At 72.6% G+C, this 54,897-nt stretch carries 51 protein-coding genes and 3 pseudogenes (2 of these 54 running past the window's edge); 26 read left to right on the top strand and 28 right to left on the bottom strand.

The features are described 5' to 3' along the window. Nucleotides 1-963: the 3' portion of a YncE family protein gene (locus ABT154_RS08360; protein ID WP_351854488.1), read on the top strand. It extends 210 nt beyond the left edge of the window; the window shows 963 of its 1,173 coding nt (coding positions 211-1,173); the start codon falls outside the window, past its left edge; its stop codon occupies nt 961-963. Nucleotides 964-1,034: 71 nt separating this feature from the next. On the opposite strand, the gene ABT154_RS08355 is transcribed toward ABT154_RS08360, so the two are convergent. Together ABT154_RS08355 and ABT154_RS08350 are read right to left on the bottom strand one after the other, a co-directional pair. Then, on the bottom strand, nt 1,035-1,604 hold the full coding sequence (locus ABT154_RS08355; protein ID WP_351854486.1) for an NADPH-dependent FMN reductase: 570 nt from the start codon (nt 1,602-1,604) through the stop codon (nt 1,035-1,037). A 201-nt stretch (nt 1,605-1,805) separates the two neighbouring features. Continuing rightward, nucleotides 1,806-3,386: an aspartate:alanine exchanger family transporter gene (locus tag ABT154_RS08350; protein ID WP_351854483.1), complete on the bottom strand. Its 1,581-nt coding sequence runs from the start codon at nt 3,384-3,386 to the stop codon at nt 1,806-1,808. A gap of 58 nt (nt 3,387-3,444) precedes the next feature. Between ABT154_RS08350 and ABT154_RS08345 the strand changes: the two genes are divergently transcribed. Further along, nucleotides 3,445-4,824, top strand: coding sequence for an NAD(P)/FAD-dependent oxidoreductase (locus ABT154_RS08345; RefSeq protein ID WP_351854480.1), 1,380 nt, complete (start codon nt 3,445-3,447; stop codon nt 4,822-4,824). Between the two features lie 142 nt (nt 4,825-4,966). On the opposite strand, the gene ABT154_RS08340 is transcribed toward ABT154_RS08345, so the two are convergent. Beyond that, nucleotides 4,967-5,788, bottom strand: coding sequence for a hypothetical protein (locus ABT154_RS08340; RefSeq protein WP_351854477.1), 822 nt, complete (start codon nt 5,786-5,788; stop codon nt 4,967-4,969). A gap of 207 nt (nt 5,789-5,995) precedes the next feature. Between ABT154_RS08340 and ABT154_RS08335 the strand changes: the two genes are divergently transcribed. The 3 genes from ABT154_RS08335 to ABT154_RS08325 all read left to right on the top strand — a co-directional run bounded on the left by ABT154_RS08335 (nt 5,996) and on the right by ABT154_RS08325 (nt 8,093). Further along, entirely contained in the window at nt 5,996-6,436 is a 441-nt protein-coding gene (locus tag ABT154_RS08335; RefSeq protein ID WP_351854474.1) for a GNAT family N-acetyltransferase, read from the top strand. A gap of 92 nt (nt 6,437-6,528) precedes the next feature. Next, nucleotides 6,529-7,608 carry an NAD(P)H-dependent amine dehydrogenase family protein gene (locus tag ABT154_RS08330; RefSeq protein WP_332433600.1) on the top strand — a complete coding sequence of 360 codons (1,080 nt, stop codon included), beginning with the start codon at nt 6,529-6,531 and terminating at the stop codon, nt 7,606-7,608. Next, on the top strand, nt 7,605-8,093 hold the full coding sequence (locus ABT154_RS08325; protein ID WP_351854471.1) for a carboxymuconolactone decarboxylase family protein: 489 nt from the start codon (nt 7,605-7,607) through the stop codon (nt 8,091-8,093). Before ABT154_RS08330 ends, ABT154_RS08325 begins: the two co-directional genes overlap by 4 nt. A 57-nt stretch (nt 8,094-8,150) precedes the next feature. Here the strand turns inward: ABT154_RS08325 and ABT154_RS08320 are convergent, their stop codons facing one another. The 3 genes from ABT154_RS08320 to ABT154_RS08310 form a co-directional block, all read right to left on the bottom strand. Further along, the gene (locus tag ABT154_RS08320; protein WP_351854468.1) at nt 8,151-9,794 is read right to left on the bottom strand and encodes a GMC oxidoreductase; all 1,644 of its coding nucleotides are present in this window, start codon (nt 9,792-9,794) and stop codon (nt 8,151-8,153) included. A 114-nt stretch (nt 9,795-9,908) separates the two neighbouring features. Beyond that, a complete protein-coding gene (locus ABT154_RS08315; RefSeq protein WP_351854466.1) occupies nt 9,909-11,342 on the bottom strand; it encodes an aspartate ammonia-lyase in 1,434 nt (477 codons plus the stop codon). A 341-nt stretch (nt 11,343-11,683) separates the two neighbouring features. Continuing rightward, the gene (locus tag ABT154_RS08310; protein ID WP_351854464.1) at nt 11,684-12,784 is read right to left on the bottom strand and encodes an asparaginase; all 1,101 of its coding nucleotides are present in this window, start codon (nt 12,782-12,784) and stop codon (nt 11,684-11,686) included. A gap of 118 nt (nt 12,785-12,902) precedes the next feature. Between ABT154_RS08310 and ABT154_RS08305 the strand changes: the two genes are divergently transcribed. Next, entirely contained in the window at nt 12,903-13,367 is a 465-nt protein-coding gene (locus ABT154_RS08305; RefSeq protein WP_209493231.1) for an Lrp/AsnC family transcriptional regulator, read from the top strand. Nucleotides 13,368-13,568: 201 nt separating this feature from the next. After that, nucleotides 13,569-14,375, top strand: coding sequence for an endonuclease I family protein (locus ABT154_RS08300; RefSeq protein WP_351854460.1), 807 nt, complete (start codon nt 13,569-13,571; stop codon nt 14,373-14,375). Nucleotides 14,376-14,379: 4 nt separating this feature from the next. On the opposite strand, the gene ABT154_RS08295 is transcribed toward ABT154_RS08300, so the two are convergent. Together ABT154_RS08295 and ABT154_RS08290 are read right to left on the bottom strand one after the other, a co-directional pair. Next, nucleotides 14,380-15,963 carry a SulP family inorganic anion transporter gene (locus ABT154_RS08295; RefSeq protein WP_351854457.1) on the bottom strand — a complete coding sequence of 528 codons (1,584 nt, stop codon included), beginning with the start codon at nt 15,961-15,963 and terminating at the stop codon, nt 14,380-14,382. A gap of 282 nt (nt 15,964-16,245) precedes the next feature. Further along, nucleotides 16,246-16,839 carry an HPP family protein gene (locus ABT154_RS08290; RefSeq protein ID WP_351854455.1) on the bottom strand — a complete coding sequence of 198 codons (594 nt, stop codon included), beginning with the start codon at nt 16,837-16,839 and terminating at the stop codon, nt 16,246-16,248. Between the two features lie 856 nt (nt 16,840-17,695). Between ABT154_RS08290 and ABT154_RS08285 the strand changes: the two genes are divergently transcribed. Together ABT154_RS08285 and ABT154_RS08280 are read left to right on the top strand one after the other, a co-directional pair. After that, nucleotides 17,696-18,412, top strand: coding sequence for a flavodoxin family protein (locus ABT154_RS08285; RefSeq protein ID WP_467428637.1), 717 nt, complete (start codon nt 17,696-17,698; stop codon nt 18,410-18,412). Nucleotides 18,413-18,813: 401 nt separating this feature from the next. Next, nucleotides 18,814-20,232 (top strand): DUF2252 domain-containing protein, encoded by a 1,419-nt coding sequence (locus tag ABT154_RS08280; RefSeq protein WP_351854450.1) that lies wholly within the window; start codon nt 18,814-18,816, stop codon nt 20,230-20,232. 64 nt (nt 20,233-20,296) lie between these two features. On the opposite strand, the gene ABT154_RS08275 is transcribed toward ABT154_RS08280, so the two are convergent. The 4 genes and pseudogenes from ABT154_RS08275 to ABT154_RS08260 all read right to left on the bottom strand — a co-directional run bounded on the left by ABT154_RS08275 (nt 20,297) and on the right by ABT154_RS08260 (nt 23,079). Further along, entirely contained in the window at nt 20,297-20,725 is a 429-nt protein-coding gene (locus tag ABT154_RS08275) for an SHOCT domain-containing protein (protein WP_351854448.1), read from the bottom strand. Then, complete coding sequence (locus ABT154_RS08270) at nt 20,722-20,922, bottom strand: hypothetical protein (protein WP_351855103.1); 201 nt, start codon at nt 20,920-20,922, stop codon at nt 20,722-20,724. The genes ABT154_RS08275 and ABT154_RS08270 overlap by 4 nt, the downstream gene beginning before the upstream one ends. Nucleotides 20,923-21,113: 191 nt before the next feature. Further along, nucleotides 21,114-21,524 (bottom strand): annotated as a pseudogene (locus ABT154_RS08265) (sulfatase-like hydrolase/transferase); the annotation flags it as partial. 244 nt (nt 21,525-21,768) lie between these two features. Next, nucleotides 21,769-23,079: a cation:proton antiporter gene (locus ABT154_RS08260; RefSeq protein WP_351854445.1), complete on the bottom strand. Its 1,311-nt coding sequence runs from the start codon at nt 23,077-23,079 to the stop codon at nt 21,769-21,771. Between the two features lie 186 nt (nt 23,080-23,265). On the opposite strand from ABT154_RS08260, the pseudogene ABT154_RS33915 reads away from it, so the two are divergent. After that, nucleotides 23,266-23,406, top strand: a pseudogene (locus ABT154_RS33915) (DUF7144 family membrane protein); the annotation flags it as partial. 68 nt (nt 23,407-23,474) lie between these two features. Here ABT154_RS33915 and ABT154_RS08255 read toward each other — a convergent pair. Beyond that, nucleotides 23,475-24,707, bottom strand: coding sequence for a PP2C family protein-serine/threonine phosphatase (locus ABT154_RS08255; protein ID WP_351854442.1), 1,233 nt, complete (start codon nt 24,705-24,707; stop codon nt 23,475-23,477). 736 nt (nt 24,708-25,443) lie between these two features. On the opposite strand from ABT154_RS08255, the gene gad reads away from it, so the two are divergent. Beyond that, nucleotides 25,444-26,835, top strand: a complete 1,392-nt coding sequence (gene gad / locus ABT154_RS08250) for a glutamate decarboxylase (RefSeq protein WP_502969466.1) — start codon at nt 25,444-25,446, stop codon at nt 26,833-26,835. Between the two features lie 152 nt (nt 26,836-26,987). Here gad and ABT154_RS08245 read toward each other — a convergent pair whose 3' ends face one another. Next, on the bottom strand, nt 26,988-28,283 hold the full coding sequence (locus tag ABT154_RS08245) for a chloride channel protein (RefSeq protein ID WP_502969465.1): 1,296 nt from the start codon (nt 28,281-28,283) through the stop codon (nt 26,988-26,990). 64 nt (nt 28,284-28,347) lie between these two features. Further along, nucleotides 28,348-28,542 carry a hypothetical protein gene (locus tag ABT154_RS08240; RefSeq protein ID WP_351854435.1) on the bottom strand — a complete coding sequence of 65 codons (195 nt, stop codon included), beginning with the start codon at nt 28,540-28,542 and terminating at the stop codon, nt 28,348-28,350. 345 nt (nt 28,543-28,887) lie between these two features. Between ABT154_RS08240 and ABT154_RS08235 the strand changes: the two genes are divergently transcribed. From ABT154_RS08235 to ABT154_RS08220, 4 genes and pseudogenes are all read left to right on the top strand, one after another. After that, nucleotides 28,888-29,532 (top strand): GAP family protein, encoded by a 645-nt coding sequence (locus tag ABT154_RS08235; protein ID WP_351854433.1) that lies wholly within the window; start codon nt 28,888-28,890, stop codon nt 29,530-29,532. 201 nt (nt 29,533-29,733) lie between these two features. Further along, nucleotides 29,734-29,808 (top strand): annotated as a pseudogene (locus tag ABT154_RS08230) (flavodoxin family protein); the annotation flags it as partial. 56 nt (nt 29,809-29,864) lie between these two features. Continuing rightward, a complete protein-coding gene (locus ABT154_RS08225; protein ID WP_351854430.1) occupies nt 29,865-31,139 on the top strand; it encodes a VWA domain-containing protein in 1,275 nt (424 codons plus the stop codon). Then, nucleotides 31,139-31,978 (top strand): hypothetical protein, encoded by an 840-nt coding sequence (locus ABT154_RS08220; RefSeq protein ID WP_351854427.1) that lies wholly within the window; start codon nt 31,139-31,141, stop codon nt 31,976-31,978. Before ABT154_RS08225 ends, ABT154_RS08220 begins: the two co-directional genes overlap by 1 nt. A gap of 106 nt (nt 31,979-32,084) precedes the next feature. On the opposite strand, the gene ABT154_RS08215 is transcribed toward ABT154_RS08220, so the two are convergent. Next, nucleotides 32,085-33,329, bottom strand: a complete 1,245-nt coding sequence (locus tag ABT154_RS08215; protein ID WP_351854425.1) for an MFS transporter — start codon at nt 33,327-33,329, stop codon at nt 32,085-32,087. A 63-nt stretch (nt 33,330-33,392) separates the two neighbouring features. Between ABT154_RS08215 and ABT154_RS08210 the strand changes: the two genes are divergently transcribed. Further along, nucleotides 33,393-33,767: a MerR family transcriptional regulator gene (locus ABT154_RS08210; RefSeq protein ID WP_351854422.1), complete on the top strand. Its 375-nt coding sequence runs from the start codon at nt 33,393-33,395 to the stop codon at nt 33,765-33,767. 24 nt (nt 33,768-33,791) lie between these two features. Here the strand turns inward: ABT154_RS08210 and ABT154_RS08205 are convergent, their stop codons facing one another. Both ABT154_RS08205 and ABT154_RS08200 read right to left on the bottom strand, forming a co-directional pair. Further along, nucleotides 33,792-34,271, bottom strand: coding sequence for a (2Fe-2S)-binding protein (locus ABT154_RS08205; protein ID WP_351854419.1), 480 nt, complete (start codon nt 34,269-34,271; stop codon nt 33,792-33,794). A 15-nt stretch (nt 34,272-34,286) separates the two neighbouring features. Beyond that, a complete protein-coding gene (locus ABT154_RS08200) occupies nt 34,287-36,713 on the bottom strand; it encodes a molybdopterin cofactor-binding domain-containing protein (RefSeq protein ID WP_351854416.1) in 2,427 nt (808 codons plus the stop codon). Nucleotides 36,714-36,969: 256 nt separating this feature from the next. Between ABT154_RS08200 and ABT154_RS08195 the strand changes: the two genes are divergently transcribed. Next, nucleotides 36,970-37,623, top strand: a complete 654-nt coding sequence (locus tag ABT154_RS08195) for a class I SAM-dependent methyltransferase (RefSeq protein ID WP_351854414.1) — start codon at nt 36,970-36,972, stop codon at nt 37,621-37,623. Nucleotides 37,624-37,671: 48 nt separating this feature from the next. On the opposite strand, the gene ABT154_RS08190 is transcribed toward ABT154_RS08195, so the two are convergent. After that, the gene (locus ABT154_RS08190) at nt 37,672-38,226 is read right to left on the bottom strand and encodes a hypothetical protein (protein ID WP_351854411.1); all 555 of its coding nucleotides are present in this window, start codon (nt 38,224-38,226) and stop codon (nt 37,672-37,674) included. A 186-nt stretch (nt 38,227-38,412) separates the two neighbouring features. Between ABT154_RS08190 and ABT154_RS08185 the strand changes: the two genes are divergently transcribed. Both ABT154_RS08185 and ABT154_RS08180 read left to right on the top strand, forming a co-directional pair. Beyond that, a complete protein-coding gene (locus ABT154_RS08185; RefSeq protein WP_351854410.1) occupies nt 38,413-39,225 on the top strand; it encodes a type 1 glutamine amidotransferase in 813 nt (270 codons plus the stop codon). A 120-nt stretch (nt 39,226-39,345) separates the two neighbouring features. Continuing rightward, nucleotides 39,346-39,783: an OsmC family protein gene (locus ABT154_RS08180; protein ID WP_073902499.1), complete on the top strand. Its 438-nt coding sequence runs from the start codon at nt 39,346-39,348 to the stop codon at nt 39,781-39,783. 33 nt (nt 39,784-39,816) lie between these two features. On the opposite strand, the gene ABT154_RS08175 is transcribed toward ABT154_RS08180, so the two are convergent. From ABT154_RS08175 to ABT154_RS08165, 3 genes are all read right to left on the bottom strand, one after another. Continuing rightward, the gene (locus ABT154_RS08175; RefSeq protein WP_351854407.1) at nt 39,817-40,509 is read right to left on the bottom strand and encodes an RraA family protein; all 693 of its coding nucleotides are present in this window, start codon (nt 40,507-40,509) and stop codon (nt 39,817-39,819) included. A 562-nt stretch (nt 40,510-41,071) separates the two neighbouring features. Further along, nucleotides 41,072-42,514: a carboxylesterase/lipase family protein gene (locus tag ABT154_RS08170; RefSeq protein WP_351854404.1), complete on the bottom strand. Its 1,443-nt coding sequence runs from the start codon at nt 42,512-42,514 to the stop codon at nt 41,072-41,074. 40 nt (nt 42,515-42,554) lie between these two features. After that, on the bottom strand, nt 42,555-43,805 hold the full coding sequence (locus tag ABT154_RS08165; RefSeq protein ID WP_351854401.1) for an MFS transporter: 1,251 nt from the start codon (nt 43,803-43,805) through the stop codon (nt 42,555-42,557). Between the two features lie 137 nt (nt 43,806-43,942). Between ABT154_RS08165 and ABT154_RS08160 the strand changes: the two genes are divergently transcribed. Next, a complete protein-coding gene (locus ABT154_RS08160) occupies nt 43,943-44,902 on the top strand; it encodes a LysR family transcriptional regulator (protein WP_351854398.1) in 960 nt (319 codons plus the stop codon). Nucleotides 44,903-45,006: 104 nt separating this feature from the next. Further along, nucleotides 45,007-45,369 (top strand): hypothetical protein, encoded by a 363-nt coding sequence (locus tag ABT154_RS08155; protein ID WP_351854396.1) that lies wholly within the window; start codon nt 45,007-45,009, stop codon nt 45,367-45,369. Nucleotides 45,370-45,424: 55 nt separating this feature from the next. Here the strand turns inward: ABT154_RS08155 and ABT154_RS08150 are convergent, their stop codons facing one another. Beyond that, nucleotides 45,425-45,796: a cupin domain-containing protein gene (locus ABT154_RS08150; RefSeq protein ID WP_351854394.1), complete on the bottom strand. Its 372-nt coding sequence runs from the start codon at nt 45,794-45,796 to the stop codon at nt 45,425-45,427. Nucleotides 45,797-46,179: 383 nt separating this feature from the next. On the opposite strand from ABT154_RS08150, the gene ABT154_RS08145 reads away from it, so the two are divergent. Both ABT154_RS08145 and ABT154_RS08140 read left to right on the top strand, forming a co-directional pair. Then, the gene (locus ABT154_RS08145; RefSeq protein ID WP_351854391.1) at nt 46,180-46,539 is read left to right on the top strand and encodes an SPW repeat protein; all 360 of its coding nucleotides are present in this window, start codon (nt 46,180-46,182) and stop codon (nt 46,537-46,539) included. Nucleotides 46,540-46,729: 190 nt separating this feature from the next. After that, nucleotides 46,730-47,086 carry a DUF805 domain-containing protein gene (locus ABT154_RS08140; protein ID WP_351854388.1) on the top strand — a complete coding sequence of 119 codons (357 nt, stop codon included), beginning with the start codon at nt 46,730-46,732 and terminating at the stop codon, nt 47,084-47,086. Nucleotides 47,087-47,547: 461 nt separating this feature from the next. Here ABT154_RS08140 and ABT154_RS08135 read toward each other — a convergent pair whose 3' ends face one another. The 3 genes from ABT154_RS08135 to ABT154_RS08125 all read right to left on the bottom strand — a co-directional run bounded on the left by ABT154_RS08135 (nt 47,548) and on the right by ABT154_RS08125 (nt 49,626). Further along, nucleotides 47,548-48,486 carry a carbohydrate kinase family protein gene (locus ABT154_RS08135; RefSeq protein WP_351854385.1) on the bottom strand — a complete coding sequence of 313 codons (939 nt, stop codon included), beginning with the start codon at nt 48,484-48,486 and terminating at the stop codon, nt 47,548-47,550. 79 nt (nt 48,487-48,565) lie between these two features. Further along, entirely contained in the window at nt 48,566-49,096 is a 531-nt protein-coding gene (locus ABT154_RS08130) for a GNAT family N-acetyltransferase (protein ID WP_351854383.1), read from the bottom strand. Nucleotides 49,097-49,179: 83 nt separating this feature from the next. Continuing rightward, nucleotides 49,180-49,626: an anthrone oxygenase family protein gene (locus ABT154_RS08125; protein WP_351854381.1), complete on the bottom strand. Its 447-nt coding sequence runs from the start codon at nt 49,624-49,626 to the stop codon at nt 49,180-49,182. Between the two features lie 91 nt (nt 49,627-49,717). On the opposite strand from ABT154_RS08125, the gene ABT154_RS08120 reads away from it, so the two are divergent. Continuing rightward, the gene (locus tag ABT154_RS08120; RefSeq protein ID WP_351854379.1) at nt 49,718-50,296 is read left to right on the top strand and encodes a TetR/AcrR family transcriptional regulator; all 579 of its coding nucleotides are present in this window, start codon (nt 49,718-49,720) and stop codon (nt 50,294-50,296) included. A 157-nt stretch (nt 50,297-50,453) separates the two neighbouring features. Then, nucleotides 50,454-51,590: an SGNH/GDSL hydrolase family protein gene (locus ABT154_RS08115; RefSeq protein WP_351854376.1), complete on the top strand. Its 1,137-nt coding sequence runs from the start codon at nt 50,454-50,456 to the stop codon at nt 51,588-51,590. An 84-nt stretch (nt 51,591-51,674) separates the two neighbouring features. On the opposite strand, the gene ABT154_RS08110 is transcribed toward ABT154_RS08115, so the two are convergent. Beyond that, nucleotides 51,675-52,823 (bottom strand): DUF8094 domain-containing protein, encoded by a 1,149-nt coding sequence (locus tag ABT154_RS08110; protein ID WP_351854373.1) that lies wholly within the window; start codon nt 52,821-52,823, stop codon nt 51,675-51,677. A gap of 139 nt (nt 52,824-52,962) precedes the next feature. After that, entirely contained in the window at nt 52,963-54,075 is a 1,113-nt protein-coding gene (locus ABT154_RS08105) for a hypothetical protein (RefSeq protein ID WP_351854370.1), read from the bottom strand. A gap of 326 nt (nt 54,076-54,401) precedes the next feature. Between ABT154_RS08105 and ABT154_RS08100 the strand changes: the two genes are divergently transcribed. Beyond that, nucleotides 54,402-54,897 carry the 5' portion of a PP2C family protein-serine/threonine phosphatase gene (locus ABT154_RS08100; RefSeq protein WP_351854367.1) on the top strand. It continues 983 nt past the right edge of the window, so 496 of the gene's 1,479 nt are visible here — the first part of the coding sequence; its start codon is at nt 54,402-54,404; its stop codon lies off the right edge, out of view.

The raw sequence follows: 54,897 nt of genomic DNA, 5'->3' as shown, positions 1-54,897 counted from the left end.
TCGCTCCTGCTCTCCGACTTCGGGTCCGACACGGTCACCTTCGTCGATCCCGTGAAGGGCGCCACGGGCTCCGTGATGGTCGGCACCGCTCCCTACGGTCTGGTCGTGGGCGCGGACGGGCGGGCCTGGGTGGCGACCGCCGAAGGGGTCGCCGTGGTGGACACGGCGACCCGGCAGCGCCTCGCGCTCGTCCCGTACCGGACGGACACCGGACCGGCGGGCACCGGCGAGTACCGGGGCGGCGGCATGGGCATCGCGCTCTCGCCGGACGGCGGCCGGGTGTACGTCGGCGTCAACGTACCCGGCGGGAACGGCACCCTGGAGGTCATCGACACGGCGACGCGGAAGGTCACCGACACCGTGCCGGTGGGCCGGCGGCCCTTCGACGTGGACGTGTCCGGGGACGGCAAGGAGGTGTACGTGACGAACCATGACTCCTTCGACGTCACCGTCGTCACGGCGGGGACCCTGGCAGCGCGACGCATCGAGGTCGCCCCGTACGGCACGGAGGGCGGGCTCGGTTCCTGGCTCAAGCCCCACTACACCGCCGTGCGCCCCTCCGACGGGAGGCTGCTGCTGCCGTTCGAGGGCGAGCGGCTCGCGGTGGTCGACCCCCGGACGGGCCGGACCACGATCGAGCCGATGACCGCCAACACCCATCAGCACGGCGCGACCGTGACCCCCGACGGGACGCTGTTCGCCGTGGGCACGGGGCCGATCGACCCGGCCGGGGACGAGGGCCCGTCGCTGACGGTGCGGACGCCCGGCGGGGCCGAGCGGGTCTACCCGCTGGACGGGCCGCACGAGGACGTGGCCGTGTCGAAGGACGGGCGCACCGCCTATGTGACCGGCGGCTTCACCCGGGACGGCTCCTGGGACGGGCTGAGCGTCGTCGACCTCGACTCGGGCGACACCCGCCGGCTGGCGGCGGGCTCCCGGCCGCTGGGCGTCGTGGTCTTCTGACCCCCGGCACGGCGCGACTCCCGGCGGCCCTGCCACCGGGAGTCGGGAGTCGGCACTCGGTGCGCGACCGCTCAGCGCGGCGGAAGGACCGTCAGCACCCGCTCGACGAAGGCCTTGAAGTCCGCCATGAAGTCGCTCAGGAACTGCTGCGTCGTCGGATCGGTGACCTCCCCGTCGTCGCCGAACAGCCCCGGGGTGAACTGGATGTACGCCTCCGGGGCGTTCATCTGCGGGGAGTTGCAGAAGCTCAGCACCGAGCGGAGGCTCTGCTGGGCGACGGCGGTGCCGATCTTGCCGGGCGAGGCGCCGATCACGGCGGACGGCTTGTGGGTGAACGAGTTGGTGCCCCAGGGGCGGCTGGCCCAGTCGATGGCGTTCTTGAGGCCGCCGGGGATGGAGCGGTTGTACTCGGGGGTGACGAAGAGGACGGCGTCGACGGCCGCGATGGCGTCCTTGAGGGCCTGACCCTCGGGCGGGTAGTCGGCGTCGAAGTCGTGGTTGTAGAGCGGGAGGTCCTTGATGGGGATCTCCCGGAACTCCAGCCCGGGGGGCGCGACGCGGATCAGGGCCCTGGAGAGGATCCGGTTGATGGACTTCGTCGAGAGGCTGCCGACGAAGTAGCCGACCTGGTACGTGGCCATGCGGACGGTCCTGCCTTCCGGGGACGGTGCGGGGCTGGGGCGGCCCCGGCCCGCCGTGGCGGCCGGGGTCCCCGGGCAACGTAACCCGGCCGCCGCACCGCGGCGACCGGAGGAACCGCCGGGCTCGGAGCCGGACGGCCCCGGTCCGGCCCCGCCCCGGCCCGGTGAGAGGCCCAGGGCCGGTCGGAGGCCCGCGGTCGGTCAGAGGCCCACGATCAGCTGGATGCAGACGATCTTCACGAGGATGGCGAGGGCGAACAGGGTCGCGTACCCGGTGTTGACCCGGCTGTCCGAGACCCGGCTGTTGGCGTACGCGGTGATGGCCGGATTGCCCACGTACCCGGCGAGCAGCCCCATGGTGCGCGGCCTGCTCTGGCCGAGGAGCCGGGCGACGAGGACCATCAGGGCGTAGCTGAGCACGGCGCTGATGACGAGCACGGTCAGGAGTTTCAGGCCGAAGAGGGAGAAGGCGTCGCGGCGGAAGGCGTAGCCCGAGGTGAGTCCGACGCAGGCGAGGAAGATCAGCAGGCCGATCTGGCGGAGCGTGAGGTTGGCGCGGGTGGGCAGGACCCAGACAAGGGGCCCGGTGCGACGCAGCCGGCCGAGGATCATGGCCATGACGAGCGGTCCGGCGGCGGTGCCGAGGGAGAGGACCGTGGAGCCGATGGTGAGCTTCGGGATGCCGATGAGGAACCCGGCGGCGAGGCCGAGGCCCATGCTGACGGCGCTGACCTCGCTGACCTTGGCCTCGGTGTCGCCGAGGAATCCGGTCACCTCGGCGGTCCGCTCGCGGGGCATGACGACGCGGACCCGGTCGTCGAGCTGGAGGAGCAGGTCGTCGTGGGCCAACAGGTCCTGGTCGCCGCGGCGGACGCGGGTGGCCTTGGCGCCGTAGAGCTCGCCGAGGCGGATCTCGGCGACCGTCCGGCCGGCGAGGTCCGGGTTGGTGAGCAGGATGCGCCGGTAGTCGACGACGTCGCGCCGGTCGAGGAGATGGGCGGGCGCCTGGGTGCCGAGTGCCTCGATCCCGGCGGCGACGGCCTCCGGGCCGCCGACGAGGACGACCTGGTCGCCGGGGGCGAAGGCGTCGGGGGCGAGGGCCACCCGGGGTGTGCCGTCCCCGCTCCGCTGGGCACTGGCGAGGAGCTGTCCCCCGGCGGAGCCGGGGACGTCGGCCCAGCGAACCGTCCGGGTGACGTCGACGGTGCGGGTGATGAGTTCCCTCGGGAGTCCGGTGCCGGGGTCGCGGCGGCCGGTCCAGTTCCGGACGGCGGCGATGCCCGCGACGAACAGGATGGTGAGGACGACGGCGAGGGGGTAGCCGATCGCGTAGCCGGTGGCGGGCTGGGACGGGACGGACGACGAGGCCTGGGCGGCGGCGAGGCCCGGGGTGGTGGTGCCGATGCCCGCGTAGCCGCCCGCGAGATAGGGGCCGTCGATGCCGAAGACCGTGCTGCCGAGGAAGCCGACGACGAGGGCGGTGACGACGAGCGCGGCGACGGCTCCGGTCATCACGGCCAGCTGGGGCCGGAGTTCGCGGAAGAAGGCCGGGCCCGCTTCGAGGCCCACGGTGTACACGTACAGGGCGAGGCCGAGAACCGCGAGGCCCGCGGGCACGGCGGGGCCGATGTCCGGGTCGAGCGCGCCGAGCAGCAGCCCCACGAAGAGGACTCCGGCCGCGCCGAGCTTCACGGGACCGAAGCGGACCATGCCGAAGAGCGATCCTGCCGCAATGACGATAAAAAGGGTGAACCACGGATAGTCGGCGAAAAAATGCAACATGGCCTTACTCAGCCATATCCGATGGCTTCTTGCACGCTCATACGGAAGGGCGGACAGCGTGACGCGACCGAGGATTCTCGTGGTGGGCGCCGGATTCGCCGGAGTGGCCTGCGTCCGGAGGCTCGAACGCCGGCTCGCGGAGCGGGAGGCGCAGCTCGCACTGCTCTCGCCGTTCTCGTACCAGCTGTACCTGCCGCTGCTCCCCCAGGTGGCGGCGGGGGTGCTGACCCCGCAGTCGGTCGCCCTCTCGCTGCGGCGCAGCGAACGGCACCGGACCCGGATCGTGCCGGGTGGTGTGGTCGGCGTGGACACGGCGGCGAAGGTCTGCGTGGTGCGCACGATCTCCGGCGAGTACGTGACGGAGCCGTACGACCATCTCGTACTGTCGCCCGGCAGCGTGACCCGCAGCTTCGACATCCCCGGTCTCGCCGAGCACGCGCGCGGGATGAAGACGCTGGCGGAGGCGGTGTACATCCGCGACCACGTCATCGCCCAGCTCGACCTGGCGGACGCCAGCACCGACGAGGAGGAGCGGGCCGCGCGGCTGCGCTTCGTCGTGGTCGGCGGCGGCTACGCGGGTACGGAGACGGCGGCCTGCCTCCAGCTGCTCACCCACAACGCGGTGAAGCGGTATCCGCGCATCGACCCGCAGCTGATCAAGTGGCATCTGGTGGACATCGCGCCGAAGCTGATGCCGGAGCTGGGCGACAAGCTCGGCGCCGCCGCGATGGACATCCTGACCCGGCGGGGCATCGAGGTGTCGCTCGGGGTGTCGGTGGCCTCGGTGGACGCGGAGACGGTGACGCTCACCGACGGGCGGGTGCTGCCGAGCCGGACGTTGATCTGGACGGCCGGGGTGGCGGCGAGTCCGCTGATCGGCACGCTCGGCGCGGACACCTTCCGGGGGCGGCTCGTCGTCTCGGCCGAGATGGCGGTCCCCGGACTCGACGGGGTGTGGGCGCTCGGCGACGCGGCGGCGGTGCCCGATCTCGCCAAGGGCGAGGAGGGGGCGATCTGCCCGCCGACCGCGCAGCACGCGATGCGCCAGGGGAAGGCGCTCGCCGACAACCTGGTGGCGACCCTGCGCCGGGAGCGGATGCATCCGTACACGCACAAGGACCTGGGGCTGGTGGTGGACCTCGGCGGTATGGACGGGGTGTCGAAGCCGCTCGGGGTGGAGTTGCACGGGATGCCGGCGCAGGCCGTGGCCCGCGCGTACCACTGGGCGGCGCTGCGGACGAACGTGGCGAAGACCCGGGTGATGACGAACTGGCTGCTGAACGCGGTCGCCGGCGACGACTTCGTACGGACGGGCTTCCTGGCCACGAAGGCGGGGACGCTGCGGGACTTCGAGTACACGGACGCGTATCTGACGCCGGAGCAGGTCAGGAGCCACACTGCCGCGTTCCGCGGGGCGGTGGGGGCGGGCGGGAGCTGAGGGCGCGGGCGGGCTGCGCCGCGACGAGGGAGGCGGGTGGGTCCGGCTGTCACCGGACCCGCCCGCCTCCGCCGTCCGGCTTCCGCCCGCGGCGCCACCCTTCCTCCCTGCCCCTCCGCCTTCCGGTGTGCCTTCCGGTGCGTCAGCGGGCGAGTTCCGGGGCCGGGCCCATCACCACGACGGGTTCCGCCGCCGGGTCGAGGGCGCGCAGCAGCGCGCGCAGCGGCTCGCGTGGCAGGGCGACGCAGGCCTGGGTGGGGCCGCCGTGGTCGACGTGGATCCAGACGCCGCCGCCCTTGTCGGCTCCGAGCGGGCGTTCCTTGTCGAGCGGGGTGCGGCCGGGGACGCGGTTGTAGTCGATGGCGATCACATGGTCGAAGGAGCCTTCCAGGGGTTCGCCGGAGAAGCCGGTGCCGCTGATGGCGAACTCCTCGTCCTGGTCGTACGGGAGGCGGGCGCCGGGATCGGGCAGCCGGCCGCCCGCGTCACCGATCCGGAAGACCCCGATGGGGGTGCGCAGATCACCGGCGCTGTGGTCGGAGGTCCAGCCCTGGAGCGCGTTGTGGGCGGGCCAGGGGCCGGCCGTCGGGATCCAGCGACCACCGGGGTCCCGCGCGTACAGCGTCGCGGTGGAGGTGGAGGAGTCGGCGGTGGCACCGGTGACGACGAGGGCCTGGGTGGTGCCGTCGGGCACGAGGCCCTGGGTGACCGGGCCGATGCCGGGCAGGTGTGGGGCGGGGACGGGCGTGGCGATGAGGCTGTTGGCGGCCTCCGCCGGGCCTCCCGCCTCACCGGCCGCTCCGGCTGGCGGTGCCTCGGGGCGGGAGCCGCCGCCGGGCTGAGCCGCGGCGGCCCGCCCGGCGGGAGGTAGGGACGGGGTGGGGTGCGCGCAGCCGGTGAGCAGCAGGGCGGCGCACAACGTGCCGGCGCTCAGCAGCGCGGGGGCGCCCTTGCGGACGGACATGGACGGTTCCTCCTGGCCGGGGGCAGTGCAGCGATCCGTACCCGTTCGCCGGGCGGCGCTGCCGTGGTCCCGGCGCCCTCACCCGGACGGCGGCACTCCAGGACGGCGGCCCTCGAACGGCCCACGCTCCGGACGGCCCGTCCGCCCGTACGCCCCGCGCTCCGAAGCCGTTTGCCCCTCCCCCGCCCGGTGCGGTTTCCTGCTCCGATGAACGATCTTCGTATCGAGCGGGCTCTGAGCGAGGTGCAGCTCGCGGACTGGCGGGCCGTCCACAACGCGATCATCCCCACGGCCGTGCTCTCCTCCGACGAGGTGCGGGAGCGGGCCGGGCGGAACCGGCTGGACGTCGCGTACCTCGGTGACGTCGTGGTGGGCTGTTCCACGGTGCGCCCGCCGGACGAGGAGACTCCGGCGGCGACCGTCATCGCCCGGATCCTGCCCGGTTTCCGGGGGCGGGGCCTCGGGACCGCGCTGTACGAGAGGGGCCTCGCGCACGCGCGGGCGCTGAGCGACGAGGGCGTGGAGACGGTGGTCCTCGCCTCCAACGAGGAGGGGCTGCGCTTCGCCCTCGCCCGGGGCTTCGCCGAGGTGGAGCGGTACGTCCTGCCGGGCGACACGGTGCCGTTCGTGGCACTGCGGCTGACCTGACGCGTTCCCGCCCGACCGGATGACCTGACGATTCGTCAGATCATCCGGTCGCGGGTCTGGGAACCTTCGGAGCCCGGCGCTACCCTCCGCGCATGATTCGGACGGTGGTGTGGGGTACCGGAAATGTCGGGCGCGCGGCGATCCGCGCCGTGGACGCCCATCCAGGCCTTGAGCTCGCGGCCGTGCTGGTCTCCGATCCGGCGAAGGTCGGACGGGACGCGGGCCGGCTCGCAGGGCTCGGCCACGATCTCGGGGTGACGGCCGTCGACGACGTCGGCGCGGTCCTCGGCTCGCGCCCGGGGGCGGTGGTGTACGCGGCTTCCGGCGACACCCGGCCCGACGGGGCGATCGAGGACGTGGCGCGGGCGGTGCGGACGGGCGCGGTGGTGGTCACCCCCGCGCTGTATCCGCTGTACGACCAGCGCAACGCGCCGCCCGAGTTCAGGGATCCGATGGTCGCGGCGGTCGCCGAGGGCGGTGGTTCGCTGTTCGTGTCGGGTGTGGACCCGGGCTGGGGCAACGACGTGCTGCCGCTGCTGGTGAGCGGGCTGGCCGCCACGGTGGACGTGATCCGCTGCCAGGAGATCTTCGACTACTCGACGTACGAGCAGGAGGAGTCGGTCCGGGAGCTGGTGGGGATGGGCCGGCCGATGGAGTACGAGCCGCCCATGCTGTGGCCCTCCGTGCCGACCATGATCTGGGGCGGCCAGGTGCGGCTGATGGCGCGGGCGCTCGGGGCCGAGCTCGACGAGATCCGCGAGACGATGGAGCGGCGCCCGCTGGAGTCCACCGTGAAGACGCGGACGATGGGCGTCTTCGAGGCGGGGACGCAGGGCGCGGTCCGCTTCGAGGTGCAGGGGATCGTCGGCGGGGAGCCCCGGATCGTGATCGAGCACGTCACCCGCATCCACCCCTCGTGCGCGCCGGACTGGCCGGTGCCGCCGGACGGGGCGGGGGCGCACCGGGTGATCGTCGAGGGCAGTCCCCGCATCGAGGTGACGGTGGCGGCGACGGCCGAGGGCGAGAACCGGTCGGCGGGCGGGAACGCGACGGCGGTGGGCCGGCTCGTCGGGGCGATCGACTGGCTGGTGGCGGCGGAACCGGGACTGTACGACGCGCTGGACGTGCCGTTGCGGCCGGCGGTCGGGAAGCTGGGGAGGAGACCACGATGATCATCGAGATTCCCGAGGGCCAGGAGCCCATCGGGTACGTGTGGGGCGACATGGTGCCGGAGATCGGGACGGCGGCGGCGAACTTCTCATTGTCGGTGTACGCCCATACGACGCTGGGGCTGCGCGAGTTCGAAGCGGCGCGGCTGCGGATCGCGCAGATCAACGGCTGCGGCTTCTGTCTGGACTGGCGTACCGACCGGGACGGCGAGAAGGTCGAGGAGGGCTTCGACGAGGTCGTCGCGGCCTGGCGGGAGACGGAGGTCTCGGAGTCCTTCGACGAGCGGACGCGGCTCGCGGCCGAGTACGCCGAGCGGTACGCCCTGGACCACCACGGCCTCGACGAGGAGTTCTGGGCGCGGATGACGGCCCTGTACAGCCAGGAGGAGATCGTGGAGCTGACGATGAGTCTGGGCTCGTGGCTGGCGTTCGGACGGCTCAACCGGGTGCTGGGGCTCGACACGGTGTGCGTGCTGCCGACGCACTGAGGACCGGGAGAGGGGCCGGCCGGGGTTTCCGGCCGGCCCCTCTTCGCGTACGGGCGGTCAGAAGTCCTCGGCGACGATGCGCTCGATGTTGCGCTCGGCGAGGGCCGTGATGGTGACGAACGGGTTGACGCTGGTGTTGCCGGGGATCAGGGAGCCGTCGATGGCGTAGAGGCCGGAGTAGCCGTGGAGCCGGCCGTAGTTGTCGGTGGCCTGCCCCAGGACGGCGCCGCCGAGGGGGTGGTAGGTGAGGTGGTCGCCCCAGATCTTGTACGCGCCGAAGAGGTCGGTGCGGTAGATCGTGCCCTCCTTGGCGTTGATCTTGTCGAAGATGGTCTTCGCCGCGTCGATGGAGGTCTGCTTCCAGGCCCGGTCCCAGTTCAGGTCGACCTTGGAGGTGGCCGGGTTCCAGCTGAACTCGGCGCGGTGCGGGGTCTTGGTGATGGAGAGGTAGAAGGAGGCGTAGGTCTCGATGCCGGTGGGCAGCGGGGCGACCTCGGCGAAGGCGCCGCCGGCGTCCCAGTTGTCGATGCCCGCCGTGGGCATGGCCGACTGGAGTTTGCCGGTCGGGTCCCACATGTGGTTGGCGCGTCCGCACATGACGTTGCCGTTGTCGCCCCAGTTCTTGCCGACCTGGTCGTTGAGGGCGGGGAGCGCGCCGGTGGCCTTGAGGCGGGTGAGGAGCTTGCTCGTACCGACGCTGCCGGCGGCGAAGAAGACCTTGTCGGCGGTGACCGTCTTGCTCACCAGGGTGACGCCGGTGGTGTCGATCTGGTCGATGACGACGGTGTAGCCGCCGTCGGCCGCCGGGGTGACGGAGGTGACCTTGTGCAGGGCGGAGACGGTGACCCGGCCGGTGGCCGCGGCCTGGGCCAGATAGGTCTTCTGGAGGTTCTTCTTGCCGGCGTTGTTGCCGTAGATGACCTCGCCGTCGAGGGCCGACTTCGGCACGTTGCCGGCGAGTTCCTGCTTCATGTACTCCCAGTCGTAGACGTTCGGGACGAACACGAAGGGGAAGCCGGAGCGCTCGGCGTGCTTGCGGCCGACACGGGCGTACTGGTAGCAGGAGGCGTTCTCCCACCAGCTCTGGTCCACCTCGGTGACGCCGAGGCCGGCGTTGGCGCGCGGGTAGTAGGTGGAGTACATCTCGGCCGCGTCGACCGTGGGGAGGATGGCGGCGAAGTTCTCCCGGCGCGGGGTGACGGCCATGCCGCCGTTGACGAGGGAGCCGCCGCCGACCCCTCGACCCTGGTAGACGGTGATGCCGGCGAAGTCCTCGGCATCGAGGATGCCGGTGTGACAGGGCACGTCCTTGTCGAGGGGGAAGCCGAGGAAGTTGCTCAGCGGCTGCTTGGTACGGCTGCGCAGCCAGAAGGAGCGGTAGTCGGGCCGGGTGGTGTTGGCGAAGATCTTGCCGTCGGATCCCGGGGTGTCCCAGGCCATGCCCATCTCGACCATGTGCACGTTCACGCCCGCGCGGGCGAGGCGGAGCGCGGCGACGGATCCGCCGTACCCGGTGCCGACGATGAGGGCGGGGACGTGCGCGCCGCTCGGGATGGGGGTGGAGGCGAGACCGGTGACGGCCTGCGCCGGAGTGGCGTGGGCGGCCAGGGCGGCGGCGCCGAGAAGAGAACCTGTTCCCGCGAGGAACCGGCGACGGCTGACGCCGCCGGTCCCCTTTCCGGGCATGGGCTGTTCACTCATGTGATGTCCCTCACTGGCGAGCGAATGGGAACATGTTCTACTGTCGCCCGTCGGGGAAGTCACGAGAAACCGACGGGTAACTTATGTCCGGGTGCGCATGCGCGTGCGAGGGCCTCAGACGAGGCTGGATCCCGGGGCGCCGGTGAGGCGCTCGGGGGTGAGCAGCTCGGCCAGCCGGTCGGCGGGGATCAGCCCCTTCTCCAGGGTGAGTTCGACGACGCCGCGCCCGGTGGCGAGCGCCTCCTGCGCGATGGCGGTGGCGGCGGTGTAGCCGAGGTGCGGGTTGAGCGCGGTGGCGAGCCCGATCGAGTTCTCGACCGCCGCGCGGAGCGTCTCGGTGTTGGCGGTGATGCCGTCGACACAGCGCTCGGCCAGCGTCAGGCAGGCGGCGCGGAGCGAGAGCAGGCTCTTCGAGAGGGCGTGGAAGATCACCGGCTCGAAGGCGTTGAGCTGGAGCTGTCCGCCCTCGGCGGCCATCGTGATGGTGATGTCGTTGCCGATGACCTCGAAGGCGACCTGGTTGACGACCTCGGGGATGACGGGGTTGACCTTGCCCGGCATGATGCTGGAACCGGCCTGGACCGGCGGCAGGTTGATCTCGTTGAGGCCGGCGCGCGGGCCCGAGGACAGCAGCCGGAGGTCGTTGCAGGTCTTGGAGAGCTTGACCGCGATGCGCTTGAGGACGCCGGACAGCTGGACGAAGGCGCCGCAGTCCTGGGTGGCCTCGATCAGGTTGACGGAGGTCACCAGCGGCAGCCCGGTCAGCTCGGCGAGGTTGCGGCGGGCGGTCTCGGCGTAGCCGGGGGCGGCGTTGAGGCCGGTGCCGATGGCGGTGGCCCCGAGGTTGATCTCGTGGATGAGCTCGATCGCCTCGGCGAGCCGGCCGCGGTCCTCCTCCAGCATCACGGCGTACGTGGAGAACTCCTGGCCCAGCGTCATGGGCACCGCGTCCTGGAGCTGTGTACGACCCATCTTCACGACCTCGCGGAACTCCAGGGCCTTCGCGGCGAAGGCGTCCTGGAGCACGGCCATCGCGAGGAGGAGTCCGCGGGCGGCGCCGATCGCGGCGATGCGGATGGCGGTCGGGTAGACGTCGTTGGTGGACTGGCCGAGGTTGACGTCCTCGTTGGGGTGGAGCCGGCCGTAGTCGCCCTTGGCGTGGCCGAGGAGTTCCAGGGCGCGGTTGGCGACGACCTCGTTGGCGTTCATGTTGGTGGAGGTCCCGGCACCGCCCTGGACGACGTCGACGACGAACTGGTCGTGGAGCCGCCCCTCGCGGATCTCCCGGCAGGCGCCCGCGATGGCCGCGGCCTTGTCGGCGGGGAGCAGGCCCAGCTCCTCGTTGGCGCGGGCCGCGGCCTCCTTGACGGCGGCGAGCGCGTCGATCAGCAGCGGGTAGACGGAGATCGGGATCCCGGTGACGGTGAAGTTCTCGGTGGCGCGCAGGGTGTGGACACCCCAGTAGGCGTCGGCGGGCACGTCCCGGTCACCGAGCAGATCGTGCTCGCGTCGGACGGGAGCGGGGTGCGGGGCCGGTGCGGGGAGCATGGGTGCCGTTCTCCTGGGGGTGCGGGGTGGGGCGGGGGTGCGGATGGGGGCGCGGGGGCTCGCGGGGGGGGCGGGACTGTGTGACGCCGGGGCCGTCCGGCGCCGTCCGGCGCCGGAATCCGGGGCGTACGACTCCGGGAGCCGGGGCGTACGACTCCGGGAGCCGGGCCCGAACGGGGAGCCGGGCCTGTGCGACAGCCGGGGCCGCCGCCGGGATCGGGGTCGTACAGCACCTGCGACCCGGCGACGTTCGCGCCGAAGTTGGCTCCGGCCCGTGGGCGGGCGGGGGGGTGCGCCGCCCACGAGCCGGGGTTCTGGGGGTGTCGGTCCGGTCGGCCGCGTCAGGCGCGGGCGGCGACGGCCGAGGCCGAGCGGGAGCCGCCGGTGGCGAGGGCCGGTTCCGCGCGGACCGGTCCGTCGAGGACGCGGCGCAGGAGGGCCGTGGCGCGGGCGGGGTCGCTCTCGGCGAGGAGAGCGGCGAGGAGAGCGATCCGTGCCTGGGCCGCACGGAGGGTGCCGGTGAGCAGCGCTCCGGCGGCGACGAGGTCGACGGCTCCGCCGCCGGTGTAGATCTCGGCGAGCGGTCCGGCGGGGACGCGGGTGGTCACCGCGACGAGGACGCCCTGCGCGACAGCCCCGGCGACGGCCTCGGCGATCTCGGGGGTGGCGTTGCCCGCGCCGGTCGCGACCAGGACGATGCCCCGGGAGCCGGCCGCGACGGCGGCATTCAGCAGGAACGGGTCGCCGTCGGAGTGGTGGGTGATGATGTCGACCCGGGGCAGCGGCACGGCGGCGGGGTCGGCCGGGTCCGCCGTGTGCGCGGCGGCGGGGAGCGGCAGGGGCGTCGGGCGCTCCGGCTGCCGCTCGATGTCGACGCGGGAGAACCCGACCCGGCCGAGGCGCTCGATGGAGGGGTCGGAGAAGGCGTCGGCGGCGAGGGTCCGGGTCTTGACCGTGCCCCGGGCGGCGTGGACGCGTCCGTCGAAGACGACGAGGACGCCGAGGCCGCTGACGGTGGAGGCGACCTGGAGCGCGTCGTAGAGGTTGCCGGGGCCGTCGCCGTCGCCGGTACCGAAGGGGCGCTGGGCCCCGGTGAGGACGACCGGGCGGGGGTCCGTGTGGTGGAGGTCCAGGAGGAAGGCGGTCTCCTCCAGGGTGTCCGTGCCGTGGGTGATCACGATGCCGTCGACGCCGGGGTCCGCGAGGGTCTCGTGGACGGTGCGCAGGAGGGAGAGCTGATGGGCGGCCGTCATGCGCGAGCTGTTGACGTTGAAGAGGTCGACGACCTCGACGGTGACGCCTTCGGGGAGGGGCGCGGTGGCCAGGACGTCGTCTCCGGAGGCGTCGGCCGCGTAGCCGGTGCCCTGCCAGCGGCTGGCGATGGTGCCGCCGGTGCTGATGACGACGATCCGGCGCGCTCCCCCGTCGTTCGTCCGCTTCATGGCTGCCGTCCTTACTCCGTACCGATTTCGCCCTGCCCCGCAACGATAGGCCAGGGGGCGCGCAAGGCGATTGCGAAATGGCCCGGTAAATGGTTCATCCGTGGTAGATAATTGCGCCATGGACCGAATCGATCTCCACATCTTGCGCGAGCTCCAGAGCGACGGCCGGCTGAGCAACCAGGAGCTGGCCCAGCGGGTGGGCCTCAGCCCGTCGCCCTGTCTGCGCCGGGTGCGCCAGCTGGAGCAGGACGGGGTGATCCAGGGCTACCGGGCGATCATCGATCCGGAGGCGGTGGGGCGGGGCTTCGAGGTCCTGGTCTCGGTGGAGGTACGCCGGGACCGGGAGACGGTCGAGGCCTTCGAGGAGGCCCTCCAGGACGTGCCGGACGTCATCGAGGCGTACCGGCTGTTCGGCAGCCCGGGCTGCCTGCTGAGGATCGCGGTGGCCGACCTCGCGGCGTACGAGCGGCTGTGGATCGAGCGGCTGACGACCCTGACCGGGGTCACCGAGGTCAACTCCCAGATCATCATGAAGCGGATCAAGGAGCCGAAGGGGATGCCGGTGGACGTCCGGGGCGGCTGACCGCGCCAGGACACAGGCATCCAGGGGTTGTTCGGTTGCGTCGTGTGCGAGAACGTCACGGAACAGCCTCCTCCTCGTTACATGACAGGTACCTGACGTGTGCCACTCTCCCGATGACACGAAGTCAACACGCGTAGACAAAGGGACCGTTGACCCCGGGCCCGCCGTCCCCGCGTGCCGTCCCCGGGAAAGGGCCCCCCCATGTCCGTTGTGCGGATCGGCAGCTGGAAGGTGTGGGCGGCGACCCTCGCCGCCACTCTCGTCGGCATCACGCTCCCCGCGGTCACCGCGACTCCCGCGAGCGCCACGACCACCGCGTACGACAGCACGTACTACAAGAACGCGATAGGCAAGACCGGCACCAGCCTCAAGTCCTCGCTGCACACCATCATCAGCGGCCAGACCACCAAGATCTCGTACGACGCGGTCTGGAACGCGCTGAAGACGACGGACCAGGACCCCGCCAACACCAACAACGTCATCCTGCTCTACAGCGGCACCTCGCGGAGCAAGAGCCTCAACGGCGGCGCCGTCGGCAACTGGAACCGCGAGCACACCTGGGCCCAGTCCCACGGCAACTTCGGCACCTCGGCCGGCCCGGGCACCGACCTCCACCACCTGCGCGCGGCGGACGTCCAGGTCAACAGCACCCGGGGGAACAAGGACTTCGACAACGGCGGCAGCCCGGTCAGCGGCGCACCCGGCAGCTACACGGACAGCGACTCCTTCGAGCCGCGCGACGCCGACAAGGGCGACGTCGCCCGGATGATCCTCTACATGGCCGTCCGCTACGAGGGCGACGACGCCTGGCCCGACCTGGAGCCCAACGAGTCGACCAGCAACGGCAGCATCCCCTTCCACGGCCGCCTCTCGGTCCTGAAGCAGTGGAACGAGCAGGACCCGCCGAGCGCCTTCGAGGAGCGCCGCAACGACGTCATCTTCAACACCTACCAGCACAACCGGAACCCGTTCATCGACCACCCGGAGTGGATCGAGGCGATCTGGTAGCAGCTCACGGCGCCGCCCCGACCTGCTCGCCGTCCGCCGGGCGGGCGGGGCGGGGCTCCGGCAGCGCGTGCAGGCGTACGGCCTCCGGGCCCGCCGTGCTGTGACGCGCGGCCCAGCCCTCCAGCGCGGCCCGGCAGGCGTGGTCGAGGTGGTGGAGTCCGGACAGGTCCAGTTCGACCGGGCGGTCCCGGGGCAGCGCTTCGAGCACGTCGAGCATCTTCGGCAGCCGTAGGAAGTTCGCGTTCCCCGACAGGGTCACCCGCGCCGGGCCGAGGCCGTCGTCGGTGCGGTCCACCCGGAGGTGCGAGGCGTCCCAGGCCGCCTTGCCCACGGAGAGCGCGAGCCCGATCAGGACCCCTTCGAGCATGCTCACGGTGAGGATCGCCAGGGCGGTCACCACCAGGACGAACGCCTCGCCGCGGTGGCCCCGCCACAGCGTGACCACCCCCTTGAACGGGATCAGCTTCCAGCCGGCGTGGACGAGGATGCCGGCGAGCGCCGCCAGCGGCACGTACTCCAGGGTGCCGGGCAGCAGCACCGCGAACAGCAGCAGCCACAGCCCGTGCAGCACACGGGACGCCCTGGTCCTCGCGCCCGCCCGGACGTTGGCCGCGCTGCGCACGACCACCGCCGTCATCGGCAGCGCGCCGAGCAGCCCGCAGACCGTGTTGCCGAGGCCCTGGGCCAGCAGCTCCTTGTCGTAGTCGGTACGCGGTCCGTCGTGCAGCCGGTCCACGGCCGCCGCGCCGAACAGCGACTCCGCCGAGGCGATCAGCGCGATGGCGAGGACCGTGCCGAACAGCGCGACGTCCCCCAACGCGGCGAAGGCCTCCGCCCCGGGGAGGCGGACGGCGTCCGTCACCCCGTCCACCCGCACCGTCGCGACCGGCAGACCGAGCAGCGCGGTCGCGAGCGCGGCAAGCAGGACGCCGACGAGCGCGCCCGGTACGGCGCGGACGCGGCGCGGCGCGTACCGCCATCCCACGATCACCAGGACCGTGCCGGCGGCGACGGCGAGCGGGGCCAGGGTGGCGGCGCCGCTGAGTACCCGCCACAGGGCGGCCGGAAGACCCGCGAGCCTGGCGAGACCCGAGGCGGGGGCGGTGGCCCCGGCCGCGGCGTACAGCTGGCCGGCGACGATGACCAGGCCGATACCGGCCAGCATGCCCTCGACGACCGAGAGCGAGATGGCCCGGAACCAGCGCCCCCATCCCAGCAGGCCCATGGCGACCTGGAGGAGCCCGGCGAGGAGGACGGCGACGCCGAGCCCGGTGAGGCCGAGGGTCCGTACGGCCTCGAAGACGAGCACGGTCAGTCCGGCGGCCGGCCCCGAGACCTGGAGGCTGCTGCCGCGCATGAGTCCGGTGACGAGACCGCCGACGATGCCGGTGATCAGACCGAGTTCGGCGGGGACGCCGGACGCGACGGCCACGCCGATGCAGAGGGGCAGGGCGACCAGAAACACGACGAGGGACGCCGCGAAGTCATGACGGAGGTCGTGCGTGAGGTCGAGGCGGCGGTCCTGCCGGGGGGTGCGGCGGAAGTGCTGTCGGAGGTCGTGCCGGAGACGGGGCAAGGAGGACGGCATACGGTTCTCTCCCCTTCAGTTCACGCGTGTCACCGAGCGAGGCGAGCGACGGCCCGTGCACGGTATTACGGCGACACGGCACCGATTTCGGGCACTCGGCGCACTGTCGGGCCTTGCGGCCTGAACCCGCCGGAACTTGACCCGATCACCCACGCGGAAGGCGCTCGGGGGTGCGACGCCCGGGGGCGCACCCGCCCCTGGCGCCCGCTCACCCGCGCCGGGGAGGGCGTACGGCCGCCGCCCCGGGGCGCACGGCGGCGGACCCGGCGGACCCGCGTCGGGTCACCACCAGTAGACGGGGTACTTCGGGGCTCCGCGCCGGACGCGGGAGGCGGCGAACGCGGTGAGCACGAGCAGGACCGTGGAGCCGAACAGCAGCGGGACGAACCGGGCCGGGGCGGGCGCCTGGAGCACCACGATGACGGCGGTGGCGCAGGCCGCCGCGTGCGGGGTCCTGGCGAGGGTCGTCAGGGCGAGGGTGACCCCGGCGGCCAGGGCGGCGGCCCAGGCGCTGCCCTGCGCGACGGCCGTCATCCCGTACCCGGCGGCGGCGCCGAGGAGATGGCCGACTATCACGCTCCGGGGCTGGGCGAGGGGTAGCGCGGGGGCGCAGTGCACCAGGGTGGCGCTGGCGGCGAGCGGCGGTATCAGGACCGGCTCGTGGAGGGCGGCGCCGATCGCGACGAGCCCGAGCAGGGCGGTCGTGACGGCGCCTATGTTGTGGGCGGCGGCCACGGGCGCGGGCCGTGCCGGGGCCCGGCCGGCCATCCTGGCCAGCCGGGAGCGGCGGCTCGCGGGAGCGGGAGCGGCCGTGACCCTGTCGGGTGCGGTGGCGGCCGGGCCGGGTTCCGGGCGCAGGGCGGTGTCGGTACTCATGGGGGCTGTGTTTCCGGGGCAGGCGGCCGGGGGCCGGACGAGACGGGGGCGGGTGGTCGTACGGGACCCTGTGGTCGACAGTCGGCCCGGTCTCGCGCCTGACCCTGGTGCGGCGGCGCAACCTCGCACCACTCTAACCAGCGGGTTTTCGGGGGCGGGGGTCGGGGCGGGGTGGGGACGGCCGGGCGGGACGCCCCGGGAGGACGCCCCGGCGCTTCCGGCGCGGCCCTCATGCTTTCGGTCGCGCCGAGTGGCCCGGCCGGGAGGTGGTGAGCAGGCCGGGAGGGGGCCCGCGCCTCGATCGTGATCGAGGCAAGGGAGTCGATCACCGTCCAGATGGTCCGGCGCGGTGGGCGCGCGACCGCGCACGTCTGTGATGGCGAACCCTGGGTGCTTCCAGCCGCCAGGGCAGGCGAGCCGTGCAGTTGTCCGCGAACGACGGCAGGACGAAGGGCCGCGGCGCGGTCGGGGCTCGACCCGAAGCCCCGACATGACCATGACCTTCCGGCTTGCCGATGCTCCCGCGGTCGGATCGCTTCGCGCTCCGGACGTCGTCGTGGGATCTCGCCGGCGAGCTGGAACGAGCCTTGCCGGCATCCGGCCCGACAGGCCCGCCCGATCGCTTCCGTCTGCTCCTGACCACGGGGGAATTCGCAGGTCGGGACGGAACCCGGGTGCGCTACGCCCGCCTTGGAATCGAGTGCGAGCAGACAGCCCCGACCGGTGGACCGGAGAGCGGACTGTCAGGCGACCGGCCCAGCTCCACGAGCGCCCGGGGCGAAGGCCTGGTGAGCTGTACCGGGAGATTTCCGGCGCCTTCACGTCCGGACTCCCGGAGCGTATGGAGGAGGATTCCGTGCCGGACTCAACGACGTCGTACGCCGACCTGCGCGCCCTGGTGATCAACTGCACCCTGAAACGTTCCCCGGAGCGCAGCCATACACAGGGGCTGATCGACATCAGCACCGGGATCATGGAGCGCCAGGGCGTGCGGGTCGAGGTACTCAGGGCGGTGGACATCGACATCGCGACCGGTGTCTGGCCGGACATGACGGAGCACGGGTGGGAGACGGACGAGTGGCCGGTGATCTACTCGCAGGTGATGGCCGCCGACATCCTGACCCTGGCGGGGCCTGTGTGGCTGGGAGACAACTCCTCGGTCATGAAGAAGGTGATCGAGCGTCTGTACGCCTGCTCGTCGATCCTCAACGAGCGCGGTCAGTACGCCTACTACGGTCGCGTGGGCGGCTGCCTGATCACCGGCAACGAGGACGGCGCCAAGCACTGCGCGATGAACGTCCTCTACAGCCTCCAGCACCTCGGATACGTCATTCCGCCGCAGGCGGACGCGGGCTGGGTCGGCGAGGCCGGCCCGGGCCCGTCGTACCTCGACCCCGGCTCCGGCGGGCCGGACAACGACTTCACGAACCGCAACACGACCTTCATGACCTGGAACCAGCTCCACCTGGCGAGGATGCTCAAGGACGCCGGTGGCATCCCCGCCCACGGAAACCAGCGCTCCGAGTGGGACGCCGGCTGCCGGTTCGACTTCGAGAACCCCGAGCACCGTTGAGCACGGGCCGGAAGGTCTGAGGTCCGGTGGAAGTCAGCTCCGGATCAAGCATCCCCTGGTGTGCTTCGCGATCCGCGCGTTCCTGGACGACGGCGACGGCTCCGCACCGCCCGCCGCCTCCCGGGCCACTGCCGACTGACCCGGCTCGCCGCGAGCCCTCTCCGGTAATACGTTGGGGGGGAAAAGGCCTGTGAGCCCGCCGTCGCGTCGGCACGAGCGCTCCGGGCTGGGCCTCCGAGACGGCGGGGGCGAGCTCGCGCCGACAGCAGTTCCCGCCACGTCCCCGTCGCGGCGACGGCTGCGGCACGGCTCACGGCCTGCCGCGCACCGGAGCGGTCAACCACATTGACGGCTGCAGTCGCCCTGTACCCAGAGGCGAACCATCCCCTGGAGTTGCTGCCATGACCGAGAACCACCTGGACGGCCGCGAGTTGCGTCACCGCACTCCGCAGGAGCGTGCCGCGCTGGGCAAGGCGGCGCGGGTCGCCGTACCCCGCTCCAGCCACGCCGAGTTCACGCCGGGGCCCAAACGGCCGGACCCGCTGGACATCATCGAGAGGCAGTCGGCCGCGCGGCTGCCCGACCTCGTGCCGATCCGCTACGGAAGGATGTCCGAGTCACCGTTCCGGTTCTATCGGGGAGCCGCCGCCATCATGGCGTCCGACCTCGCGGAGACGCCGAGGACAGGGTTCCGGACCCAGCTGTGCGGCGACGCTCACATGTTGAACTTCCGCCTGCTGGCCTCACCCGAGCGCCGCCTCATGTTCGACATCAACGACTTCGACGAGACGCTGCCGGGCCCTTGGGAGTGGGACGTCAAGCGCCTGGCCGCCAGTCTCGTCATCGCCGGCCGGTCGAACGGCTTCAGCACCAAGGAACGTGCCGGGATCGTACGGGCCACCGTGAGGTCCTATCGCGAGAGCATGCGGACCTTCGCCGGCCTCGGCAACCTGCCGGTCTGGTATGCCCAGTTCGACGAGGCATGGGTGCGGGGACGGTTCGGGGCGGAGCTGTCCGCGCGGGGCCGCCAACGCTGGGCGCAGGCCGCGACCAAAGCGCGTTCGCACGACACGCTCCAGGTCTTCGACAAGCTCACCCGTGTCGTCGACGGCGAGCGCAGGATCAACCCGGATCCACCGCTCATCACCCCTCTTGAGGACCTGCTGCCGGACGATCGGCGTGGCCCGCTGGAGCAGCAGATCAGCCGGCTGATCGAGCGTTATGGCAAGACCCTGCAGTCGGACCGGCGGTTCCTGCTGGAGCAGTACCGGGTGGCCGACATGGCGCGCAAGGTCGTCGGGGTCGGCAGCGTGGGCACCCGCTGCTGGATCGTACTCCTGCTGGGGCGGGACGACGAGGATCCGCTCTTCCTCCAGGCCAAGGAGGCCGACGAGTCGGTTCTCGCACCACACGTCGGGGCCACCAAGTACTCGACGCAGGGCGAGCGGGTCGTCTCCGGGCAGCGGCTGATGCAGGCCACCAGCGACATCTTCCTGGGCTGGGAGCGGGTGGAGGGGATCGACGGCCGACGGCGCGACTTCTACGTCCGGCAGTTGCGGGACTGGAAGGGCGTGGCCGTCGCCGAGGACATGGTGCCGCGGGGCATGCGTACGTTCGGCGCTCTGTGCGGTGCGACGCTGGCCCGCGCCCACGCCAGGTCCGGCGACCGCATCGCCGTCGCCGCCTATCTGGGCGGCGGGGACGCCTTCGACCGGGCGCTGGTGACCTTCGCGGAGCGCTACGCCGATCAGAACGAACGGGACCACCAGGCACTCGTCGACGCCGTCGGCGCAGGACGGCTGCCGGCCGAGGCCGGCTGAGGAGGCATCACACGGGGCCGCGCCGACTGCTACGAGCCGTCGGCGCGGCCCCGCTTCCCCGGGTTCAGTGCAGGATCTTCTCCTTGGCCCGCTGGAATTCGGCCTCCGTGATGTCACCCTTGGCACGGATCTCGGAGAGCTTGGCGAGTTGATCCGCCGCGTTGCCCGGCCCCGCCCCACGGCCCCCGGTCTCGCCCCCACTGCCGGCGGTCTCGCGGATGTAGTCGTCGAAAGCCCGCTGCTGGGCTTGGGCGTGCCTCACCTGGCGCTTGCCCATGCCCTTGCCCCGGGCCAGGACGTAGACGAACACGCCGAGGAAGGGGACCAGGACCACGAAGACGAGCCATCCTGTCTTGGCCGCCCCGCTGAGGTCGTCGTCCCGGAAGATATCGCCGATGACCCGGAAGAGCAGAAGGATCCACAGGATCCACAGAAAGATCCACATGACGGTCCAGAACGCTCCGAGGACCGGGTAGTCGTAGGCCAGGTTCATATCGTCGCTCCTTCTTCCTCGCCTCCGCCGGACAGCAGGTTCAGCCCGAAGGCTTCCCCGATGCCGCGCGCGGCGGTCACCACGCGGGCGCTGCCGACGGGGGCGATGGCCACGAGGGCGCCCTGGATCCTCTCCAGGGGCACGCCGATGTCGTCGGCTGCGCCGACGTTGGGCGGGTACGAGGCGGGGGGAGGCATCCATGGCCACCGGCGCCGCGATGCGGGTCAGCAGGTAGGTCTCGGGGTCCGGACCGGATCGCTCGAACGCGTTGAGCGTCATCTGGACCAGAGTGTCGAGCACGGGCGCGCCCGACTCGCCGGGGGCGCTGGCGCCCTCCGCCCCGACCGCTATTCCGTGCGGGCGCACGGTCGGTGGCGAGCAGGTCGTAGAGCGTGGGAACGGCGTCCACCGCATGGTTGTACTGCTGGCGCACCTCTCCCCGGGCCCCGATCCCCGCGGGCCGGGCGGCCAGGCACATGCCGGCCACGCCGCCCTCGTAACCGGCCCACCGCTTCGAGTACGGGAACGGTGTGTCGAACGCCCAGGCCCACCCGGTGTCGCAGTGGTCGTACGACGTCGGACTGCCGAGCTCGTCGATGGGCCCCAGGGACAGCTCGGTCGTTGTGCCGATGCCGTTGAAGAACCGCCACTCGTTGAACGTTCCGTTCGGTCCGCCCCCACCGCTCGCCCCGTTGTCGGAGACGGCCACGATGATCGTGTTGTCGCGCTCGCCCGCCGTTTCGAGGTAATCGAGCACCCGACCGAGCCGGTCGTCGCGACCGGCGCAGACCTCGGCCATCCGAACGAACAGCCGTCGCTTTCGGGGCGCTCTCGGGCGGGCGCGAGGAAGGGTTCCCCGTCCGGCTGCGGATGTCCAGGGCGATCTGCCCCTTGAAGGGCTTGGCCATGACGATTCTCCTCGCTGCCCCGAATCCTCACACGGTGCCCCTCCAGCATCACCAGGGACGGCTCGCCTTGCGTCACCCCCTACGGGTGACAGGACCCTGGAGCGGCAACCCGCCCCGCGGAGCACGTGTACGACGTCATCGGGCGGTGAGGCGCCGCTGGGCGGCCTCGGGGATGGGCGTCCCCTCGCGCAGTTCCCGGCCCGTGGCCGTGGTCTTCCCGATCCAGCGGCCGTACCGGTCGGCGAGGGCGACGGCCGAGACACCGTGGAGAAGGACGCTCAGGCCGACGGTGACCGCGACCACCCTGCCCAGCAACCCCACACCGGGGACGTGCTCCTCCACCACGAGCAGCCCCAGCACGACGGACGCCAGACCGCGCGGCCCGAACCACCCGATGTACGCCAACGTGGGCAGCCGGAGCCCGCTGCCGGCGAGCGCGACGGCCACCGGAAGCATCCGGACGACGGTCAGGCTGAGCACCCCGTAGGCGACGATCCGCCAGCTCACGTCCTGGAGAGTCGGACCGAGGAGTACCGCGCCGAAGACAAGCAGGCTGATCGAGGCCAGGAGCCCGCCGAGGTGCTCGGTGAAGTCGGCGCTGCGGCCGAATCCCTCCTGCGAACCGGTGTCCGCCCCTGATGCGGCCGGGAAGCGGCGCAGGGTGAGACCGAAGGCGAAGCCCGCGACCCAGGCGGCGATGAAGCCGCTGCCGTCCACCAGGACGCCCAGTCCGTACGACGCCGCCGCGACAGCCGGGACGAAGAGCTGCTCCCACTCCCGCGAGACCCACCCCCGTAGCCGCGCCACACCCAGCAACCGGCCTCCGCCCGCGCCGACCGACAGGCCCAGCACTGTGCTCAGCACGAGCGCGCGCCAGAAGACGCCCGCCGCCCCCTCCTCAGCGGCGGTCGTGCCTGGAATGCCCGCCAGGAAGAGGACGAAGAACGGCAGTACCATGCCGTCGTTCAGGCCGCTCTCCACATTGAGCCCCTGCCGCACGAGGGCCGGGACCTTTGGGCTGGTCATGGCGGTCTTGCCGAGGGCCGCATCCGTCGGAGCGAGGACGGCGCCGACCAGTGCGAGCTCCCAGGCGGTCAGCCCGGGAAGCAGGGGCCACGCCAGCAGCCAGCCCGCGCCGATGCTCAACGCCAGTCCGATGCCGAGAAGCCGGCCCGGCAGGAAGCCGCCGGATCGCAGGTCCCGTGGGCGCACGGTCATGGCATCGGTGAACAGGACCAGGGCGAGAGCGGCTTCGAGCAGAGTGAGGATCTGCCCGGCACTGTGCCCCAGATCGACGATGCCGAACACGGCGGGCCCCAGGAGTACCCCGCAGCCGACGAACACCATCGCGGACGACACCGGTGTCGAGGCCAACCGACGGGAGCCCAGCGCGTACGCGGCGGTGACGCCCGCTACCGCCACACCTGTCCATGCTTCACCGCTCATCTCCGGCCCTCCAGCCCTCCAGCCCTCGGGCTTTCAGAGCACCAGCGATCCGGCCCGTGAACCTCACCCTCCACGGGTGATCACCCCTCCCGGCCACGTCACACGCCCGAAGAAGCAGCGTTGGCAGCCGCGTCGCACCGACGAAGCGAGGAAGGCCCATGGCACGGCCCTTAACCGCTCGCACACATCCGAAGCGGCGGCAGGCGGACTGGACTGACGACGCTCGCCGGCGTCCTGCTGTTCATCGCCGACTTCCTGCCGATCCCGTACGAACCGTTCTGGTCGCTCACTGTGATCGCGCTGTACGCCTTCGCCATCTGGGCGCCGTGCGTCGAACGGCGGGAATGCGATCCGCGTCTCTGTCGCGGCACGGCTCCGGAAGTCGACGGCCTGGGTCACAGGCGGATGATGACCAGCGCCGTGTCGTCGGTGCTTCCGGTGGACGGGAGGAGGTCGGCCAGGAGGGCGTCGGCGAGGGCCTCGGGGCCGGCCTGCCCATGGCGGACGAGGGAGTCGGCGAGACGGGCCAGGCCGAGGTCGATGCCCTCGCGACGGCGCTCGACCAGACCGTCGGTGTACAGGACCAGGGTGGACCCGTCGGCGAAGGCCGTCGTGGCCTCCGGCCGCGGGACGTGTTCGGGGCGTGCGCCGAGAGGCGGATCGGTCGCCTGGTCGAGAAAGATCACGGTGCCGTCACGGTGCAGCAGGGCGGGCGGCGGATGGCCCGCGCTGCTGTACGTGAGGGTGTGGGTGTCCCAGTCGATGAAGGTCTTCACCACCGTGGTCGACTCGGCACCGTCGACATGCCGGGCGTACAGCCCCAGGGCCTCCAGGGCGCGGGCGGGGCCGTCGGCGACTCGCGCCGCCGCGCTCAGCGCGCTCCGCAGCTGCCCCATGACGCAGGCAGCCTCAAGGCCGTGGCCGACGACGTCGCCGACAGCGACCGCGATGCGGTCGCCGGGCAGGTCGACCAGGTCATACCAGTCGCCGCACACGTTCAGGGCACCGACGGCGGGCCGGTACCGGACAGCTGCCCGGTGGCGCCCGACCGGCGTGGGGGCGGGCAGCATCGCGTCCTGCAGAGCCAGGGCGATCTCACGATCGCGCGCATGAGCCCGGCGCAGGCGCTCGTTGACTTCCAGCAGTTCACGGGAGCGGGTGTAGAGCTCGGCCTCCAGCACGCGGGCCCGGCTGCTGTCACGGTCCGCGCCGCGGCGGGCGTGGATGAGCTCGGTGACCTCCTCCACCCGGTGCACGAGCAGCAACACTCTGCCGTCCGGGCCGAGTACGGGTGCGTTGACGGGGCTCCAGAAGTGCTCCACCCAATGACCGGGCCGCTCGCGGTCCTCGATGTCATAGCGCAGCAGCGCCATGGTGTCGCGCTCGCCTGTGGCCACCACGCGCAGCATCGACGCCTGGGTCTCGCGCTTGCCGGCCGCGGCCGGGTCGTTGGGGTTCTCGGGGAAGACGTCGAAGATGTAGCGGCCCAGCAACTGCTCGCGGGTGCGCCCGGCCAGCCGGAGGAAGTCTTCGTTGGCGTCGGCGTACACCAGGTCAGGGGTGAGCAGAGCCACCATGCCCGGCAGGGCGTGGAAGACCGCCGCGTAGTCGATCCGCGGTTTCCTCATGCGCTCTCCGCCTCCGTGCCGACCGTGAGTCTGCTGCGGTTCCAGGATAGAAGTGGACGCGCCGCGCAGCCGCGCCACTCCTCCCCCGAGTTCCTGTAGTCACCTGGGCGGCGCTGTCACGACTGGACCTCCCCCTTCGCGGGGTGGAGCTGAAGACCTGGCCCGACATCACCCCTCCGAGCCGATGACCGGGGCTCGGCATTCGTCAGCGGGGGGACGACCGAGTCCGTGATCAAAGAGCTGCCGTCAAGCCGGCAGCAGTCCGCACACAGTCCGCAGGACACCCGATCAGGACCGTCGCGCGCCATCGCCACCCACCACCAGAAGGCCAGGTCTCGGACCGGCATCGCGCGGTGGTCCACGTTGGTCTGCGTGAGCACCGTTCGGACGGCTGCGCCGAGGGTGGCTGCCGAGTTGGACACGGGCGTCACGACAGACACAGAGGCGCAGCGCATCTCCCTGCCGGACCAGGAACGACGGTCCGTTCACGCACCGCGACCGAGGAGGAGTTGCGATGCGGATCGTGTCGCGAGGTGCCTTGACCCCCAGAACGATCATGGAGCCGGAGTGTGCCCCGTTCGCGTTGTACGCGAACGCGCCGCGCGGCACCCCGGGCCGACATTCACCCTGCCGTCTCCCCGTGAATACCCCCGGGTGGACGACGCCCGCTGTCGGACCCCGGTGCCCGCCCATAGCCTCCGAGGGACACGGTAGGACGATGCGAGAGGTGCCAACAGTGGCTCTGCACAACGCCAGGGAGACGGCCGCCGAATCGGCTGCCGACATCTTCACGTCGCCGCTCAGCGAGAAGCCCTTGTCCAAGCGAGCCATGCCGGATCTGCCGGCGCCCCCCAAGGTCGTCTACCAGTTGCTGCGCAACGAGCTGCTGCTCGACGGCAACGCGGCACAGAACCTCGCCACGTTCTGCACCACATGGACCGACGACGAGGTCCGCCGCCTGATGGACCTGTGTCTCGACAAGAACATCGTCGACAAGGACGAATACCCGCAGACCGCCGAGATCGAGTCCCGGTGTGTCAACATCCTCGCCGGCCTGTGGCACGCGCCCGCCACCTCCGACGGGTCCGCACCGGCCGTGGGGTGCTCCACCACCGGATCCAGTGAGGCCGCCATGCTGTGCGGCCTCGCCCTGAAGTGGCGGTGGCGCGATCGTAGGCGCGCCGCCGGGCAGCCGACCGACCGGCCGAACCTGGTGTGCGGGCCGGTGCAGGTGTGCTGGGAGAAGTTCGCCCGCTACTTCGATGTCGAACTGCGCCAAGTGCCGGTGGAGCAGGGCGCGACCGGACTGCAAGCCCATCAGCTGCGCGACCACGTGGACGAGAACACCATCGGCGTCGTGGCGATCCTCGGGGTGACCTACACCTGCACCTACGAGCCGGTGGCGGAGATCGCGGCCGAACTCGACCGCATCCAGGCGGAGACCGGTCTCGATGTCCCCCTGCACGTCGACGCGGCGTCCGGCGGGTTCATCGCCCCCTTCCTTCACCCCGACCTTCAGTGGGACTTCCGCCTGCCCCGGGTCGCTTCGATCAACGCCTCCGGCCACAAGTACGGTATGGCCCCGCTCGGCGTGGGCTGGGCCCTGTGGCGCGACAAGGCAGCCCTGCCGGACGACCTGGTCTTCCACGTCGACTACCTCGGCGGCGACATGCCCACCCTCGCCCTGAACTTCTCCCGCCCCGGCGGCCAGGTCGTCGCCCAGTACTTCATGTTCCTGCGCCTGGGCCGTGAGGGATACCGGCGCGTCTACCAGGCATGCGCCGACACCGCTCAGCATCTGGCCCGGCACGTCGAGGAGATGGGCCCCTTCACCCTGCTCTACGACGGCCTCGGAGCACTTCCCGCCGTCTCCTGGACACTGACCGACCCGAGCTCGGTCGGCTGGAGCCTGTACGACTTGTCCGACCAGCTCCGCATGCGCGGTTGGCAGGTCCCGTCCTACCCACTCCCGCCGGATCGGCAGGAGACCGTGATCCAGCGCGTACTCGTGCGGCACGGCATCGACCGGGACGCGATCGAGCTCCTCGCCGAAGACATGCGCAGGGCGATCAAACACCTCGGCGACAAGCCCCCGCACGACTCGGACCGCGTCGGCTTCCACCACTGACGGCAGACTCGGGGCGACGGCCTGAGCCGACTCCCGCCGCCGCTTCACTCGCTCTCACCGAGCTGCCCAAGCCCTCTGGAACCAGGAACACGCGAGCCGACCGGTGCCGAGCCTCAGCCGGTGGCCGCGATGGCCGGCCGAGGCGCGCTCCTTCAGGTGTGTGTCCGGCCCGTCGAGGCCGGATCCATCGGCGTGCCGAGGGTCGGCGGGCCGGCCGGAGGCGGCGTCAGCCTGAGCGTGGCGACGTACGCGACCACGACCGAGACGATCACCACGGGCATGACGGTAAGTCCGTGCGACCCCAGCAGCAGCGTGGCCAGCAGCACCGAAGTCAACGGAAGCCTGAGCATCGCCGCCGACATGGCCCCGATGCCCATCGCCAGTCCGGGCGTGATGTCCAGCCCGGGAAGGTGGGAGAGCGCGATCCCGCCTGCTGCGCCGAGGAACATCGCGGGGAAGATCGGGCCGCCCCGGAAGGCGCTCAGTGAGGCGCAGTAGGCCAGCGCCTTGCACGCGACGAGCAAGGTCAGGGCGCCCACGGAGTAGTCGGCGCTGTCGGTGAGCAGCGGTCCCAGGGCATCCTGCCCGGAGTACAGCACGTCGGTCGCTGACTTGCCGGTGCCTTCGGCGTAGGCGATGGCAAGCGCAGCGACCAGCAGGCCCAGCACCACGGTGGCCCGGATCCTGCGTTCCTCGACATGCCGCTGCAGCCACAGGGCGCCCCGTCGGAGGGCGGTGCCGAGGAGCGCGGCCGCGAGCCCGATGACAAGTGCCCAGGCGAATTCGGAGACGTCCGGGGCGTCGGCGTGGGGCACGTCCGGCAGTGCCAGGGAGTATGTGCCGAGGCCGGTCCAGCTGTCGAGGCCGATGAAGATGAGCGCACCGACGCCGGAGGCGAGCAGCCCCGGCAGGAGCACCAGCCCGAGCATCGGCCCGCCGAGCCCTGTGGCCTCCATCAGGAGGAACGCACCGAGCAGGGGCGAACCGAGCAGCGTACTGATGGCCGCGAAACTGCCGGCTGCGCCGGTCACCTGCGCCGCCTGCTTCGGAATGTCCCTCTTGACCAACCGCACGACCCAGATGGCCAGCCCACTGCCCAGCGCGATGAGCGGTGCCTCCGGGCCGAGGACAGCCCCGAGGGCGAGCGTTGCCAGAGCCGCGAGGAAGATACCGGGAAGCTCGCTCGCCGTAGGGGCGCCGGTGGCGGCCAGACCTTCGGCCGGCCGATGGCCGCCTGCACCGGGGAGGTAGCGGATGGTCGCCCCCACCAGCAGGCCGGCAACGCCGAGCAGTGGCAGCGGCCACCACGGCGGGGTCCTTTCGAACCCCAGCCCCTTCGGCAGATGGGTGTAGGTCAGCGACTGGAGTTCGGAGATCAGGGCGAGAAAGCCGTAGGCCGCCGCGGAGATCGGCACCCCGAGAACTGCCGCGAAGACCAACAGCCTCACGTAATCCTTGCTCCTGACCAGAGCGAACGGGTCCCGAGGAGGGCTCCCGGCCGTGCTGGGTGAACTATCGACCGACAAGCGTCTCGCCTCCTTGGCGCCGGGTCTCCTCGACCAGGACGAGCAACGGGCCGACCAGGGCGAGCGCCTCGGCCTTCAGTCGGGAGTACGGGCCGCGGGTGATCGCGTAGGTCTGCCGGACGATCAGGCCACTCACCGGCAACAGACCGACAGCCGGGCCCGGAGCCGTACCACTGTCCACGCGCCGATCCATCGGCAGCAGCCAGTACGCCCACACCGGGCAAGAAGCGGTCAGCGACGGACCCAGCATGAGCCTGCGCCTCCTGTGGCGGAAGAGCCCCGAGAACTCCGACTTATCGGCCACCTTGCAGGGCGGTCGCGGCTTCGCCCGCCAAGACACGCCCACCCGACTCCGCATGCGTTTCCAAACGGACCGGCAGGGCTTCATGGGCGTGGCCTGCTTGACCCGTCAGGTCGCCGCATGCACAGTCTGGATGCGGCGCCGTAGCAGCGCCGCATCCCCTCGCCGACCGGTGCCCAGTCCATGGGTGGCGGACAGCCCTGACGCTCAGGAGCGACTGGTCCGATGGTGCTCGACCTGGTGGTGATCGGTACGGCCATCACCCTGGGGCCTCTGCACAACAGCGCCTTCATCCTGCTGCTCTCATCGCGACGCGGCGTCCGTCAGGGCCTGGCGTTCCTGTTGTCGTGGCTGGCCAACCTGATCGCCGTGATCGCCGTCGTGGTGCTGCTGACCGGCGGACAGCCCCCGGCCCGCCACAGCGCGCCCTCGACCGCCGCGATCGCCGCGAAACTCGCCATCGGCCTGGCGCTGGTGCTGTATGGCGCGCACCGGCAGCGCAGGCCGCCCCGCCCGCACGGCCCACCGCGCTGGACCGCCCGGATCGACAACGCCTCCTGGGTCACGGCAGCCGGCCTGGCGTGGTTGCTGCAGCCCTGGGGACTGGTCGGCGCCGGCGCCGCGACGGCGCTCGAGGCGAACCTCTCCACCTCGGGCGACTGGTTCGCGCTGACCGGCTACTGCCTGCTGGCCACCCTCAGCCTCATCGTCATGGAGATGTACGTGGTCTGGGCACCCGCGGCCGCGGAAGCCCGGCTGAACGCGCTGCGAAGCTGGCTGGAACAACACCAGGAGCAGCTGATCGTCACGCTCTCCCTGCTCGCCGGCCTGTGGGTGACGGGCGCGAGCATCTACCAACTGGTCACCTGACGCGGGCGGCCCCGGCTGCGATCGGCACCCTCGTCCGGCTCGACAGTGATCGACAGGGAACCCTCCGCGGTTCTGTGGGCGAGTCTCGTCCCGACCGACGCTACGAGCGCCACCTGCCCGCCGCGCGGCGAGTCCGCCGAACGAGTGGGACGGACGGAAAGTGCGGTCCCGACCCGCGAACCGCACATCCAGGCCGGACAGCTGAACGACGCGGGGCAGTACGCGTACTACGGCCGGTCCTGCGGGTGTCTGATCACCGGCGACGAGGACGGTGTGACCTCTCACCCCACCCCGGTTTTGGTTTGTCGGACGATCATCAATACGATCCGGCGATGATCACGAGAAAACGGCTGGCGACCGGGGCCTGCGCGCTGCTCGCCGCCCTGAGCGTCGCGCTCCTGCCGACGAGCGCGACCGCCGACGAGCCGGTGGCGAAGGAATCCCCCAAGGTCGAGCTGGTCCTCGACGTGAGCGGCTCCATGCGGGCCAAGGACATCGACGGCAAATCCCGGATGGCCGCGGCCAAGCAGGCCTTCAACGAGGTCCTCGACGCGGTGCCCGAGGAGGTGCAGCTCGGCATCCGTACGCTGGGCGCCGACTACCCGGGGCAGGACCGGAAGCGGGGCTGCAAGGACACCCGTCAGCTGTACCCGGTGGGGCCGCTGAACCGCACCGAGGCCAAGACCGCCGTCGCGACCCTCGCCCCGACGGGCTGGACCCCGATCGGTCCGGCGCTGCTGGGCGCGGCGCAGGACCTGGAGGGCGGTGACGCCACCCGCCGGATCGTGCTCATCACGGACGGCGAGGACACCTGCGCCCCGCTCGACCCCTGCCAGGTGGCACGGGAGATCGCGGCGAAGGGCATCCACCTCGTCATCGACACCCTGGGCCTGGTACCGGACGCCAAGACCCGGGCGCAGCTGACCTGCATCGCGGAGGCGACCGGAGGCACGTACACCTCGGTCCACCGCACCGAGGACCTGTCCCGCCGGGTGCGTCAGCTCGTCGACCGTGCCGCCGACCCGGTCGTCACCCCGGTGGCCACCGACGGTGCGGCGCGGTGCGTCGACGCGCCGCAGCTCAAGCCCGGTCTGTACACCGACCGTGAGTCCTTCGGCCAGCACCGCTGGTACCGGGTGGACCTGCTGCCCGGTCAGGAACTGCGCGCCTCCGTCAGCGTCTCGGCCGACCGTGCCGTCAACAACGACTACGGGGTGCTGCTGCGCGCGGTCACCCTGCACGGGCGGGAGATCGTCCGCGGCTCCGAGGCCGGTGACGGGCGCACCGACGTGATATCGACGGGGCTGCGCTATCCGAAGCCGGACCTCGACGACGGGCCCGGGGACGCCAAGCCGGCGGCGGAGACGGTCTGTCTCCAGGTCAGCAACTCGTTCTCGGCGCCCGCGTCGGTCAAGACGACGCCGGGCATGCCGATCGAGCTGACGGTGGACGTCGTCGACGGGCCCTCGGCCGCGTCGGACGTCGCGTCCTTCGGTCTCGGCCGCGGCTGGTGGCTGCTCGGCGGGCTGATCGTCGCCGGCTTCCTCGCCGGTCTGATCTGGGGCTGGCTGTCCCGCTGGCGCCTCGCGGTCTGGAGGACCCACTGATGCGTACCGTACGCACCCTCGCCACGGCCGCGCTCACGGGCGCGGCACTGCTCGGCCTCGCCGCTCCGGCGGCCCTGGCCGACTCCCCCTCCGCCACGGCGGACCCGAGCGCGGACACCGGTTCGACGGCCGGGCCGACCGAGGCCGGCACCACCTTCCGTACCGCCGCGCGCTTCCTCCCGGGCCAGCAGGCCACGGCGCAGGCGGCCACGGGTGACTACCTGTACTGGGTGTTCCCCGCGGACACCGGGCAGCGGCCGACGGTCAACGCGACCGTGACACTGCCTGACGCGGCCCTGCGGCACGGTTCCGCGACCTGGCGGGTCGACGTGTACGACGGGCTCCGGCGGCGCCAGCCGTGCATGTACGGGACCCAGTCGCGTACGGCCGCCAAGGACGCCACGACCGTGGAGCTCGCCTGTGTGCTGCGGCCGGTGCGTGCCTCGGCCGACGCCTGGGCGAACGACCCGCTGCCCGGCAGCTACTACGTGCGGCTGACCGTGAGCACACTGCCGGACGACGACCTCGGGCAGCCGTTCACCGCGAGGATCGGGGTGAACACCCTCGACAAGGGCGGCGCCTACGCCACGGACGGGTCCCTCGCCGCCCCGCTGGTGCCCGGGGCGACCACCGCCGAACTGGCGGAGGCCGAGACCGACGCCGGCCGGAAGACGGCCGTCGAGGCGGCGGCCCCGGAGGACGGCTGGTCCTCCGGCTGGTGGTCGGACCGCTGGCTGTGGACCGCCGCGGGCGGTGTGCTCGCGGCGCTCGCGGGCATCGGCGGGTACGTGCTGACACGGGGCGCGGGGCGCCCGCCCCGGGTGCCGCCGACGGCCTGACCGGCACCGTGTGACCCCCGTCCCGGCCCCGGCCCACGGACGGCGGACGGCCCCCACCGCCTCGGCGCGGTGGGGGCCTTCGTGCGTTCCGGACACGGCCCGGGGCTCACCGGCGGGCGGGGAAGCCGTGGGCGCGGGCCCCGGCCACGAGCGCGACGACCGGCACGAGGAGCACGAGCACGCTCCAGGGCAGGGCGCCTGCGCCGAGGCCGCCGAGCAGGAGGCCGCCGGCGATGCCACCGGCTGCCATCGCCGCGTTCCAGAGGCTGACCAGCATGGTCTGCGCGGTGTCGGCGTGGGCGCCGCCCGCGTCGGCGACGGCCGTCTGGAGCAGGGTGGGCGCACCGCCCCAGCCGAAGCCCCAGAGGGCGGCGGCGATCAGGACGAGTGCGGTACTTGCGGCGGGTACGGCGAGCGCGGCTGCCGCCACGGCGACGAGGATCGTCCCGGCGAGGGTCAGGGCCCGGAGCCGGGTGTCGATGTGCCGGCCGGTGAACCAGATCCCGGCGAGCGAGGCGGCGCCGAAGACCAGCAGGACGAGGCCGGTGGATCCGGCCAGGCCGAGGTGCGCCAGATAGGCGGCGACGTAGGTGTAGAGCACGGTGTGGGCCAGGACGAGGGTGAAGGTGACGGCCAGGACGGGGAGGACGCCGGGCACCTTGAGGGTCCGGGCGACGGGGGCGCGCCCGCCGCGTTCCACCCCGGGCAGGTCGGGGACGGCGAGGGCGATCCAGCCGAGCAGCCCGACGGCGATCACGGTCATGGCGGTGAAGGCGACGCGCCAGCCCACGGCCTCGGCGAGGAAGGTGCCGGCCGGGACGCCGAGCGAGAGCGCGAGCGGGATGCCGGTCATGGCGACGGCGACGGCCCGGCCCTGGAGGTGCGGCGGGGCGATGCGGCGGGCGTAGCCGGCGAGCAGGGCCCAGGCGACGCCCGCCGCGACGCCGGCGAGGAACCGGGCGCCCATGGTGAGGGCGTACGAGCCGGAGACGGCCGTGACGGTGTTGGCGGCGGCGAATCCGGCGACCGAGGCGAGCAGCAGCCGCTTGCGGCGCCAGCCGGCGGTGCGGGCGGCCAGCGGGACGGCGGTGAGGGCGGTGCCGAGGGCGTAGACGGTGACGGCCTGGCCCGCGGCGGCCTCGCCGACGCCGAGGTCGGCGCTCAGGGCGGGCAGGACGCCGGCGGGCAGGGTCTCGGTGAGGCTGGTGACGAAGACGGCGGTGGCGAGGGCGAGCAGGGCGGCGAGCGGAAGCCGTTCGGAGGACTGCGGGGTGCCGGAGGCCGGGGATGCGGGGGCAGGGGAGGTGGAGGTGACGTCGGAACGGGCCGACGCCGTCGTGTTGTTGGCCATGGCCCTATGCTCGAACCCTCACATCGATGTGAAGGTCAAGCGAGTCCCGGGAGGGGGCGTCCCATGCGGATCGGGGAACTGTCGGAGCGCACCGGAACACCACGCCGACTGCTGCGCTACTACGAGGAGCAGGGTCTCATCGTCGCGGACCGGCAGCCGAACGGCTACCGGGTCTACGACGGTTCGAACGTGGACCGCGTGATGCAGATCCGGGGCCTGCTGGACGCGGGCCTGCCGACTCGGATCATCAAGCAGATCCTGCCCTGTCTGAACAAGCCCAGGATCATCCACTTCCCGGACGCCACACCGGAGATGCTGGCCACCCTGGAGGACGAGCGGGACCGGATGACCGAACGGATCCGCTGCCTCACCCGCAACCGGGACGCGGTGGCGGAGTACCTGGACACGGTACGGGAAGAACTGACCGCACCGGCCTGAAGTTCCCCGGCCCGACGCCTCCGGTCAGGGCATGCGGCGGGCTCCCTCCAGCACCGCCCGGCGGATGCGGTCGTAGGTGCCGCAGCGGCAGATGTTGCGGATGGTGTCGAGGTCGGCCTCGGCGATCTCGCGGCCGGCCTCCCGGGCCCGGCGGACCTCGGCCACCGCGGTCATGATCTGGCCCGGCTGGCAGTAGCCGCACTGGGCGACGTCGAGGTCGAGCCAGGCCTCCTGCATCGGGTGGAGCTCGCGCCCGACGGTGTCCGGGAGGCCCTCGATGGTGGTGATCTCGTCGGTCGGGGCGAGCTGTTCGACGGGAACGGCGCAGGGAGTGATCGCCTTGCCGTTGAGGTGGCTGGTGCAGGCCCGGCAGACGCCGACCCCGCAGCCGTACTTGGGTCCGGTGACGCCGAGGACGTCCCGGAGGACCCAGAGCAGCCGGACGTCGCCCTCGACATCGGCGGTGACGGCCTTGCCGTTCAGGATGAAGGTGTGCTGCGGCACGGGGACTCCAGGTCTCTACAGCGCGCGGTCGCGGCCGTCGGTGGGCGAGGCAGGGACGGGCGGGACCGTCGGCAGGGGGGTGAAGGCGAGCGGCTCGGCGTGGTTGACGGGGAAGACCGTCGGCATCTTTCCGGTGGCCCGGCCGTACGCGCAGGCGACGGCGGCCATGGCGCCGGCCACCGCGAGTTCGCCCGCGCCGCCCGGCTTGTCGCCGGTCGGAGGCATCACGATGATCTCCAGCTCGGGCGGGGTGTTCCACTGCCGGGTGTAGAAGTACTGGTCCCAGCTGCCTTCGAGGAAGTGCCCGTCCTGCAGGTGGAGGCCGGACGTCAGCGTGATCGCGATGCCGTCGGCGATGCCGCCCATCATCTGGGCCTCCAGACCGCGCGGGTTGACGGCGAGGCCGACGTCGACGGCGCAGACCACCTTGGTCACACGCGGGCCGGTGTACGCGCCGGGAATCTTCCGCCCGGTGGTCTCCGGGCGGCAGTCGATCTCGGCCAGGATCGCCACGGCGGAGTGGTACTCGGTGTGGACCGCGATGCCCTGCCCGGTACCGGCCGGCATGCTCCGGCCCCACTCCCCCACCTCGGCGACCTTGTCCAGGACGGCGCGGGCCCGCGCGTCCTTGAGGATCCGGCGCCGCATCGCGTACCGGTCCTGCCCCGTCCGCCCGGCCAGTTCGTCGATGACGAGTTCCTGCGCGCAGCGGACGTTGGGCGAGTAGATGTTGCGCATGGAGCCGGTGTTGAAGCCCTTGTCCGTCTCGGCGAGCAGCTGGGTGGTGACGCCGAGGTGGTAGGGGCTGATCTGGGTGAGCTGGAACATCGTCTCGGAGAAGGTGAGGTCGGCGACGGGCAGCCGGGCCGCCTCCGCCGTGAGGACCTCGCCGATGCCGTGCCCGAAGTCGGTGGCCACGGAGGTGTGCCGCTGCTCGTACGTCAGGACCTCGCCGAGCGCGTACGTGGCGCGGACCCGGGAGGTGGACATCGGGTGCGTACGGCCCTGGCGGAAGTCGTCGGTGCGGTGCCACATGAGCTTCACGGGCTTGCCCATGGCCCGGGAGATCTCGGCGGCCTCGTGGGCCGCGTCGTGGAAGAGCTTGCGGCCGAAGGAGCCGCCGCCCTCGGTGACATGGACGCGCACGGCGGGGACCGGCAGGCCGAGCTTCAGGGCGATCTCCTCCTGGGCGACGATCGGGGCCTTGAGCGAGGCCCAGATCTCCGCGGAGTCCGCCCGGACGTCCGCGACGGCGCAGTTGGTCTCCAGGGCGGCGTTGCTGGCGAAGTGGAAGGTGAAGCGGGCGTCGACCGCCTTGGTGAGGAGGGGCAGCGGCGGGACCACCAGGGGGAGTTCGGCGCGCCGGAGCTTCTCCAGGACGGTGGCGTCGGAGGCGCCCTCGGCGGTGCCCGGCCCCCAGTCGACCCGGAGGGCGCGCACGGCGTCGACGCACTGGCCGAAGGTGCGTCCGCGCACGGCGATCCCGGTGGAGACGGTCACCACGTCGGTGATGCCGGGCAGCACCCGGACCTCCGCCAGGTTGGCGACGGAGCGGACGGTGCCGTTGATGGTCGGCGGGCGGCAGACCATGGTGGGCAGGGCGTCCGGGACCTGGAGGTCCATGGCGAACTTCTTGCGGCCGGTGACCGCTTCGAGGGCGTCCACCCGGCGCTGCCCGGTGCCGATGACACGGAAGTCGGCGCGGTCCTTCAGCTCCACGTGCACCGCCGTGTCGGTGAGGGCGGCGGCCTTCGCGGCGAGTTCGCCGTAGCCGAGCAGGGCCCCGGCCGACGAGACGACCGCGCCCGCCTTGGTGGTGAGCGTCCCGACGGCCTCCCCGAGGACGAGGGAGGCGGCCTGGAGGAGTCGGCCGCGGGCGACGGCGGCGGCGACCCGGATGGGGGTGTACGTGGAGTACGTGGTGTTGGAGCCGCCGGTGAGCTGGTTGAAGAGCAGCTCGGGCCGGGCGTCGGCGAGGGTGACCTTCACCTTGTCGAGCGGCAGGTCGAGCTCCTCCGCGACGATCATCGCGCTGGAGGTGGTGACGCCCTGGCCGACCTCGGCGCGCGGCAGCGCGAAGTGGGCGGTGCCGTCGGCGTCGAGACGGATGGTGATCAGGCTGCTGGTGGGCAGAGCGGCGACGGTGAGCAGCTCGTTGAGGTCGAGGAGTTCGGCCGGTCCCGGCAGCGAGGGGATGAGCGCCGGGGCCGTCGCGGCGGCCTCCCGGGGCGCGAGGGCCCCGGCGCCGAGCTGGGCGGCGACGGTGAGGGTGGGGGCGGCGAGGACGTACCCGAGGAAGCGGCGGCGGCCGATGCCGGGCGCGCCGCCGCTCTCGGCGCCGTCGGCGGTGCCGGTGCCGTCCGTGGACGCGCGGTGCGACGCGCCCGCGTCCCCCGTGCCGCTCGTGGGGTGCTCGTCCCGCACGGGGTGCCGCCTCGCCATTCGGTGCCCTTCGTCATGGCCCGGGGCTGCGCGCCGGGGCCTCATCGGATGCGCTGATCATCGCTCATGCGGGTGAGCCGGCGGGGCCGTTCGACCTGGTTGATTGTCAGGGCTAGGTCAAATATTCCGGCTCCGACCGACACCGCGGGGGGGGGCGAGGCCCACGCCGCAGGGTTCGGCCAGGTGGTGGGGTCCGGCCGCCGCCTTGGCGTACGGCCATCGCCGTGGCGTACCGCCATCGCCGTAGGGTGCCGCCATGACCGAAGCCGCGCACATCACCGCCACCCGCCGCTCGTACGACACCGTCGCAGTCGCCTACCAGCGGCTGCTGGGCGACCAGCTGGACGAGACCCCGCTCGACCGGGCGATGCTGGCCGGCTTCGTGGCGGAGGTCGAGGCATCCGGAGGCCCCCGTACGGTGGGCGATCTCGGCTGCGGCACCGGCCGGGTCACCTCCCACCTGCGGGAACTCGGCGCGGACGTGTTCGGCGTGGACCTTTCGCCGGGGATGATCGAGGTGGCCCGGCAGACGTATCCGGGGCTGCGCTTCGAGGTGGGGTCGATGACCGCGCTCGACCTGCCGGACGCCTCGCTCGGCGGAGTGCTCTCCTGGTACTCGACGGTGCACATGCCGGAATCCGAACTCGCTTCCTCCTTCGCCGAGTTCCGGCGAGTGCTCGCGCCCGGCGGCCTCGCCCTGGTCGCCTTCAAGGTGGGGAACGAGCGGGTGCGCCTGGAGCGGGCCTACGGCCACGAGGTCGCGCTCGACGTGTACCGCTGGTCCCCGGACCGGATGGCGGGACTCCTCGCCGACGCGGGCCTCGCCGAATCGGCCCGGCTGGTGCGCGCACCGCACCCCGAGGAGAAGACCCCGCAGGCCTTTCTCGTGGCACGCAGGCCGCGTGACTGAGTACGGGTCCCGTCCCCGGCTGCGGCTTCGCGGATGGCGGGCGCCCCGCTACGGGCGGGGCTTCGCCGAACGACGCAAGGGCTCCGCGACGGTCACCATCCAGCGCGGCACCGGGGCGACCACGGAACGCCCCCGGGGGGACGGGCCGTACGCCGGGGACCCGGACCGCACGGGGGTGCCGGACGCCGCCCTGGCCCCGGCCGGTCGCCGGAGGCGGAGACCGGGGAGGGGACGGGGCCGCGGGCGGCGCGGGATGCCGGCGTGCGGCTGAGCGACCTGGTGCGGCTGGGACCGTCGGCGCGGCCTCGCGACGGGCTTCAGCCTGGCGACCGGCCTCAGCGTGGCGGCGGACCTCAGCCGGGTGCCCTGGCCCCGGCGCCCGCCGGCCGTCCGCAGCCGGGCGCCCGTGCGGAGTTGGGCGCGGGAGATCCGGGCGCGCTGGCCGCCACCCGCGATCAGGGCATTGACGGAGGCCATCGGGTCGCCCCCCGCCGACCGGACGAGCAGGGCCCCGAGCACCAGCGGGCCGACGGCCACCGCGAGGGCGGTGCCCGCGTCGGTGACGTGCTGGAGCGGGCGGTTGCGCCGGGTGTCGGAGGTCATGGTGACAGTCCAGCAGTACCGGGCCGGCCCCGTATCGGTCGACGTACTCAGCCTTACGGACCCGGGTACTCAGCTGTGATCACTCCGCGTCCTCCCAAGGGTTCCCGGGCGGGCGCCCTTCGGCGATCCTCGGGGCGGCGGGCATGACGAGGTGCCCCCGGGACAGGAGTGGGAGGCGGGACGACCGTGACGACCGGAAGCCGCGCGGCTGCGGACAGGCGAATCGACGTTCTGGTGGTGCAGCACGAGGAGGAGGCCGGGCCCGGTCTCGTCGGTGAGCGACTCGTGGGCGCGGGCCTGCGGCTCGACGTGGTGCGCGCCTGGCGGGGCGAGGCACTGCCGGCCGACCTGCGGGGCCACGCGGGGCTGCTCGTGCTCGGCGGCTCCGTCAACTGCGAGGACGACGAGGCCGCCCCATGGCTTCCTGCGGTCCGCACACTCGTCCGCGAGGCGGTGGCCGGGGGGATGCCGCTGCTCGGGATATGCCTGGGCGGGCAGATCGTCGCCCACGCCCTGGGCGGCTCGGTCACGACCCGCTCCGGGGGCCCCGAGGTGGGCGCCGTCCCGCTGCGAAGGCTGCCTGCCGCCGGGCGGGACCCGGTCCTCGGGGGCGTACCGGACGGCGCGCTCGCCGCCCAGTGGCACTGGGACGAGGTCGACCGGCTGCCGCCGGGCGCCGTACCCCTCCTGACGGGTGACGACTGCCCGTACCAGGCGTTCCGGGTCGGGGACGCGGGGTGGGCGGTGCAGTTCCATCCGGAGGTCTGCGCGGACGCGGTCGCGGAATGGGCCGCGGAGGACGGCGCGCGCCTCCGCGCGGTGGGCGGCGACCCGGAGGCGGCGGTGAGGACCGTACGGGAGGCGGAGCCCGGACTGCGCGCGGTCTGGGGCGCGGTGTCGGAGGCGTGGGGCGCGGTGGTACGGGCGCACGCGGGCGGATCCGGCACCGCGCCGCACCCGGATACACGCCCCGACGGGCCCGTCGCGCCGGTGCGCTGACGACCGCCACCGGTCGGCGGTGGTCGGCGCGTCCGCTTGGCCGGGCGGGGGTGGTGGGGTTGCGTGGGCGGGCGACCGTACCGTACGGGGACGCATTCCAGAACGAAGGAGACCGACTCCATGGCCGACTACCGGATCGAGACCGTCCGCACCGGGTACCGGAACTGGACCGCCCGCAACGACCGGGGCGCGGAGGTCCGGATGGCCGCCGCCGACGACGCGGACGCACAGCCCTCCTTCACCCCCGTCGAGTTGCTGCTCGCGGCGATGGGCGGCTGCGGCGGGCTCGTCGTGGACCGGACCGCGCGGGCCGTGGACCACGACGACCTGAAGATCGTCGTCGAGTCGGTCTCGGGTCCCGAGGACGACGGCCGGGTGGGGCGGATCCGGGTCAGCTACGAGTTCGAGCTTCCGGACAACAACCCCAAGGCGGCCGAGGTGTTCGCCCGCGGGGTGCGGCTCACGCACGAGAAGTTCTGCACGGTGAGCCGGACCGTGGAGCACGGCGCGCGCGTGGAGGCGATCCTGCCGGACGGCACGGTCGGCTTCGAGGGCTGAACCCGGCCGGTGCCGGTGCGCGGCGCACGGGGCTCACTCCTCGATCGCGCCGCCGATCCGACGCAGATGGTGGCGGAAGGTGTACGAGGGGTCCTCGGCGCGGCCGGCCAGATAGGCGTCGAAGCGGGTCTGGGCGCGCAGGGACTCCCCCGCCCTGATGCGGCGGGCCTGCTCGCGCTCCGTACGGAAGAGGGCGCGGGCGGCGTCCAGGACGTCGGCCGCGCGGGCGGCGGGCACGAAGAGCACGCCGTCGTCGTCCGCGAACACGATGTCGGCGCCGGTCACCTCGTGCCCGCCGAAGCGCGCGGTGCGCAGCGCGTCCGGGGCCCGGGGGTCGAGCCGGACGGGGCCGGGCGCGTGGCGGCCGTACGAGAAGACGGGCAGCCCGATCTCGACGAGGTCCGGGGTGTCGCGGTGCAGGCCCCAGACGACGACTCCGGCGACGCCCGCCGCCCGGGCCTCCAGGACCGCGAGGTCGCCGATGCAGGCCTCGTCGCGGCGGCCGGCGTTGTCGATGACGAGGATGTCGCCGGGCTCGGCGTGGATGAACGCCTCCAGGAAGACGTCGACGCTCCCGTGGTGCCGCACGGGAAGCGCCCGGCCGGCGACGCGCTTGCCGTCCACGACGGGCATGATGCCGACGGGCGCGGCCCGCAGGGGTTCCCCGAGACGCACACAGGCGTCCGCGACGAGGGGCGTGGAGAGCTCGGCGAAGTCCTTCAGCATCGGGCGTTCCGTTCCGTGACGGGTGCGGTACCGGGGCTGCGCGATGCTATCGGGCGGAAGGGGAAGGCGGGACGGGCGCGTCGCCAGACCGACGGCCCGAGGGGCGGTCGGTCGACGGAACCCGCGGGCCGCGTCAGGCGGACGCACCCGCGGGCTCGCCACACCGACCGACCCTCAGACCGGTCAGGCCGGTCAGGCCGGTCAGGCCGGTCAGGCCGGTCAGGCCGCGGTCCCACGGGCTCGTCACACCGACCGCCCCGCCGCCACCGCAGCACAGGGCGCCTGTCCCCACAGGCCCCCGGCCACGGGCGTACCCCACTGGGCGCGTCCCCATCGGGGACAGCCCAGCGGGGCACGGACGGGCGCTCCCGGGCCGCCCGTCCGAGGAGGCCGGGGCGCGGGCCGCGGGTTCGGGACCGCCGGTCCCGTGCCGCCGAGACACCGGCCGTCCTTCCCCGCCCCACCCCGCCCTGCCCCGTCCCCCCTCCCCGACGGCCGCTCCCCCGCGGCCGCCATCGGGACGGTCCTCGGGCTCGGTCGAGCCGGAGGACGCGTACCCGGCTCAGTCGAGCCAGAGGGCGCGCACCCGGCTCAGGGAGTCCAGGGCGACGCGGGGCTCGGTGTCCCAGATCTTCGTGGCGCGGTCCTTCACCGTGTAGCGGGGCCAGTCGGCGCCCGGGTCCTGGTGCGTGACGAAGGCGACCCAGGCCCGGTGCAGGGCGTCGGCCAGCTCGCGCGGCGGCGCCTCGCCCGCGACGTCCGCGACGCCCTCGGCGTCGAGGAGGTCGAAGGCGAAGGGCAGGTCGAGGCAGTGGAAGGAGAGGCCGAGGACCGGCGAGCGCCAGGTGAACTCGTACAGCCAGGTGGGCCGTTCGCGCGCGGCGCGGGCGTCCGCGACGGCGAGGTTCGGGGCGCGGAACATGGAGTCGGTGAGCGCCTGGCCGAAGAGCAGCTCCGGGCCGCCCTCCGCGTACGCCTCGGTGAGGGCCTCGGTCCTGGCGGGGTCGAGTCCGAGGCCGCCGAGCAGGACGGGCAGCGGCGGGCCCTCCGGTCCGGGCGCGGGGATCATCGCGAACTCCTGCTCGGTGAATCCGAGCATCAGCGGCACGTCCGCACCCGCCTCGCCCGTCGTCAGCGCCTCCTGCGCGGGGACCGGGATCAGCTCGCCGTCGGCGAAGGGCGCGAGGCACAGCATCGGCGGGAGTTCGCCGCGGTCCGGGCCCGGCTCCGCCATGAGGTCCTGGATGTCCAGGATCTGGTCGTCGCTCAGGTCGCGGAGGGCGGCGGCGGTGGCCGGGAGGCCGGTGCGGGAGGTGAGGAGCCGGGAGGCAGCGCGGGCGATCTCGGGGCCGTCGGGGCGAGGGATGGCGCCCGAGACGGAGAGGGCGCCGCGGAACAGGCCCCGGGCGCTGGGGACGGAGAGCAGCGTCTGTACGGCGCCGCCGCCGGCCGACTGCCCGGCGATGGTCACCTTGGCGGGGTCGCCGCCGAAGGCCGCTATGTTGTCCCGCACCCACTCCAGGGCGGCGATCCAGTCCCGTACGCCCCGGTTGTCGGGGGCGTCCTCCAGGTGCAGGAAGCCCTCGATGCCGAGCCGGTAGCCCAGGGAGACCAGGATGACGCCGTCCCGGTTGAAGGCGGCGCCGTCGTACCACGGGCTGGCGGCCGAGCCGGCGACGTAGCCGCCGCCGTGGATCCAGACGAGGACGGGCAGGGCTGCCGCCGGGTCGGTGGCGGGGGTGAAGACGTTGAGGTTGAGGACTCCGGCGCCCGGGATGGACGGCTCGGGGATGGTGGTGACCTCGGAGAAGGGGCGGCGCTGTGCCGTCGGCCCGTACGCGGTGGCGTCGAGCGGCTCCGACCACGGCTCGGGCGGTACGGGGGCGGCGAAGCGCAGGTCACCCACGGGCGGCTGCGCGTAGGGAATGCCCAGGAACCGGTGGCTGCCGTCGGCGCGGCGCTCGCCGCGGACGGGCCCGCGGGTGGTGGTGACGGTGGTGCTCATGGGGTGCTGCTCCTTCTGCGCGGGGCACAGGGCCGGACGATCAGCCTGTCACCGACGACTTACACGTGTCAATCTCCGATGGTGTGCGCCCCGCCGCCCAGGGCAGGAGCAGCGGGGTCGCGAGCAGCAGGACGCCGGCCACGCCGAGGGCCGCCCGGGGGCCGATGACGGAGGCGAGGGCCCCGCCCAGCGCGGTCATCGCCGCGATGGAGGTCTTCGTGCTCACCGACCAGGCGGTCAGGGTGCGGGCCACACGGCCGGTGACCGTCACTTCCAGGCGGTGGGCGGCGAGCACCGGGGTGAACACGGCCGCGCAGCCGATCAGCGCGAACTCGATGCCGATCACGAGCAGCAGCCCCGTCACGCCGGGGTGGATGAAGACGAGACCCACGGGCCAGCAGGCCCGCAGCGCTCCCGAGACCAGCAGGACCCGGCGCTGCCCGAAGCGCACGACGAGCGGCCGGGCGAGCCGGGAGCCGATGAGCCCGGCGGCGCACGGCACCGCGAAGGCGAGCCCGTACTGCCAGGGGCTGAAGCCGAGGGGACCGAGCATGAGGACGGCGAGGAGCGGGGCCGTGGCCATGATCAGGCCGTTGACCACGAGTGTGTTGACGAAGAGGGGGCGCAGTACGGGGTGGGCGAGGATCCCCCGCCATCCTTCGAGGAGGTCGCCCGCGCTCAGCCGGGTGCCCGTCCCGCCCTCGGGCCGTTCCTCCCGCGTCCCGATCGCGCGGATGCCGGCCGCCGAGAGCAGATAGCTCAGGGCGTCGGCCACCACCGTCGCCACCGGGCCGAGCACCGCGAGGAGCGCGCCGCCGAGCGGTGGCCCGATCACGGTCGCGGTCCAGGTCGTCGACTCGAAGCGGGCCTGGGCGACGAGCAGGTCCTCGGGGCGGACGAGCGCCTTGAGGAAGGCTCCGGAGGCCGCGCCGAAGGTGATGTCGGCCGCGGCGACGAGGACGGAGACCACCAGGAGCTGGGCGAAGCCGAGCCCGCCGAAGGCGTAGGCGACGGCGACGCTCAGCAGGGCGGCACAGCGCACCAGGTCCATCGCGATCATGACGGGCCGCTTGCGGCGGAACTCCACCCAGGGGCCGAGCGGTACGGCGACGGCGGCGCCGACGGCCGCGCCGACCGCGGCGAGGGCGGCCACCGCGGCGGTGCCCTCGTGGAGGACGGTGATCGCGAGCAGGGGGAAGGCGTTGAAGGCGACCCAGGTGCCCATGGTGCTTCCCGCGTAGGCGGCCCACAGCCACCCGTAGTCCCGCCCCAGGGACACCCCTCGCCGCATACCCGTACACCTCTCGCCGCCCGTCCGCGCCGACCGCACCGGGACCGCCGCCATCCAAGCGAGCGGGGGGAGTCCGGATCAAACAACCGGGTGTCGCGCGCACCACAACCGACGGTTGTCGGCCTACGCTGCGCGCCGTGGATCTCGAAGCCGTACGCACCTTTCTCGCCGTCGTCGACTCGGGCCGGTTCCGGCGGGCCGCCGACGACCTGTCCGTCACCCAGCAGGCCGTCTCGAAGCGGGTCGCCGCACTGGAGAAGGAGTTGGGGGTACGTCTGTTCGCCCGTACCGGCCGGGGCGCGGAGGTGACGGTCGACGGGCGGGCGTTCCTGCCGCACGCGCGCGCCCTGCTCGACGCCGAGGCGCGGGCGCTCGCCTCCGTGCGTCCGGGGCGGCGCGCGCTGCGGGTGGACGTGATCGGCCGCCGGCTGGCACCGGCGGCGCTGCTGCGCGATTTCCACCGGGCGCACCCGGAGGTGGAACTGGACGTGGTGACCCTCTTCGACTCCGACGCGGCCGTCGCGGCACTCCGGGCGGGCACGGTCGACGCGTCGTTCCGTGCGGTCACCATGCCGGGCCGGCGGCTTCCCGAGGGGATCGGGGCGCTTCCGGTCCTGGACGAGCCGATGCAGCTCCTGACGGGTCCTGAGCACCCGCTCGCGGAGGCGGGCGAGGTGACCCCGGCGGAGCTGGTGGGGCACCGGATCTGGGTTCCGGGAGTGGTCGGCGGAACGGAGTGGGCCGCCTACTACGCCGACCTCGCCGCCGCGTTCGGGCTCAGCATCGAGGTGACGGGGCCGGACTTCGGCACCGAACCGCTGTTCGACAAGGTGGCGACCTCCCCCGGCCTGGCGACCTTCGTCGGCGAGTGGACCCGGCTGGTCTGGCCCGAGGGCCACGGCCTGCGCCGTGTCGCCGTGCACGGCCCGACCCCGGTCTACCCGCACTCGCTGCTCTGGGCCGTGGACAATCCCCATCCCGCGCTGCTCGCCCTGCGCGACCGCCTCGGCGCCTCCCCCGAGGCACCGGACCTCACGCGCCCGGACCCCGGGATCTGGGCGCCCGCCTGGTCACGGCCCCCGAAGGGACGGTTCTAGGAGGTGTCGTGTCGAAACCGTCGCGAGCCCCGTCGGGGCGGGCGGTCCGCCCTAGAATCGGGGAGGCCGTTCGGAGCGGCGGGTCCAGGGGAAGGCGGCCGGTGATGGGGTGGGGCGGGATCCTGATGGGGGCGTTCATCGGGCTGTCCGGCGTGGGACTCATGACGGCCGGGGTGGTCTGGAAGGGGCGCGCGGCGCGGCCGTTCGCCGCCTCCCGGGCGCGCACCATGGCGCAGCGGGAGTACGCCCGCAACCTGCAGCGGGCGGCCGACCAGGTCATCTCGGTGGCCCGCAGGTCCGCCGGGGAGGGCGAACCGGCGATCGTCACCGTCGAGGCCGTGGTGCGGATGACGCGGGAGCGATACGGGTACGCCGAGGTGGAGCGACCGCACGCGGCGGCGGCGCTGCGGCGCCGGTTCGAGCACTGGCGGTGCGCGACCGACTGCGTCACCGACGCCTACGGGTGAACGCCCGCTCCTGGCACGGGCGTTCCCCGGTCCTGCCGGTAGGGCGTGTGAAGCGTCAGGAGCCCTGGGGTTTGGCGTAGTCGCCGAAGCCCGTCCAGTCGACGGCCACGCAGGCCTCGTCGCCCACTACCCAGGCGTCGTGCCCGGGGGTGACCTCCATGTAGTCGCCGGCGCCGAACTCGGCCGACTCGCCGTCGTCCATGACGACCTTCATCCGGCCGCTGACGACGTATCCGACGTGGGAGGCCTGGCAGCTGCCGGTGCCCGCGATGGGCTTGACGTGCTGGGACCACTTCCAGCCGGGTTCGAACACGGCGCGGCCGACCGGGCCGCGTCCGCTGGTGAGCAGGTCGACCCTGCCCTTGCCGTCCTCGAAGGGGCGGGTCTCGTCCGCTGCGTCGAAGCTTCTTCGTACGATGCCGGCCATCATCCGCTCCCGGCGGTGAAGAGTCGGACCCCGAGTCCACCTCCAGGCTACGCCGGAGACGCGCCGGGCACCCGGCATACGGGCGCCTGGCACACCGACGCGACGAGTGGTTCGCGTTTGAATTGAATTTTTGTTGAACGGGATCTTCCTTTGGTGGTTCCCTGCATATGCGCGACTCAAATTCTGTGCGGTTCCCTTATGGGGCAGACCTACACATAAAGGCCAGATAAGAGCACAATGAAGCAGCGGCCCCATTCGCCGCAAGTGCGGTCAGACGTGCATGACGCCAGAAGGAGGCGAGTCGTATGGCCGACGTCTCTCACCGTCCTGGTGATATCGCGGGACACCCCGATGCGCCGGAAATGCGGGACCGATATGCCCGTATGCTCCAGACCCGAGGTGTCACGGCGGTCGAGGAACTCGTGATCCTCGCCGGCATCTACGCCGCGATCTCCGCGTGGACGGTGCACTTCTCCGCCGCCCGCCCCGAACTCGCCATCACCAACCTGGTCGTCGGCATCGCCCTCGCGGGCCTCGGCCTGTGCATGTCGATGGCGCCGGAGCGGTCGCAGGACCTGAACTTCGTCGTACTGCTGCTGGGCGCGTGGCTGATCGTCGCCCCGTGGGTGGTCTCGCGGAACCCCGACACGGGCACGATCCTCAGCAATGTGATCACCGGCGCGTGCGTCTGCCTGTTCTCCCTCACGGCCGGCGGACTGCTGATGACCAAGAGAAGGACGTGACGTTCTGATCCTCTCCCCGAACGGCGGCACCTCCCTCACCGGAGGCGCCGCCGTTCACGTTCCCCAGCGCCGGAACGGCCACTACCCGGTAACGAATTGACCCATGTGGTTTCAGCCACCTAAGTTCTGCGTAAAGCTTGCTCCACAGGGACAGGCTCCCGCTCTCATACCCAGTCCTTGGGGGGACAAAGTGAACTGGTACCTCGACGTTCTCAAGAAGTACGCCGTGTTCAACGGACGCGCCCGTCGCCAGGAATTCTGGATGTTCTTCCTGTTCAACGTGATCGCGGCAATCATCATCATGGTCGTCGACATGGCGATCGGCACCTACCCGCTGCTGTACGTGGTCTACTTCCTGGCCATCCTCCTGCCGGGCCTGGGCGTGACGGTCCGCCGCCTGCACGACACCGGCCGCTCGGGCTGGTGGATCCTCATCGACCTGATCCCGCTGGTCGGCGCCATCATCCTGATCGTCTTCCTCGCCACCGAGGGCGACCAGCACGAGAACGCCCACGGCCCGAACCCGAAGCTGGCCCCGGCCTACTGACGTTCCCGTCGTCGCACCGGCTGCTTTCCCGCCGGTCCCATCGGCACGCAGGCCTCCGGAAGGAACTCCTTCCGGAGGCCTTTTCGCATGCGGGGACCGCACCGGGCCTCGCACGACCACGTCGGACCGCATCGGACCGCATAGAGCCGGTACGGCGCGTTCGCCCGCGCCGCCTTGTGCGGGATGGCGCACGGCCGGCCTCCGGGACCGCGCCCAGCCTCGCCGCAACGGCACCGACGAGGGGCGGTACCACCGGTGAACCGGCACATCCACGACTACCGCGAGAGCGATCTCGCGGCCGTCGTGGATCTGATCGTCCTTCGAGCGGGACCTGCTCTCCGTCGGCGGGCGCGCCGGTGACGGCCCGATCCCCGGGGCGAGCACGGTGGACTACCTGGAGGCCATCGCCGAGTGCCGGCCGACGGTGACGCCGGAGATGGTCGAGCAGTTCGCCTCCGACATCACCACTCACGCCCGGACCTGACCGGGAACTCCGGCCCGGACGCGTCCAGTTCGGACCGGTCGGGCGGGAGGGCGCCCGCCCGCGAGACGGTGACGGCCGCCGCCGCTCCCGCTCTCCGCAGCAGTTCCGCGAGGTGCTCGGCGCCGAGGGCGCCGAGGGCCTCCCGCCCCCGTCCGGCGAGGGTGTCCAGGACGGCGGACATGAACGAGTCGCCGGCCCCGACGGTGTCGACGACGGTGACCGGGGGCGCCCCGGCGGCGACCGTGTGGTGCCGGGTGAGGGCGAGGGAGCCGGCCGCGCCCCGGGTGACCAGGACGAGGGCCGGACCGAGGGCCAGCCAGCGGGCGGCGACCTCCTGCGGGTCCTCGCCCGGGTACAGCCAGGCCAGGTCCTCGTCGCTCGCCTTGACGAGATCGGCGAGGGCGACGCAGCGCTCGACGCGGGCGACGGCCGCCGTCCGCTCGCCCATCAGCCGGGGCCGTACGTTGGGGTCGTAGCTGACTGTGGCCCGGTCCCGCAGCCGGTCGGCCTCCGCGAGGACGGTGTCCGCGCCGGGGGCGACGACGGCGGCGATCGAGCCGATGTGCACATGGGCGGGAGCGGGCGACGCCGCCGCTCCGGCCGACAGGGTCCAGGCGATGTCGAAGGTGTACGCGGCCCGACCGTACGCGTCGAGCCCGACGACCGCCGACGGGGTGCGGGCGGGTGTGCCGCCGACCTCCACCCGTACGCCCGCGCCCGTGAGGTGGTCCGCGATCAGCCGTCCGTGGGAGTCGTCGGCGAGCTGCGTGAGCAGGGTCACGTCCCGGCCGAGGCGGGCGAGGCCGTAGGCGACGTTGGCGGGGCTGCCGCCCGGGTGGACCCGGTCGGCGGCGCCGGAGCCCGGCGGCGCCGGCACGATGTCGGCGACGCACTCGCCGATCACCAGGAAGGACATGGGTCAGAGCTCCTTGGCATAGGTGTCCCGGCAGCCGGCCCGGCCCCGAGGGCGTTCGGGGCGACGCGGGTCGGCCGGGTCAGCTTCGGCGCCGGTAGAGGACCTGGTGGGCCTCGAACTCGACGAAGGACGAGACATGCGTCATCCCGACGTCCTCCAGGAGGCGCCGGGAGCGGTGGTTCGCCTGCTGGGTCAGCGCGACCACACTGGGGGTCTCGCGGAGCGTGATGTCGAGGACGGCCGCGACGGCCTCCCGTGCGTAGCCCCTGCCCCAGTGCTCGGGCAGGAACTGGTACGAGATCTCCGTCTCCCCGTCCCGTGCCGCGGGCTCCACCGTCACCAGCCCGAGCAGCACACCGTCGGTCGCCCGCACGACCGCGTGCACGCCCGGCGCGCCCACCACGCGCCGCTGCCGGATCCGCACGACGTGCTCGGTGACCGGCCCGCCCAGATGCCGCCTGACCTGGGGGTCCGTCCACAGCCGGGTCACGGCGGGAACGTCGCCCGCACGCACGGGCCGCAGCAGCAGCCGCTCGGTTGCCAGGGGAAGCGGCGAGGAGGGGACGGGCGGCGAGGCCGTGCCGGGGGCCGGGGTCGAGGAGGCGGGCATGGGTCCGATCATCTCAGCCCGGCGGGGTGCCGGGGGTTTAGGGGCCCGGGGCGCGCGCCGCCCGGCCCGTATCGGCCCTGGGCTCAGACGAGGGCGGCGACCAGCAGGGCGAAGGCGGCGACGAGGACGGCGACACGGACGTAGTGGAAGCGGAGCCAGCGGTTCACCTGCTCCTTCCAGTCCTCGGGCCGGTTCTCGGGGGTCCACGTCCTGTTCCGGTTGTTGATCGGAACGAGCAGCAGGATCGACATGACCACGGCGAGGATCAGCAGCGCGCCGGCGATGACGACCAGGCCGATGCCGTCGTGGTGCCGTCCGGCGACGGCCCAGACCGCGACGAGGGCGAGGGAGCCGATGTACCAGACCGGCATCACGGCGCCGAGCATCCGGCCCCCGTGGGCGTGGCCGAGCTGGCGGCTGTCCTCGGGCAGGGCGTTGAGGATCGGGTTCATGACGAAGGCGACGGCGAACTCCACCCCCACCATCACTCCGAAGATCACGGTGGTGACGACCTCGAGTGCGTTGAGCATGATGACCCCTCCTGAGATCTAGCAGCGCTAGGTGATGTGACAACGCTAGTACTACTGCCGCTCGATTGTCTAGCGGTGCTAGGATCGCATCATGTCGGTACAAGCACGCAAGCAGCGCGAAAGGGCGGACCGCGAGCGCCTCATCGTGGCGACGGCCCGCGAACTCGCCGAGCAGCAGGGCTGGGACGCGGTCACCACCCGCCGGCTCGCCGAGCGCATCGAATACAGCCAGCCCGTCCTCTACAGCCACTTCCGCGGCAAGCGCGAGATCATCGGCGCCGTCGCCCTCCAGGGCGCCACCGAGATGGCCGCGACCCTGCGGGCAGCGACCGCCGGCGCCGACGGTCCGCGCGCCCGGGTCGCCGCCCTCGCCCGCGGCTACCTCGACTTCGCCGAGTGCAACCCGGCGGTGTACGACGCCCTGTTCCAGCTCGACGGCGGCCTGGCGTACGCGCGGGAGGACACCCCGGCACCCCTCAAGGACGCCTTCGCCGCCCTGCTGGAGTGCCTCGGCGAGGTCGCCGGGGACGGCGTCCACCCAGGAGTGTTCACCGAGGTGTTCTGGGCGTCCCTGCACGGGATCGCGACCCTGACCCGGGCGGGACGGCTGCCGCCGGAGTACATGGAGCAGAGGGTGGAACTGCTGGTGGACCGCCTCACCGTGCTCTGAAGGAGCCGACCCGGCCGCAGTCGAGGACCGCGTCCGCTCCGCCTCCGTGGCCATGGGACACGGTGGAGTGAATGATCATCCGGAACCTGGCACATCACCGATGGTGACTGCTTGGGCATGGAGAGTAACGATCATTTGCTCGACATGGGAGAGCTGCATGTTCCAGATGAGGACGCCTTCACCGGCCCTGCGGGCGGCCGGTGCCGGATCCGTCGTTCGCCGGGTCGCGCTGGGCGCGGTGGCCCTGCTGACGCTCGCGGCGGGTGGGTCGGCCACCGCGTCGGCGGCGGACCCGGTGCAGTGGGTGGCGCTGGGCGACTCGTACACCGCGGGCGTGTTCGTGGGTGAGCCCAGTCCCGCGCTCGGCAGCGCGGACCGCGACGGCTGCGACCGCACGACCGGCTCGTATCCGAACCTGGTCGCGGGCATGCTCGCCGCCGAACCGCCGGCCGGCCGCGCCGTGAAGCTGACCGACGTCAGCTGCGGCGGGGCCGTCATCGGCGAGATCGCCTCGGACCGGCAGACGCCGATCAGCCCGGTGGAGCCGCCGGAGGACGGCTGGCCCAGCGTGGCGACCCAGGTCGAACGGGCCGGGCTGAACAAGGACACCGATGTGGTGACGATCGGCGTCGGCGGCAACAGCATGTCCTTCGGGACGATGCTCTCCTCCTGCCTGTTCGCCGGCATCGGTCAGCCCGACGAGGCCACCCCGTGCCGGGACGCCTACGAGGCCGGGGGCCCTGTCCTGGACCCCGAGTCCATCTACGACAAGTACGACCGGGTCACCCGCCAGTACGCCGGCATGCTGCGTGCCGTGCACACGAAGGCGCCCGACGCCAGGATCATCACGGTCGGCTACCCCACGATCTTCCCCGAGGACCCCACCAGCTGTGACCGCAAGGACACCACCGAGCTGGCCGCCGCGATCAAGGGCATCGGGACGGTCTCGGTCACGCACGGGGACGCCGCCTGGATGCACGAGGTGACCACCCACCTCAACGCGATCATCCGTGCCCTCACGGAACTGTCCGGCGACGAGTACGTCGACCTCGCCGCCACCAGCGCCGGTCACGACGCCTGCCAGGCTCCGGACGTGAAGTGGGTCGAGGGCGTCTGCGGGACGGCGGGCTCGTACTGGCCGACCGAGGTGGCCCTCGGTCCGATCACGCTGGAGTGCGCCGACGGAAACCGGGCGACGCTCGTGCACCCGAACGCCGCCGGCCACGCCAACGCCGCCACCCAGGTCGAAGCGGCTGTCCGCACCGCGCTGACACCCGTAACACACCGGTCCTGACCAGCGCTTCAACCGGATCGCCCGGGGGCCGCCCCGGGCGATCCGGGCGATCCGGCCGCGTTGAGGCGCACCGGGTCCGCACCGTCACTTCAGTTCGACGCCCTTCACGGACATCTTCGTCGCCTTGTAGGCGTTCGAGGAGAGGACCGTGGAGGGCCCTCCGCCCTTCGGCACCTCCACCACCGCCGTCACGCTCCACACCTCCTCGATGGTGCTCCACTTCCGGCCGGCCCGGCCCAGCAGGACTTCGGTGTCGCTGCCCTCGTTCGTCGAGATCCAGTCCGCCGGGGTGCGGCCCCGGTCGTGGAAGGTCCCTTCGAGTGTGCAGGTGACCAGCGAACCGCCGTTGTCCAGCCGGAACACCGGCAGCGCCTGCCCCACCGGCCGGTAGGTGAAGTCCCGTACGAGCTGCTTCTCGTGCCAGCCGTTGAAGAAGCCGACCACCTTGCTGGTGAACTCGCCCCGTACGAAGTACGGGCTGTCGGACTTCCCCCCGGGGACGGTGAAGCTCAGGAACTCCGCGTACTTCCCGCACACGGCGGCGTCCGCCGCCCCGGTCGGCGACAGTTCGGCCCGCCCCGACGCCCCACGGGCCGGGGACGGCAGCACCTTCGGCCGGAGCGCGAGGACGCCCTTCTCCGGCGACGGCTCCGGCGCCGGTGCCGATGTGCCCGGCGCGCCCGCCGGGAGCTCGGTCACCACCCAGGTGGCCACCACGGCCCGCCACCCCTCGCCGTCCCCTCCACGCACGAAGTAGTGCAGGACGGAGGACCGGTCCGACTCCTGCCCCTGTCTCTTGCTCAGCACGGCGAAGCCCTGCGGAGCGGAATCCCCGGCCCCTGCCCCCGACCCCGCCGCCGGAACCAGGAACACCGGCCTCACATAGCGGACCGGCGTGTCCTTGTCCCCTTTCGCCGCGCGCAGCCGGGCCTCGGCGCGGCTCTCCTCAAGGAGCCGGCCGCCCTCGATGCGGGCCGTCGCTTCGAGATCCCCCTTGACGTCGGCCGCTGCGTTCTCCCGGACGTACTTCTCGAAGACCTGTCGTGCCAGCGCTTCCGTCAGCACCGGTTCCGCACCGCTCGAAGCGCTGCCCGAGATGCTTCCCGGAGCGCTGCCCGGGGTGCCGCTCGCCGTGCCGTCCGCGCCGCCTCCCGAGGTGCACCCGACCAGCACCGCGCCCAGAAGGGCGAGCGCCCCCAGCACCCCCGGTGTCCGTACGCGTCCGACGATCATCGACAACTCCCCCGTCACAGCCCCGTATTGAGGCGATCATCATAGAGAGGTGCGGTCGGCGTCGCCCGGACCGCCCGCCGGTACGTCACTGTGTGCGCCGCTCCCCCCGGTGTCCCGTACGGCGACGACACCGCGCCTCTCAGGTCATGCGGCGGGTGAGCGCCGCCAGGGCTCCCGGCTGGCGGCCCGGGACCCGTCGGCGCAGGGCGACGAGCACGGGGCCGAGGGCTCGGGCGCGCTCCGGTTCCTCGACCTGCTCCCACTGGTGGTGCGCCCGGTCCACGGCCCCTTCGACGTCGGGGTCGTCCGTCCGCTGGCCCAGGCCGAGCCGGGCCTCCGCGGCGACGAGCCACAGTTCGCAGCTGCGGGCGGGTTCCCCCGCGAGGCGGGCGAGGTCGGCGCGCACCTCCGTCCAGTGGACGGCCTCCACGGAGCGGGGCCCGTGGTGGCGCAGGGCCTCGCGTTCCCAGGCGGCGGCCACCGACGCGGCCTCGCCGTGGCGGCCGGCCATGGCGGCGGCCAGGATCGCGGGGTGCGGGTCCTGTTCCACGACCGGCGCGGAAGCGGGAGCGGCGGCCGGGCCCAGGAGCATCTGGTCCGGTGTGAGGGAGGCGGTCCGGGCGGCGGACTCCGCGTGGAGCGTGGCGTACGGGAGCCGGGCCCCTGAGCGCCACAGTTCCGCCCAGGAGCGCAGGTAGTCGGGCGTGGTCGTCCCACCGCGGCGCGGGGGCGCCGTCACCCTCCCGTAGAGGGTCGGACCGGGTCCGAGGTGCAGGAGGTCCGGTGCGGCGGCGAGACGTTCCCACGCATCGGGGTCCGCCGCGAGGTCCGCGACGACGGTCGTGGTGCCGGGGGGCCGTACGCTCAGCTCGCCGGCGAGCCAGTGCCAGGGCAGCGCGGAGTAGCGGAGGGTCGCGGTGGTGGTGCGGGCGAGCGCGAGGTGGGGCAGCCGCTGCCGGCGGTCGAGATGGAGCTGTCCGGCGAGGCAGACGAGCAGGGGGCCGGGGCTCGCGGCGGCGGCGCGGAGACGGGTGAGCACGGTCTGCGGGTCGAGGGGGTCGGCGAGTTCGACGACCGTCGCGGTGGCGGTGCCGGTGAGGGCACCGGGCGGCACGGCGGCGAGGGCCGGGAGCACGGACGCGGCGTCCATGAAGCGCCCCCGCCCGGCGGGCGCGGCGGCGAGCAGCAGGGCGGTGCCGACCGGGGCGGCGGGCACCGGCGACGCTCCACGTTCCTCATCCGTCACACCCATCACGCCTGTCACCGCCGTCACCCCCATCGCTGCCGAAACCGCTGTAACCACCGCGTCCACCAGGTCCGTTGTCCCGCTCGCTCCCGTCGCTCCCGGGACCCCCGTACGGGTGCCCAATGTGCCGATTCCGTCGTCGTTCACCACACCCGCACCGTAACCCGTCGCGGCCTGGCCGATAATCGCCGGGCCTTTGGCATATGTCAGAAGCACCACCGGATCGAGTGTTGCCAAAGCGCTTACAGGCTGTCTCGCCCTGTGCAACAGTCGTATGCGGGCCTCCCTTTCCCCCTTGGCCTGGCCGTGCCGCGCCTGTATCGGAGTACGACATGCCGTCCCCTCTGTTCGCGGACCGCCCCGCCCACCAGCCGGAGCCGGGCGCGGTCGACGCGCTCATCTCGCAGACCCGCCGCCTCCGCGGGGAGCTGGTCGCCGTCCGCCAGGACGCCGTGACGAACGAGGACGATCCCCGCCGGCGCTGGCAGCGTGCTCTCTGCGACCTCGCGGTTCACCAGCTCGACGACCTCGGCGCCCACTTGGGCCAGCTCCGGGCCGGCGTGCCGGAGGAACTGGCCACCGAGGCCGACGCCGAGCCCGTCACCGACACCGATCCGGCCACCCCGCACGTGGCCGACCCCGGTGCCGCGTACGGCGAACCCGCCCCGGCCCGCACCGGATCGCTGCTCTCCCGCGTCGGCAGCGCCGAGTGGAACCTGCTCACGGACGAGGTCAGCTGGTCCGAGGAGCTGTTCCAGATCTTCGGTCGCGCGCGCGAGAGCGGCGCGATGTCGCTGGACGAGATGCCGACGATGGTGTTCGTCGACG

It is taken from the genome of Streptomyces sp. NPDC001728, assembly GCF_040297565.1.
In the GTDB taxonomy this organism is placed as follows: Bacteria; Actinomycetota; Actinomycetes; order Streptomycetales; family Streptomycetaceae; genus Streptomyces.
This window is presented reverse-complemented; position numbering and strand designations above follow the sequence as displayed.

Excerpts from the sequence above, each read along its gene's own strand:
- ABT154_RS08355 (WP_351854486.1), bottom strand. The coding sequence starts at position 1,604 with ATGGCCACGTACCAGGTCGGCTACTTCGTCGGCAGCCTCTCGACGAAG.
- ABT154_RS08350 (WP_351854483.1), bottom strand. The coding sequence starts at position 3,386 with ATGTTGCATTTTTTCGCCGACTATCCGTGGTTCACCCTTTTTATCGTC.
- ABT154_RS08340 (WP_351854477.1), bottom strand. The coding sequence starts at position 5,788 with ATGTCCGTCCGCAAGGGCGCCCCCGCGCTGCTGAGCGCCGGCACGTTG.
- ABT154_RS08335 (WP_351854474.1), top strand. The coding sequence starts at position 5,996 with ATGAACGATCTTCGTATCGAGCGGGCTCTGAGCGAGGTGCAGCTCGCG.
- ABT154_RS08330 (WP_332433600.1), top strand. The coding sequence starts at position 6,529 with ATGATTCGGACGGTGGTGTGGGGTACCGGAAATGTCGGGCGCGCGGCG.
- ABT154_RS08325 (WP_351854471.1), top strand. The coding sequence starts at position 7,605 with ATGATCATCGAGATTCCCGAGGGCCAGGAGCCCATCGGGTACGTGTGG.
- ABT154_RS08320 (WP_351854468.1), bottom strand. The coding sequence starts at position 9,794 with ATGAGTGAACAGCCCATGCCCGGAAAGGGGACCGGCGGCGTCAGCCGT.
- ABT154_RS08315 (WP_351854466.1), bottom strand. The coding sequence starts at position 11,342 with ATGCTCCCCGCACCGGCCCCGCACCCCGCTCCCGTCCGACGCGAGCAC.
- ABT154_RS08310 (WP_351854464.1), bottom strand. The coding sequence starts at position 12,784 with ATGAAGCGGACGAACGACGGGGGAGCGCGCCGGATCGTCGTCATCAGC.
- ABT154_RS08305 (WP_209493231.1), top strand. The coding sequence starts at position 12,903 with ATGGACCGAATCGATCTCCACATCTTGCGCGAGCTCCAGAGCGACGGC.
- ABT154_RS08300 (WP_351854460.1), top strand. The coding sequence starts at position 13,569 with ATGTCCGTTGTGCGGATCGGCAGCTGGAAGGTGTGGGCGGCGACCCTC.
- ABT154_RS08295 (WP_351854457.1), bottom strand. The coding sequence starts at position 15,963 with ATGCCGTCCTCCTTGCCCCGTCTCCGGCACGACCTCCGACAGCACTTC.
- ABT154_RS08290 (WP_351854455.1), bottom strand. The coding sequence starts at position 16,839 with ATGAGTACCGACACCGCCCTGCGCCCGGAACCCGGCCCGGCCGCCACC.
- ABT154_RS08280 (WP_351854450.1), top strand. The coding sequence starts at position 18,814 with ATGACCGAGAACCACCTGGACGGCCGCGAGTTGCGTCACCGCACTCCG.
- ABT154_RS08275 (WP_351854448.1), bottom strand. The coding sequence starts at position 20,725 with ATGAACCTGGCCTACGACTACCCGGTCCTCGGAGCGTTCTGGACCGTC.
- ABT154_RS08270 (WP_351855103.1), bottom strand. The coding sequence starts at position 20,922 with ATGCCTCCCCCCGCCTCGTACCCGCCCAACGTCGGCGCAGCCGACGAC.
- ABT154_RS08260 (WP_351854445.1), bottom strand. The coding sequence starts at position 23,079 with ATGAGCGGTGAAGCATGGACAGGTGTGGCGGTAGCGGGCGTCACCGCC.
- ABT154_RS08255 (WP_351854442.1), bottom strand. The coding sequence starts at position 24,707 with ATGAGGAAACCGCGGATCGACTACGCGGCGGTCTTCCACGCCCTGCCG.
- ABT154_RS08235 (WP_351854433.1), top strand. The coding sequence starts at position 28,888 with ATGGTGCTCGACCTGGTGGTGATCGGTACGGCCATCACCCTGGGGCCT.
- ABT154_RS08225 (WP_351854430.1), top strand. The coding sequence starts at position 29,865 with ATGATCACGAGAAAACGGCTGGCGACCGGGGCCTGCGCGCTGCTCGCC.
- ABT154_RS08220 (WP_351854427.1), top strand. The coding sequence starts at position 31,139 with ATGCGTACCGTACGCACCCTCGCCACGGCCGCGCTCACGGGCGCGGCA.
- ABT154_RS08215 (WP_351854425.1), bottom strand. The coding sequence starts at position 33,329 with ATGGCCAACAACACGACGGCGTCGGCCCGTTCCGACGTCACCTCCACC.
- ABT154_RS08210 (WP_351854422.1), top strand. The coding sequence starts at position 33,393 with ATGCGGATCGGGGAACTGTCGGAGCGCACCGGAACACCACGCCGACTG.
- ABT154_RS08200 (WP_351854416.1), bottom strand. The coding sequence starts at position 36,713 with ATGGCGAGGCGGCACCCCGTGCGGGACGAGCACCCCACGAGCGGCACG.
- ABT154_RS08195 (WP_351854414.1), top strand. The coding sequence starts at position 36,970 with ATGACCGAAGCCGCGCACATCACCGCCACCCGCCGCTCGTACGACACC.
- ABT154_RS08190 (WP_351854411.1), bottom strand. The coding sequence starts at position 38,226 with ATGACCTCCGACACCCGGCGCAACCGCCCGCTCCAGCACGTCACCGAC.
- ABT154_RS08180 (WP_073902499.1), top strand. The coding sequence starts at position 39,346 with ATGGCCGACTACCGGATCGAGACCGTCCGCACCGGGTACCGGAACTGG.
- ABT154_RS08175 (WP_351854407.1), bottom strand. The coding sequence starts at position 40,509 with ATGCTGAAGGACTTCGCCGAGCTCTCCACGCCCCTCGTCGCGGACGCC.
- ABT154_RS08170 (WP_351854404.1), bottom strand. The coding sequence starts at position 42,514 with ATGAGCACCACCGTCACCACCACCCGCGGGCCCGTCCGCGGCGAGCGC.
- ABT154_RS08165 (WP_351854401.1), bottom strand. The coding sequence starts at position 43,805 with ATGCGGCGAGGGGTGTCCCTGGGGCGGGACTACGGGTGGCTGTGGGCC.
- ABT154_RS08155 (WP_351854396.1), top strand. The coding sequence starts at position 45,007 with ATGGGGTGGGGCGGGATCCTGATGGGGGCGTTCATCGGGCTGTCCGGC.
- ABT154_RS08150 (WP_351854394.1), bottom strand. The coding sequence starts at position 45,796 with ATGGCCGGCATCGTACGAAGAAGCTTCGACGCAGCGGACGAGACCCGC.
- ABT154_RS08145 (WP_351854391.1), top strand. The coding sequence starts at position 46,180 with ATGCTCCAGACCCGAGGTGTCACGGCGGTCGAGGAACTCGTGATCCTC.
- ABT154_RS08135 (WP_351854385.1), bottom strand. The coding sequence starts at position 48,486 with ATGTCCTTCCTGGTGATCGGCGAGTGCGTCGCCGACATCGTGCCGGCG.
- ABT154_RS08130 (WP_351854383.1), bottom strand. The coding sequence starts at position 49,096 with ATGCCCGCCTCCTCGACCCCGGCCCCCGGCACGGCCTCGCCGCCCGTC.
- ABT154_RS08125 (WP_351854381.1), bottom strand. The coding sequence starts at position 49,626 with ATGCTCAACGCACTCGAGGTCGTCACCACCGTGATCTTCGGAGTGATG.
- ABT154_RS08120 (WP_351854379.1), top strand. The coding sequence starts at position 49,718 with ATGTCGGTACAAGCACGCAAGCAGCGCGAAAGGGCGGACCGCGAGCGC.
- ABT154_RS08115 (WP_351854376.1), top strand. The coding sequence starts at position 50,454 with ATGTTCCAGATGAGGACGCCTTCACCGGCCCTGCGGGCGGCCGGTGCC.
- ABT154_RS08110 (WP_351854373.1), bottom strand. The coding sequence starts at position 52,823 with ATGATCGTCGGACGCGTACGGACACCGGGGGTGCTGGGGGCGCTCGCC.
- ABT154_RS08105 (WP_351854370.1), bottom strand. The coding sequence starts at position 54,075 with ATGGGTGTGACGGATGAGGAACGTGGAGCGTCGCCGGTGCCCGCCGCC.